At 40.1% G+C, this 57,671-nt stretch carries 51 protein-coding genes, 1 tRNA gene and 1 riboswitch (2 of these 53 only partly in view); of the genes, 34 read left to right on the forward strand and 18 right to left on the reverse strand.

From position 1 onward, the window contains the following. Positions 1 to 17: the 5' end (the start) of a succinate--CoA ligase subunit alpha gene (gene sucD, locus NY014_RS15620; protein WP_259415532.1), read on the reverse strand. Its footprint begins 865 nt before the window's first position; only the first 17 of its 882 coding nucleotides appear in the window; it begins with the start codon at positions 15 to 17; its stop codon lies beyond the left edge, outside the window. 114 nt (positions 18 to 131) lie between these two features. Between sucD and NY014_RS15625 the strand changes: the two genes are divergently transcribed. From NY014_RS15625 to NY014_RS15645, 5 genes are read left to right on the forward strand one after another with little or no spacing between them, the layout of a single operon-like run. Beyond that, positions 132 to 3,563 carry a sensor histidine kinase gene (locus NY014_RS15625; RefSeq protein ID WP_259415473.1) on the forward strand — a complete coding sequence of 1,144 codons (3,432 nt, stop codon included), beginning with the start codon at positions 132 to 134 and terminating at the stop codon, positions 3,561 to 3,563. Between the two features lie 43 nt (positions 3,564 to 3,606). Beyond that, positions 3,607 to 4,782 (forward strand): hybrid sensor histidine kinase/response regulator, encoded by a 1,176-nt coding sequence (locus tag NY014_RS15630; protein WP_259415474.1) that lies wholly within the window; start codon positions 3,607 to 3,609, stop codon positions 4,780 to 4,782. A 4-nt stretch (positions 4,783 to 4,786) separates the two neighbouring features. After that, positions 4,787 to 5,419: an ATP-binding cassette domain-containing protein gene (locus NY014_RS15635; protein ID WP_259415475.1), complete on the forward strand. Its 633-nt coding sequence runs from the start codon at positions 4,787 to 4,789 to the stop codon at positions 5,417 to 5,419. After that, entirely contained in the window at positions 5,416 to 6,669 is a 1,254-nt protein-coding gene (locus NY014_RS15640; RefSeq protein WP_259415476.1) for an ABC transporter permease, read from the forward strand. Before NY014_RS15635 ends, NY014_RS15640 begins: the two co-directional genes overlap by 4 nt. 56 nt (positions 6,670 to 6,725) lie before the next feature. Next, positions 6,726 to 7,124, forward strand: coding sequence for a hypothetical protein (locus NY014_RS15645; RefSeq protein WP_259415533.1), 399 nt, complete (start codon positions 6,726 to 6,728; stop codon positions 7,122 to 7,124). A 2-nt stretch (positions 7,125 to 7,126) separates the two neighbouring features. Here NY014_RS15645 and NY014_RS15650 read toward each other — a convergent pair whose 3' ends face one another. Next, positions 7,127 to 7,948, reverse strand: coding sequence for an aminotransferase class IV (locus NY014_RS15650; protein ID WP_259415477.1), 822 nt, complete (start codon positions 7,946 to 7,948; stop codon positions 7,127 to 7,129). Between the two features lie 124 nt (positions 7,949 to 8,072). Here NY014_RS15650 and NY014_RS15655 point away from each other — a divergent pair, with 124 nt between their 5' ends. Next, positions 8,073 to 8,498: a hypothetical protein gene (locus NY014_RS15655; protein WP_259415478.1), complete on the forward strand. Its 426-nt coding sequence runs from the start codon at positions 8,073 to 8,075 to the stop codon at positions 8,496 to 8,498. Between the two features lies 1 nt (position 8,499). Here the strand turns inward: NY014_RS15655 and NY014_RS15660 are convergent, their stop codons facing one another. From NY014_RS15660 to NY014_RS15670, 3 genes are read right to left on the reverse strand one after another with little or no spacing between them, the layout of a single operon-like run. Continuing rightward, positions 8,500 to 8,949 (reverse strand): c-type cytochrome, encoded by a 450-nt coding sequence (locus NY014_RS15660; protein ID WP_259415479.1) that lies wholly within the window; start codon positions 8,947 to 8,949, stop codon positions 8,500 to 8,502. Continuing rightward, positions 8,946 to 9,605: an SCO family protein gene (locus tag NY014_RS15665; protein WP_259415480.1), complete on the reverse strand. Its 660-nt coding sequence runs from the start codon at positions 9,603 to 9,605 to the stop codon at positions 8,946 to 8,948. The genes NY014_RS15660 and NY014_RS15665 overlap by 4 nt, the downstream gene beginning before the upstream one ends. Positions 9,606 to 9,610: 5 nt before the next feature. Continuing rightward, positions 9,611 to 10,144 carry a CopD family protein gene (locus NY014_RS15670; RefSeq protein WP_259415481.1) on the reverse strand — a complete coding sequence of 178 codons (534 nt, stop codon included), beginning with the start codon at positions 10,142 to 10,144 and terminating at the stop codon, positions 9,611 to 9,613. A gap of 51 nt (positions 10,145 to 10,195) precedes the next feature. Here NY014_RS15670 and NY014_RS15675 point away from each other — a divergent pair, with 51 nt between their 5' ends. Continuing rightward, complete coding sequence (locus tag NY014_RS15675) at positions 10,196 to 10,603, forward strand: hypothetical protein (protein ID WP_259415482.1); 408 nt, start codon at positions 10,196 to 10,198, stop codon at positions 10,601 to 10,603. Next, positions 10,596 to 11,603, forward strand: a complete 1,008-nt coding sequence (gene meaB / locus NY014_RS15680; RefSeq protein ID WP_259415483.1) for a methylmalonyl Co-A mutase-associated GTPase MeaB — start codon at positions 10,596 to 10,598, stop codon at positions 11,601 to 11,603. Before NY014_RS15675 ends, meaB begins: the two co-directional genes overlap by 8 nt. A 128-nt stretch (positions 11,604 to 11,731) precedes the next feature. Here the strand turns inward: meaB and NY014_RS15685 are convergent, their stop codons facing one another. Both NY014_RS15685 and NY014_RS15690 read right to left on the reverse strand, forming a co-directional pair. Continuing rightward, positions 11,732 to 12,784 (reverse strand): YncE family protein, encoded by a 1,053-nt coding sequence (locus tag NY014_RS15685; protein WP_259415484.1) that lies wholly within the window; start codon positions 12,782 to 12,784, stop codon positions 11,732 to 11,734. Further along, positions 12,781 to 14,619, reverse strand: coding sequence for a TonB-dependent receptor (locus NY014_RS15690; protein ID WP_259415485.1), 1,839 nt, complete (start codon positions 14,617 to 14,619; stop codon positions 12,781 to 12,783). Before NY014_RS15690 ends, NY014_RS15685 begins: the two co-directional genes overlap by 4 nt. A 123-nt stretch (positions 14,620 to 14,742) precedes the next feature. Then, positions 14,743 to 14,958, reverse strand: a riboswitch (cobalamin riboswitch). A gap of 96 nt (positions 14,959 to 15,054) precedes the next feature. Between NY014_RS15690 and NY014_RS15695 the strand changes: the two genes are divergently transcribed. From NY014_RS15695 to NY014_RS15750, 12 genes are all read left to right on the forward strand, one after another. After that, positions 15,055 to 16,191, forward strand: a complete 1,137-nt coding sequence (locus NY014_RS15695) for an ABC transporter substrate-binding protein (protein ID WP_259415486.1) — start codon at positions 15,055 to 15,057, stop codon at positions 16,189 to 16,191. Beyond that, positions 16,181 to 17,206: an iron chelate uptake ABC transporter family permease subunit gene (locus tag NY014_RS15700; RefSeq protein WP_259415487.1), complete on the forward strand. Its 1,026-nt coding sequence runs from the start codon at positions 16,181 to 16,183 to the stop codon at positions 17,204 to 17,206. The genes NY014_RS15695 and NY014_RS15700 overlap by 11 nt, the downstream gene beginning before the upstream one ends. Then, positions 17,207 to 18,169, forward strand: coding sequence for an ABC transporter ATP-binding protein (locus NY014_RS15705; RefSeq protein WP_259415488.1), 963 nt, complete (start codon positions 17,207 to 17,209; stop codon positions 18,167 to 18,169). Positions 18,170 to 18,250: 81 nt separating this feature from the next. After that, on the forward strand, positions 18,251 to 18,697 hold the full coding sequence (locus tag NY014_RS15710) for a MarR family winged helix-turn-helix transcriptional regulator (RefSeq protein WP_135074566.1): 447 nt from the start codon (positions 18,251 to 18,253) through the stop codon (positions 18,695 to 18,697). Positions 18,698 to 18,774: 77 nt separating this feature from the next. Further along, positions 18,775 to 19,779 carry an NAD(P)/FAD-dependent oxidoreductase gene (locus NY014_RS15715; RefSeq protein WP_259415489.1) on the forward strand — a complete coding sequence of 335 codons (1,005 nt, stop codon included), beginning with the start codon at positions 18,775 to 18,777 and terminating at the stop codon, positions 19,777 to 19,779. 15 nt (positions 19,780 to 19,794) lie between these two features. Then, the gene (locus NY014_RS15720; RefSeq protein ID WP_259415490.1) at positions 19,795 to 20,118 is read left to right on the forward strand and encodes a (2Fe-2S)-binding protein; all 324 of its coding nucleotides are present in this window, start codon (positions 19,795 to 19,797) and stop codon (positions 20,116 to 20,118) included. 101 nt (positions 20,119 to 20,219) lie between these two features. Continuing rightward, positions 20,220 to 20,465: a hypothetical protein gene (locus NY014_RS15725; protein ID WP_259415491.1), complete on the forward strand. Its 246-nt coding sequence runs from the start codon at positions 20,220 to 20,222 to the stop codon at positions 20,463 to 20,465. A 5-nt stretch (positions 20,466 to 20,470) separates the two neighbouring features. Next, entirely contained in the window at positions 20,471 to 20,599 is a 129-nt protein-coding gene (locus NY014_RS15730) for a hypothetical protein (protein ID WP_259415492.1), read from the forward strand. Between the two features lie 62 nt (positions 20,600 to 20,661). Further along, complete coding sequence (locus NY014_RS15735) at positions 20,662 to 22,197, forward strand: carboxylesterase/lipase family protein (RefSeq protein ID WP_259415493.1); 1,536 nt, start codon at positions 20,662 to 20,664, stop codon at positions 22,195 to 22,197. A 3-nt stretch (positions 22,198 to 22,200) separates the two neighbouring features. After that, positions 22,201 to 23,484: a CitMHS family transporter gene (locus NY014_RS15740; protein ID WP_259415494.1), complete on the forward strand. Its 1,284-nt coding sequence runs from the start codon at positions 22,201 to 22,203 to the stop codon at positions 23,482 to 23,484. A gap of 1 nt (position 23,485) precedes the next feature. Continuing rightward, entirely contained in the window at positions 23,486 to 24,808 is a 1,323-nt protein-coding gene (locus tag NY014_RS15745) for an acyclic terpene utilization AtuA family protein (protein ID WP_259415495.1), read from the forward strand. After that, entirely contained in the window at positions 24,805 to 25,107 is a 303-nt protein-coding gene (locus NY014_RS15750) for an AtuA-related protein (protein ID WP_259415496.1), read from the forward strand. The genes NY014_RS15745 and NY014_RS15750 overlap by 4 nt, the downstream gene beginning before the upstream one ends. On the opposite strand, the gene NY014_RS15755 is transcribed toward NY014_RS15750, so the two are convergent. From NY014_RS15755 to NY014_RS15765, 3 genes are all read right to left on the reverse strand, one after another. Then, positions 25,108 to 26,991 carry a DUF389 domain-containing protein gene (locus tag NY014_RS15755; protein WP_259415497.1) on the reverse strand — a complete coding sequence of 628 codons (1,884 nt, stop codon included), beginning with the start codon at positions 26,989 to 26,991 and terminating at the stop codon, positions 25,108 to 25,110. 80 nt (positions 26,992 to 27,071) lie between these two features. After that, the gene (gene scpA / locus NY014_RS15760) at positions 27,072 to 29,192 is read right to left on the reverse strand and encodes a methylmalonyl-CoA mutase (protein ID WP_259415498.1); all 2,121 of its coding nucleotides are present in this window, start codon (positions 29,190 to 29,192) and stop codon (positions 27,072 to 27,074) included. Further along, positions 29,189 to 30,592, reverse strand: coding sequence for a methylmalonyl-CoA mutase family protein (locus NY014_RS15765; protein WP_259415499.1), 1,404 nt, complete (start codon positions 30,590 to 30,592; stop codon positions 29,189 to 29,191). Before NY014_RS15765 ends, scpA begins: the two co-directional genes overlap by 4 nt. 377 nt (positions 30,593 to 30,969) lie before the next feature. Between NY014_RS15765 and dnaA the strand changes: the two genes are divergently transcribed. Next, positions 30,970 to 32,400: a chromosomal replication initiator protein DnaA gene (gene dnaA, locus NY014_RS15770; RefSeq protein ID WP_259415500.1), complete on the forward strand. Its 1,431-nt coding sequence runs from the start codon at positions 30,970 to 30,972 to the stop codon at positions 32,398 to 32,400. 3 nt (positions 32,401 to 32,403) lie between these two features. Here dnaA and NY014_RS15775 read toward each other — a convergent pair whose 3' ends face one another. Together NY014_RS15775 and NY014_RS15780 are read right to left on the reverse strand one after the other, a co-directional pair. Further along, positions 32,404 to 32,817, reverse strand: a complete 414-nt coding sequence (locus NY014_RS15775) for a nucleotidyltransferase substrate binding protein (RefSeq protein WP_259415501.1) — start codon at positions 32,815 to 32,817, stop codon at positions 32,404 to 32,406. A gap of 75 nt (positions 32,818 to 32,892) precedes the next feature. Next, positions 32,893 to 34,341: a S1C family serine protease gene (locus NY014_RS15780; protein ID WP_259415502.1), complete on the reverse strand. Its 1,449-nt coding sequence runs from the start codon at positions 34,339 to 34,341 to the stop codon at positions 32,893 to 32,895. 204 nt (positions 34,342 to 34,545) lie between these two features. On the opposite strand from NY014_RS15780, the gene NY014_RS15785 reads away from it, so the two are divergent. The 5 genes from NY014_RS15785 (at position 34,546) to NY014_RS15805 (ending at position 42,013) form a co-directional block, all read left to right on the forward strand. After that, positions 34,546 to 35,712, forward strand: a complete 1,167-nt coding sequence (locus tag NY014_RS15785; RefSeq protein ID WP_259415503.1) for a 1-deoxy-D-xylulose-5-phosphate reductoisomerase — start codon at positions 34,546 to 34,548, stop codon at positions 35,710 to 35,712. After that, positions 35,712 to 37,028 (forward strand): RIP metalloprotease RseP, encoded by a 1,317-nt coding sequence (gene rseP / locus NY014_RS15790; protein WP_259415504.1) that lies wholly within the window; start codon positions 35,712 to 35,714, stop codon positions 37,026 to 37,028. The genes NY014_RS15785 and rseP overlap by 1 nt, the downstream gene beginning before the upstream one ends. 183 nt (positions 37,029 to 37,211) lie before the next feature. Beyond that, positions 37,212 to 39,686, forward strand: a complete 2,475-nt coding sequence (gene lon / locus NY014_RS15795; protein ID WP_259415505.1) for an endopeptidase La — start codon at positions 37,212 to 37,214, stop codon at positions 39,684 to 39,686. A 73-nt stretch (positions 39,687 to 39,759) separates the two neighbouring features. Further along, positions 39,760 to 41,151, forward strand: coding sequence for an ATP-dependent protease ATPase subunit HslU (gene hslU / locus NY014_RS15800; RefSeq protein WP_259415506.1), 1,392 nt, complete (start codon positions 39,760 to 39,762; stop codon positions 41,149 to 41,151). Positions 41,152 to 41,278: 127 nt separating this feature from the next. After that, a complete protein-coding gene (locus NY014_RS15805) occupies positions 41,279 to 42,013 on the forward strand; it encodes an SDR family NAD(P)-dependent oxidoreductase (RefSeq protein ID WP_259415507.1) in 735 nt (244 codons plus the stop codon). Here NY014_RS15805 and NY014_RS15810 read toward each other — a convergent pair. Further along, positions 42,010 to 42,501, reverse strand: a complete 492-nt coding sequence (locus tag NY014_RS15810; RefSeq protein WP_259415508.1) for a SixA phosphatase family protein — start codon at positions 42,499 to 42,501, stop codon at positions 42,010 to 42,012. The two genes, NY014_RS15805 and NY014_RS15810, sit on opposite strands and share 4 nt — an antisense overlap. A 90-nt stretch (positions 42,502 to 42,591) precedes the next feature. On the opposite strand from NY014_RS15810, the gene NY014_RS15815 reads away from it, so the two are divergent. Then, entirely contained in the window at positions 42,592 to 42,783 is a 192-nt protein-coding gene (locus NY014_RS15815) for a cold-shock protein (protein ID WP_135074524.1), read from the forward strand. Between the two features lie 50 nt (positions 42,784 to 42,833). Here the strand turns inward: NY014_RS15815 and NY014_RS15820 are convergent, their stop codons facing one another. Further along, positions 42,834 to 45,380, reverse strand: coding sequence for a mechanosensitive ion channel domain-containing protein (locus NY014_RS15820; protein ID WP_259415509.1), 2,547 nt, complete (start codon positions 45,378 to 45,380; stop codon positions 42,834 to 42,836). A gap of 180 nt (positions 45,381 to 45,560) precedes the next feature. Here NY014_RS15820 and NY014_RS15825 point away from each other — a divergent pair, with 180 nt between their 5' ends. Continuing rightward, the gene (locus NY014_RS15825) at positions 45,561 to 46,001 is read left to right on the forward strand and encodes an Hsp20/alpha crystallin family protein (protein ID WP_259415510.1); all 441 of its coding nucleotides are present in this window, start codon (positions 45,561 to 45,563) and stop codon (positions 45,999 to 46,001) included. A 141-nt stretch (positions 46,002 to 46,142) separates the two neighbouring features. Next, complete coding sequence (locus NY014_RS15830; RefSeq protein WP_259415511.1) at positions 46,143 to 47,633, forward strand: S1C family serine protease; 1,491 nt, start codon at positions 46,143 to 46,145, stop codon at positions 47,631 to 47,633. 54 nt (positions 47,634 to 47,687) lie between these two features. Here the strand turns inward: NY014_RS15830 and clpX are convergent, their stop codons facing one another. The 4 genes from clpX to NY014_RS15850 all read right to left on the reverse strand — a co-directional run bounded on the left by clpX (position 47,688) and on the right by NY014_RS15850 (position 51,161). Then, positions 47,688 to 48,914 carry an ATP-dependent Clp protease ATP-binding subunit ClpX gene (gene clpX / locus NY014_RS15835; protein WP_259415512.1) on the reverse strand — a complete coding sequence of 409 codons (1,227 nt, stop codon included), beginning with the start codon at positions 48,912 to 48,914 and terminating at the stop codon, positions 47,688 to 47,690. Beyond that, complete coding sequence (locus NY014_RS15840; protein WP_135074514.1) at positions 48,914 to 49,588, reverse strand: ATP-dependent Clp protease proteolytic subunit; 675 nt, start codon at positions 49,586 to 49,588, stop codon at positions 48,914 to 48,916. Before NY014_RS15840 ends, clpX begins: the two co-directional genes overlap by 1 nt. Before the next feature lie 71 nt (positions 49,589 to 49,659). Continuing rightward, on the reverse strand, positions 49,660 to 50,988 hold the full coding sequence (tig, locus tag NY014_RS15845; RefSeq protein ID WP_259415513.1) for a trigger factor: 1,329 nt from the start codon (positions 50,986 to 50,988) through the stop codon (positions 49,660 to 49,662). A gap of 91 nt (positions 50,989 to 51,079) precedes the next feature. Beyond that, positions 51,080 to 51,161 (reverse strand) — tRNA-Leu (locus NY014_RS15850). Positions 51,162 to 51,316: 155 nt separating this feature from the next. On the opposite strand from NY014_RS15850, the gene NY014_RS15855 reads away from it, so the two are divergent. The 5 genes from NY014_RS15855 to NY014_RS15875 form a co-directional block, all read left to right on the forward strand. Further along, complete coding sequence (locus NY014_RS15855; RefSeq protein ID WP_259415534.1) at positions 51,317 to 53,536, forward strand: RelA/SpoT family protein; 2,220 nt, start codon at positions 51,317 to 51,319, stop codon at positions 53,534 to 53,536. A gap of 53 nt (positions 53,537 to 53,589) precedes the next feature. Continuing rightward, on the forward strand, positions 53,590 to 54,069 hold the full coding sequence (locus tag NY014_RS15860) for a Fur family transcriptional regulator (RefSeq protein WP_259415514.1): 480 nt from the start codon (positions 53,590 to 53,592) through the stop codon (positions 54,067 to 54,069). Next, the gene (locus NY014_RS15865; RefSeq protein WP_259415515.1) at positions 54,066 to 54,407 is read left to right on the forward strand and encodes an STAS domain-containing protein; all 342 of its coding nucleotides are present in this window, start codon (positions 54,066 to 54,068) and stop codon (positions 54,405 to 54,407) included. The genes NY014_RS15860 and NY014_RS15865 overlap by 4 nt, the downstream gene beginning before the upstream one ends. A gap of 124 nt (positions 54,408 to 54,531) precedes the next feature. Beyond that, positions 54,532 to 55,803 carry an adenylosuccinate synthase gene (locus NY014_RS15870; RefSeq protein ID WP_259415516.1) on the forward strand — a complete coding sequence of 424 codons (1,272 nt, stop codon included), beginning with the start codon at positions 54,532 to 54,534 and terminating at the stop codon, positions 55,801 to 55,803. Between the two features lie 95 nt (positions 55,804 to 55,898). Next, positions 55,899 to 57,671, forward strand: the 5' portion of a protein-coding gene (locus tag NY014_RS15875; protein WP_259415517.1) for a PKD domain-containing protein. The gene runs 564 nt beyond the window's last position; 1,773 of the gene's 2,337 nt are visible here — the first part of the coding sequence; it begins with the start codon at positions 55,899 to 55,901; its stop codon lies beyond the right edge, outside the window.

Below are 57,671 nucleotides of genomic sequence, written 5' to 3' on the forward strand. Positions count from 1 at the left end.
TTGACTAGTACACTCATGCTTCGTTTGTTAAAGTTTCGCACAAAAATAAAAGAAAGCGTCCGCTGACAAAAGAAAAGCAAAACAATATCCACGTAATTCTGCATTTCCGATCTTTTTATAACTTGTGAATCATGAATCGCTACCTCTTTTTGGGTTTATGCCTTGGTTTTCTCTTAGTTGGCGGAAATCTGTCTGGTCAAACTTTTAAGTTTGATTTGAATCCTAAAGGGGTAGACCTTCCTGTTCAAAATATTTTCCAAATCGAACAGGACACCTTGGGGAGGATCTGGTTTTCCACCTCCCGAGGCGTTTTTTATTCAGATGGGATTCAAACTTATTCCATTCCAGATAGCCTTAGATCAGAGTTTGATTATCAGATTTCCATTCATAGAGATGGGGATGGTGCCATTTGGCTTTATAATGATCGTGGTGAGTTCAAGTTTTATAAAGGAGGGTATGGAATCTGGGAGGAAGTTCAATTTCAAGGAATAGAGGATGTCGGAATTCTGGGTTTTATAAAATTCTTCACCAAAGGGAAGGGCCGACAAAAGGAATATTTGATTGATGTTCCGGATTACCTTTTACATTTTGAGGGTACGGAGGAAGCAAAAAAACTTTACAAAGAGCCTTTTAAAAATGTAGCACTAACCCATTGGGGAGGTGATGAAGAACAATCGATATTTTATTTTTTAGGGTTTGGCCCTTATGTTTTCAAAAATAATTGGGAACCCGTGCGATTAGGAGGGATAGCTTTACCCTCTCCCCCTTTGATGGTGAAAAAATGCTTTGAGACCGGAGAGTTTTATTTTTTGGGAAAAGGATACTTGGCAAAAGGTTCTTCTTTTACCAATCCAGAAGTTATAATTGACCGTAATTTTGATCAAAATTACCCTTCCTACAACAACCTTTTGGGAATGGAATTTTCGAAAGGCAGTGTGTTTTACTTTTTTAATTCAGGTCTGAGAAAATTGAAATTTGGTTCTTTCCGTCCCTTGTTGATTGATTCAGAGGATATCTTCCGCGTATTCATGTTGCAGGACTTTATGATTGATCAGGAAGGTTTGCTGTGGTTAGTGAGTAGTAGAGGAGTAGCCAATATCAATAATTTGGCTTTTCAGAATTACTCTCGACTACAATCGGGTTTGCTTTCTGATGAGGTGACTGCCATTACGCTTTTGCCATCTGGAGAATATCTGCTCGGTTTTAACAATGGGATTCAAAAAATATCAAGAACCGGTGTCAAGACCTTGTATGAATATCCTTCTTCTGGGGTCGCGCCTACTAGCCGAATCGTTAATTTTTCTGAAGCTGTGGATGGAAGCGTTTGGTTTTCTGCCTCATTTAATGGAATCGGGAGAATTGATTTACAGACAGAGCGATTCGAGATTTTTACTCCGCCTGAAGAGGAAAATATCGCATCAGTTCAAGTTGCCGGCGATAGTTTGATTATTACCAGTTCGCGAAATCTCTATTTGGCATCCATTAATGATCGAGGTGAAGATCTGTATAAAAACGGAATTCGAGAGGAACTGGAAGAGGTCTTTGAGGGAAATTTTTATCATCTGCGAAAAGCCGGGAAACTTTCGGATGGAAGATTGATAATCATGCGTGCAAGTCGCTTAGAAAATCCTAAGCCTTTGATCCAATTACCAGGGATATTAATTGCAGAAGGTTATGACTATCAAGAAACAGAGCAGGGATTACTTTTAGGTACTGAGGGTGGTGTAAAAAGGATTTCTGGCGAGGAGGTTGAACCATACTTTCCTGTTGGCAAACCGATTAATAATCCTGTTTTTTCCATTTTGGAGGATAGTCAGGGAGCAAAATGGTTTGGTACTGATGATGGAGTTTTTAAATACACGGGAGATTCTTTGCTTCATTTCAATGATAAATCAGGCCTGCCAAATAATGAAACCAATAGAGGAGCATTAATTGAAGGAAATGACAATCGAATCTTGATAGGGACGGTTGAAGGATTGACGATTTACTTTCAAGATGAAAAGTTTATTTCTAAGGGTGTGCCTCGATTGAATCTAAATTCTGTCAAACTTGGAGGTGAGGAGATGCTGGGAAAATCCAATTTGAAGACCTCTTTTTCGAACAATACTCTTGAAATTGATTTTTCTGCTATCGCATTCAATCGTGAGAAGGAATTATGGGTTCAATACCGACTTTTAGGTTTGGAAGAAGACTGGGAATTGCTGAAAGACCCCAAGTCTAATCGGATTTTTTACCCAAATATTCCACCAGGAGATTATCAATTTGAAATCAAGGCTTCTTTTGAAGAAGATCGATTTTCACCGACTCTGCAGACAGCTTCTTTCGAAGTTCTTCAGCCTTTTTACCTTCGTTTTTGGTTTATCGTGCTGGCTGCCTTATTCCTCATTGGGTTGGGCTTTTTGATCCAGTCCTTTTATGCGCAACTTCGAAAATTGGGGATCTTAAAAACTGTTGTTGATCGAAAAGATCAAGAGAAAAGTAGGGCTGAAGAACAATTCAAAAATGTGTGGGACAGTTCGAAGGATGCGCTTTTGCTAACCATTGATGGGGAGAAAATAATTGCTGCAAACCCAGTTTTTACCAATTGGGTGCTCCGAAAAGGAGAGAGTCTGGAGGGTGAAAATCTTTCTGAACTTTTGAATGATTCATTGTTTTTCGAAAGCTATCACTCAATAATTAAGGATTTGCCTGAATCAGGGCTGACCTTTGAAAAAGAAGTTTTTTGGCCTTTGGGTAAAATGGAGATGGAGGTATACACCAAAAAGATTCCATCAAAAATGGAAAGCGGTCAGTTGTTGCTTACAGTTTTTAGAGATGTGACAGCAGAAAAAGAAATTGAAAATAACCTTAGGGATGCAAAAGAAAAGGCAGAAGAAGCCAACCGGTTTAAAACAAGTCTTCTTTCCAATGTAAGTCATGAAATTCGCACTCCGCTAAATGTTATTCTTGGAGGAACGGAGCATGTCATGATGACTAGGCAGAACGATCCCAAATTGCTTTCTGAACTTGATATCATTCTTCAAAGCGGAGAGCGCTTATTGGCTACCATTACTTCCATTTTGGATATGGCTAAAATCGAAGCTAAGAAAATGGATATTATCCGAACAGAGACGGAGATCAATCCATTCGTTGAAAAAGTGATTCGGCCTTTGGATTCGCTAGCTTCTAAGAAGGGCTTGAAGATCGAAAGAAAGTTTTTGAAGAAAAACCTGAAAGGAAATATCGATCAGCGCTTTACAGAAATGATACTCAATAATTTGATAGGAAATGCTATCAAATACTCTCACCAAGGTGATATTACAGTTACAGTTTCAGAAGAAAATAGAAACTTGATTCTAGAAGTTGCTGATCGAGGAGTGGGAATTTCGGAGGAGTTTTTGCCTAAGGTTTTCCAGCCATTTGAGCAAGAAAGTACCGGGCATCATCGGCAATTTGAGGGAACTGGATTGGGTATGGCCATCACCGAAAATCTGGTAAAAATTCTAGGTGGTACTATTCACCTGACAAGTAAAAAAGGTCAGGGAACATTAGCTCGAGTTGAAATTCCATTGTCAGATTCATAATTTTTGTATTTTCCCATTTAGATTCATTTTGACTTAATCGTACATGTTTAGCCTTAAAATCCTCATCGTAGAAGATGACTCTGTTTCTGCACTGTTACTTCAGCGAGCTTTAGAAAAAAATAACCATGAAATCATCGGTATTGCAGATACAGGCGAAAAGGCTTTAGATATTTTGGAAGAGCAGCAAGCAGATATCGTGATGATGGATATCAACTTAGCTGGAGATCTAGATGGAATCAAAACGACAGAGATTATCAATGAGAAATATGATATTCCTGTCGTCTATCTCAGTGCGAGTTCCGATGCCGAAACACTAAACAAAGTAGTCGGTACAAATCCTAGTGCTTACGTTATCAAACCTTTCAATATCCGCGAACTCAATATGGTGATTGAGTTGGCGATTTTTAAGGACAGAAAGGAAAAAGAGCTTCAGAAGTTAAATAATGAATTGGAGGAAAAAGTCCGGATCAGAACGGCTGAACTTTATGAGGCCAACAAGGAATTAACCAAGGCATTGGAAAAGGAACGAGAGATTAATGAATTAAAATCCCGAATTGTCTTAAACGTTTCCCATGGTTTCAAGACTCCATTGACCTCTATTTTGAGTTCGGCTCAATTACTTCAGATGTATGCAGAAAAAGATCATCCTTTCAAGCCAAAAATTACGAAGCATGCCTTCAAAATTGAAAATTCCGTCCGGGCTTTAAATAATCTATTGACTAGTGTCTTGTTCTTTGGAAAGGCTGACGCCAACCAAATGGAATTCAAGCCTAAGAAGATGTTTTTGGGTGCCTTCGTGAAGGAAGTTTTGGATACGGTCAAGGCAGGAATTGAAAATGGTGTGAAAATCACCACCAATTTGGGTAAGCTTCCAAAGACAATTACATCAGATTCTGAGCTTTTATATCAAGTTTTTGAAAATTTACTTTCCAATGCCATTAAGTATTCAAAAGACAATGGAGATGTGATTTTTACCTTGGACTTCGAAGATGGATTTTTAAAAGGCAAAGTGGAGGATTTTGGGATAGGAATTCCAAAGTCCGAACAAAGTCAGCTATTTGACCGTTTTTTCCGAGCAAAGAATGTTGGTATTGTCGAAGGTTCAGGCCTTGGACTTTCCATCGTCAAAAAGTGTTTGGAAGTAATGAATGGAGATATCACTTTTACAAGTGAAGTAGGGAAGGGGACGACCTTCGAGGTTTCCATTCCTGTAAAATAAACCTATGCTTTTCTTTACGAAGAATCTTCAATTTGCCTATCCAGGACAGGCTATTTATCATTTTGAGGATATTTCGCTTAATGCGGGAGATTCTCTATTGGTTTTAGGGAAATCAGGAAGCGGAAAAACGACCCTGTTAAATTTGCTTTCAGGTTTGCTGACTCCTGCATCTGGAGAAGTTGTTTTGGATGGAGTTGTCGTTAATTCTCTAAAAGGGGTCAAAGCAGATCGATTCCGAGGAGAGAACATCGGAATTGTTTTCCAAAAGCCTCATTTATTGGCTCCTCTGACTGTCAGAGAGAACCTTCAAATGGCCCGGCATTTTTCAAAAAAAGAGGGACTTGATTTGGATCAACTTCTTGCCGATCTCAATCTTTCGCATAAGGCAAATTCCTCTGTTTCCAATCTGAGTGAGGGAGAGGCACAGCGTGTTTCCATCGCCAGAGCTTTGGTGAATAAGCCCCGATTGATTTTAGCAGATGAGCCCACTTCCAGCTTGGATGATGAAAATGCCCAAAAGGTGATCTCACTTTTGCAAAATCAGGCAGCAAAAATTGAAGCGGCATTGATTATTGTGACCCATGATCAGCGCGTGAAAGATCAAATCTCAAACTTTATTCAAGTGCAAACCCCATGAATTTACTGAAGCTAAGTTGGAAATATCTGACCCATAAGCCGCTGACTACAGGGCTAAATGTGCTTCTTCTAGCCTTGGGCTTAGCAATTATTACGGTGCTGCTTTTGGTTCAAGATCAGTTTGAAAAGAAAATGACTCAAGATGCTGCAGGGATTGATTTAGTCGTGGGCGCAAAAGGAAGTCCTCTGCAATTGATTCTTTCCAGTGTTTATCATGTAGATTTTCCAACGGGAAATATTCCCATGGATGAGGCAATGCGCTTATCAAGAAACCGACTAGTCAAGCAGACCATTCCTTTGGCTTTGGGGGATAATTACCAAGGTTATCGCATAGTCGGAACCAATCATGATTATCTTAATCTATACGATGCTGCCTTTTCATACGGGAATGCCTGGAATGAACCATTTGAAGTTGTTCTAGGAGCGACTGTAGCCGAGAAATCAGGGATGAAGCTTGGAGAAACTTTCTCCGGAAGCCATGGAATCAGTCAGGGAAGTCATGATCATGATAAGCATGCATTTAAGGTTGTAGGGATACTAGAACCAAAAGGGAATGTTTTGGATAGGTTGGTTCTTACTTCCATCGAATCTGTTTGGTATACCCATGATGAGGAAGGAGAAGAAGAGTCAGAAGTGTCGGATGAGGACCATGAAGAACATTTTCATCATGAAGTTGCAAAATCAGGATTCCCTCAGACTGATGAAGACAGGGAAGTAACTTCTTTGTTGATCCAATATAGAAGTCCTATGGCGGCTGTTCAGCTTCCCCGTATGATCAATTCTAACACTTCCATGCAGGCGGCTTCTCCCTCTTTTGAAATTTCACGCTTGTTTGAACTGTTGGGAATTGGGGTGAAAATCCTAGAGGGGTTGGCTTATGTTCTCATCGTGATTTCGGGTTTGGGGATTTTTATTGCTTTGTATAACTCTCTGAAGGAGCGACGATATGATTTAGCGGTTTTGAGAGCAATTGGTGCAAGCCGTTTTGATTTGTTGATTTTGATCCTGCTCGAGGGAATTAGCCTTACCTTTTTGGGTTCAATCTTGGGGATTTTACTAGGTCATGGCTTTTTGTTGGTATTGGCTTCTCAAAATGAAACCGGTGTCGGGGCTGGATTGGAAGCATGGATTTTCTTACCTGCCGAACTTTGGATAGTTATTTATGCGTTATTTATAGGTCTTTTGGCTTCCTTGATTCCAGCTTGGTCAGCTTACCGAACAAGTATTGCAGATCAATTGACCAAAAAATAATTGAAATGAAAATGAATAAAACATACGGATTACTTATTGGTGCCTTCACCATCTTTATGATTGCGTTAAGCCCTGCAAAAGCTCAGGACACAAATGTATGGCGAAGCCTGGCAGAAGTGAGTTATAAAATCAGTGAGGATGAATTTGGTGAATTGTACGTACCTGTTTTCTCTGATAAAATCCAAAAGCTCGAAGGAACAGTTGTAGAGGCTGATGGCTATATCATTCCATTTGAAGGGATGTTTAAGCCAGAGCATATTATTCTATCCAGCCTTCCTCTTGCTGAATGTTTCTTTTGCGGCTCCGGTGGTCCCGAAACAGTGATGGAAGTAATGCTCCGAGATCCGATAAAATACACCTCGAAGCGGGTACGGGTAAGAGGCAAATTAACCTTGAATGCTAAAGATCCGGAAAAGCTCATGTACATCTTACAAGATGCAGAGCTAGTTCAATAGCTTTACATAAATTCACTTTCCAACTTCTTGAAACGGTCAAGCAAGTCCATTGAAACTGGGCCTGGTTGGCCGTTTCCTATTTTTTGCTCGTCGATTTGCGTGACAGGTAGAAGGATTTTTGTAGTGGAGGTAATAAATGCTTCATCCGCCTCCAATGCTTCAATCAGGGTTAATGGGCGTATGTGGACAGGTACCTTTGCCAAGTTGATAATATTTTTGCGAGTGATACCCAAGAGGATGTTTTCCGAAGGAGTGATGATTTCTCCATTTTTTACAATGAAGAAATTGCTTCGGGAGCTTTCGCTCACATACTTGTTTTGGTGATATAAAACATCTTCTGCGCCCTGTTCCTTCCAGATATGGGAATGCCATACGGCTAGGGCATAGTTGGTGGTTTTGATGGAGGCGATAGGTCGAACGTGCTCCAAGGACAGGAGCTTGATGCCTTTTTCATACTTTTCCTTGGAAGGGAAAATTAAATCTTCAGCAAAAATGAAAAGCTTGCCTTGGGCGGGCGAGAAATGATTTTCTGAAACACCCCCACTTAATACCATCCGGATTCCTCCTTGTTTTAGGTCGTTTTTTTCTATTAACTCTCTGATAATAGCCCGTAGTTGCTCCCTTGAATAAGGAAGAGGGAGGTAAGTTTTTGCAGCAGAATTTATGAAGCGATCCAAATAATCTTCCAGAAAAAGTGGCTGGTAATTTACCGTTCGGAAGAAATCAAAAATCCCATATCCACGAATCAATCCGAGGTCGGTTGGATGAATAGTTGCATCTTGGGTTGGGATAAATTTTCCGTCAGCGAAACAAAAAGGCTTCATTTTTTCTCAATTTTTGGTTAAAAATAGCACTAGGAATTTATATTTGCCTCATCAATTTTTACATTCAAAAAATTTAACTTAAAAAAGAATTAATTGTAAATTACTTGTACAAATACTCCTAGACATGAAGAGATACACATTCATTTTTACTTTATTGTTGATTTCATTGTTAGCTGCCTGTGGCTCAAGTCTTTCCGAGGAAAATAAAAACCTTCGAGCAGATGTGATAGCTGTTCATGATGAAGTAATGCCTCTGATGGGGAAATTGAAAAATTTGGAACGAGAGGCTTTAAATCGAGCTGAGGAGCTGGAGTCCAATCCTGAAGTTGATTCAGTTCAAGTCAATGAATTGAAGTCTTTAGCTTATGATTTATCTCAGGCTCATGAAGGCATGTTCGTTTGGATGCGTCAATATGATACTGAAGACGGGGAGCGGACTCCAGAAGAAGTGAAAGCTTACCTAGAGGAACAGATGTCTATGGTTCAGAAGGTTAACGAAGACATCAAAGCAGCTTTGGCAAGAGCTGATGAATTACTAGGAACTGAATAACTCAATAATTATCCGGTTTCGATTTTAGGAATTCCTCTACTTGGGATGAGGTGATTACACCTTCTTCCATACCCCAAATATTGTAAAGGTAGGTAGTGATCTGAGCGATGTCTAATGGCTTTAAGGCTGTATTTGGAGGCATAGCTTGATCATACTTTTCCCCGTTTACCGTAATTTCTCCAGTTTGCCCATGTCTCATGATCCAGACGGTGCGATGCATACTTTCACGAAAGTAATCGGCATCACGCAAAGGCGGAATCAGTTTTCCTAGACCTTTCCCATCGTTTTGGTGGCAATTACCGCAGTAATTTTCATAAAGAGTTTTACCATGAATGGCATATTTCATTACCTCTGGGTCAGAAATTTCCGATAGGTAATTTTCCTCTTGGGTACTTTTTGGGGCACAGGCCACAATCAAAGCTAGAAAAAGACCCCAAAGGCTATGTTTCATGGTTTTAGCAATTTGGGAATATCTCGCATCAATCGATCGACTTGATCACTTTTTGTACCGTCATAGACTCCTCTAATATGGCCTTCTCCATCTACAAGCACAAAGGCTCCACTATGCAAGAATCCGCCCGGTTCATTTTGATCTTCCATTGCAGTGGTGAGATAACTGGTTTGGCCAATCTCATAAATCTTTTCCGCATCTCCGGTTAGGAAATTCCAGGTGTTAGCGTCTTCTACTCCAAGTTTTTCAGCGTACGTTTTTAAAACCTCTTGGGTGTCATGAGTTGGATCTATTGTGTGACTTAAGATGAGAAAATTTGGATTGTCTTTATAAGTCTCATATACGCGGAGCATTTCCTTTTTCATAATAGGACAAATGGTCGGGCACGTTGTGAAAAAGAAATCTGCCACATAGATTTTGCCTTTTACATCTTCCTTCGAGATGGTGTCTCCCAGTTGGTTAATGAATTCGAAATCTGCTATCTCATGGTAAACTGTATCATAAAGGATTTTCCCTTCAATTTCAATTTCATTGATATGCCAATTTCCTAGAATGGGAAGTTTGGTGTTTTCCTCTTCCTGTTTGGTCCCTTGACACTGCCAAAAGAAACTAGAAATTAGGACGATCCCCAAAAGCCGAAATGTATTTCTCATCATGCCGATTATTTTGTTCTATACTTTTTATAAATCTTGATGCCAGTCATCAAGAAGACTCCCAGTCCAACTAACCCGACAATTCCCCAAATCATACTGAGGGTATTTTTCAATACAATCAGGAAGACAATGGCAAAAAGGAGAAGTGTGGAGACTTCGTTCCAAATTCGTAACTGAGTGGAAGTCCATCGAGTTCGTCCTTTTTGAATTTCTTTGAAAAGAAAATGACAGCCTAAATGGTATGCATATAAAAGGACGACAAAAGCCAGTTTGGCATGCATAAAACCTAATTGCAGATAGCCCATCCTATAGCTCAGAATCCACAATCCAAAGATCAAAGTCAATATGGCTGAAGGCCAGGTAATGATGTACCAAAGTCGGGAAGCCATCAAATCCAATTGTGGCTTAAGGATTGCCCGCTCGGATTCAGGGCGCTCCATGGCCTCTGTTTGGTAGATAAACAATCTGACGATATAAAAAAGACCTGCAAACCAGGTGACTACAAAAATGATGTGCAGTGCTTTGATGTATTCAAACCCCATTTTCAGAATTTTGGGCTAAATTAAGGCCAATTGCTCTGAACCCCTAATGATTTGAACAAGTCTAGACTTATATTTCTGCTGATCGGATTATTAATTTTTGTCCTGGTGATTTACATCAGTAAGGAAAGCCTGACTCAGCCTGGCTTTGAGCGCTTTGAAGGCAAATATGAGGAAATTGGTTTTTACCGAAATGAAAATAATACCGGGCCTGTAAAAAGGATTTATGCCATTCATGTCCTAGAAGAAGAACCAAATTGGATGAAGGAATTTGGTGAGACTTTGCCACATACTAAATATGGAAAAACCACGGTTTATTTCTTTTCAGAAAAAATTCAAGATAAAATAGCCTTGTCGCCAACTGAACCTTCTTTTCCAGAAGAATGGTCCCCAAATTTAATAGCGACTTTTGAAAAATCACCGATGGGCGAAGTCCGATTTACATATCAAGATCATGATTAAAAACCGGAAATCTTTAGAAGAGTACAAGGCTGGTATTTTGGAAGGAAATCGAGCGATTTTGGCTCAGGCAATAACCTTGGTTGAAAGTAATCTTTCCACAGATTCGGAGTTGGCCAGTTCGCTGGTTCAAGAAATTTTACCTTATTCTGGAAAGTCAATCCGGATTGGAATTACTGGAGTCCCGGGAGTGGGGAAAAGTACATTCATTGAGGCTTTTGGGAAAATGCTCTTGGAGAAGGGTAAAAAGGTGGCAGTTTTAGCTGTAGATCCTTCCAGTCAAAAAACTAAAGGAAGTATTTTGGGCGATAAAACTCGGATGGAAAAATTAGCTGCTGATCGTCGGGCTTTCATTCGGCCTAGTCCTTCCGGTTCTACTTTGGGTGGTGTCAGTGCCAAAACACGCGAAGCCATGCTTCTTTGTGAGGCGGCTGGTTATGATGTGATATTGGTGGAAACTGTGGGAGTGGGACAGTCAGAAACAGCCGTGAAGGGAATGGTGGACTTTTTCCTTTTGTTGATGTTGGCAGGAGCTGGAGATGAGCTTCAAGGAATCAAGAAAGGAATCATGGAGATGGCTGATGGGATTTTGATCAATAAAGCCGATGGGGAAAATATCCAAGCTGCTAAGAAGGCAAAAACTCAATATCGCAATGCACTTCATTTATTCCCCCCATCAGAAAATGGCTGGTATCCATCGGTAATTTCAGGTTCATCTTTGACAGGGGAGGGACTCGATCAATGCTGGGAAATCATTGAAAAATTTGAGAAACAAATGCAAGGCTCTGGATTTTTTGAAAAAAATCGAGCCGAACAGCGTCTAAAATGGTTGGATGAGTATGTTCAATATTTGCTTGGGAAAGCATTTCACGAACAGACTATGGTCCAAAACTTATTGGATTCTGAAAAAGAACATGTGAAAGCTGGCACGCTTAGTCCTTTGACGTTTGCCCGAAAACTGGTAAATGTCTTTTTTGAAAATTTTCAGCAAAAGAAACCTTAGATCAATAGTGAAAAGAAGTCGAATTCTATTCAAGTTTGATGAAATAAAATTCGACTTCTTGCCATTCAATAGGACTGCGCTTAATAAGACAAAGATTTTTATAGAGATTATCCGCTTTAAAGTGGATTCTACCTCATTAGGAAACCTGACGGACCTCTTCCTGATTCGAAAGTTTGGAGTTCGTTTCCATTCTCATCCAAAACGGTAATAGTTCCATTACCTTGAAATCCATTAGCATTCGCTACATACAATTCACCTCTTGTGGTGTCGAATCCAATTCCGTAGAATCCGGATCCGCTGTACCAATTTGGATTTAATTCTGGACCTAAGACTGAAACTTGAGCGATTCCATCATTGTAATCTGGCCATCCTGAACTGGTCAAAAGGTACATGATATCATTATTTCCGAAAGCTATTTTCCCTGTTGCATTGGGGATGGGGAAAATATTGGTTGTTGCCAAGGTAAAGTTGTCCAAATGAAAGCTGTAGAAATATACTTCATCTGATCCAGTAGAATAAAGCCAAATTTTTCCAGCAGCTTCATAAAAAACAGCAGGTTTACCTGCAACCTCTATGATCTTTATAACCTCCTCTTTTTCGGTATCAATAACTTCGACTTTTCCTTCTTCAGAACCGGCAACCAAAATGTATTTTCCGAAAGAAATCAAATCTTCTGGTTTTCTTGAAACAGGGATTTTTTTAGTCACGCTACCACCCAAAGTATTTCTTACAACTGCTATGTAGGAGTTGGGAGTACCGTAATTTTCATCATAAGGCCCATAGTCCGAGATAAAGAGCTTTCCGGAATTTACAGTCAAGGATCGGGGCTGATCCAAATCGGAAGTGACAGCCCCCAAACTAGTAAAATCACCTGGATTGACTATTTCAATCTTGCCTGTATTGGCGACTAAATACAAGTTGTCATTTTCGTAATTAATGTCTTCCAGAAGTCCAGCGAAAGGTCTTGAATTAGCCTTTTCGAAAATATTAGTTTTGATCATTCCAGTGGATGGGTTTAGATGGAAAACTTCACCATCGTTTGCCCCAAAAGACCCTTCATTCATGATTAAAATTCCTGTGTCATATTCTCCCAAGGGTCTTTCAGGATCATTTTCCATACAGGAAAATAGGGTGAGGGCAAGGCTCAAGGCCATTAATAGTTGGATAGCGTTAAACTTCATAGCTGTATTGATAAATTGATGTGATAAGATCTTCCTGGCATAGGGCGTAGGTAGAGTACTTGGTACTCTTTGTTGAGGAGGTTTTGAATACGAAATTGGATGTTGGTTTTGAAAGGGCCCAGATTGAAATTTTCGACACTCAAATGTGTTTGAGCGAGGAAATATCCTTCCATAATTCGAGAATTATCTAGGGTTGTTGCCCTTGGTCCGACATATTGGGAACTGAATTGAAAGGAGAATTTAGCTCTTGAAAATGTCATAGAACCTCGAGCTTGATGTTGAGGTGTGTAGGGTAGTTGCTTGTTCCAAAATGAACTTGACTCCTCTGGATTGGGTAAGTTTACTGCGTTAGTATAGGTATACCCCCAATTGAAAGTGAGATTATTCTTCCCGATTTTTGTTTCCAATTTATTATCCCATTCTAATCCCTGATTTCGAACTTGTCGAAGATTTTCTGGGATCCAAATTGATCCTTCAGGCTGCCAAAGAATCCAATTATTTACCTTCAATCGGTAATGGGTTAGCTGAGATTCGAAATTTCTTTTTTGCCACAAAACGCCCATTTCTCCTTGCCAACTTTCCTCAGGAAGAAGAGATGGATTGCCTCCTGGCTCCCAATAGCGATCATTTAGAGTTGGGATTTTGAATCCTTTACCAAATGATGTTTTAAGTGAAAATTCATTGGAAATTCTCCAGTCCATCCCGAGAGAAGGGATGAAAGGAACAACTTGGTCTTCGTAAAACAGTTGCCGTAAATTGAGCGAAAAATCCAGATTCTTAAGCCCAGAAAAGTTGATGAATTGATAGGTTTCCCATCGAACTTCTTGGGCTGAATAAGTTGATAGGTCTCCTGAGATTAGTGAGCCCCTGCTGCCCAATCGAATTTCCCAGTTGCCTGTTTGATTGAAGGTCCAGTCCGTATTCAAAAAAAGACTTGAGGTTTCATTTTTTATTTGGTTGAAATACTGACGATCCTTTACCCAACCAGATTGAACCTCAAAAATGCCTTTTCGACCATATTGTAAATATTGAAGGGAGAAACGGTGACTTTCGTCGGTTTGGATATCATGGGTGGAAGATCCCATGACAGGTTGTATTTCACGAATTGCCTCATTCCACCAGTAGGAAGCTTTGAGTTGCTGGTTGGAATTGATTTTCCATTGGAAGTCCTGTAGAAAACCTTTCTGCTGAAAAGCAGCATGATCTTGCTTTTTGATTGGACTCCCTGCTTCTGAAAAATCTCTGTAGTTATATTCGTTGGGGTTATTTTGATAGTAAACCTTGGTTTGTATTCCCAGTTTTTCAGTGGAATAGCCTCCTTTTAGGCCTACATGATATTGACCAAAACTTCCAAATTCCTGTTGGAATAATAGAGTAGGAGATTGATTGAATAGTGACTCGCTTGAGAGGTGGATGCTTCCGCTCAATGATTCATTTCCCAATAGTGCACCATCCGATCCAAAAGAAAGATCGACTTGGTCAACCGCAATCATTGGGAGGATTGATAAATCACTTTGACCTAGGGAAGGACTATTGAGAGGGATTCCGTTCCAGAAAATTGCCGTATGCCCAGCTGATGTTCCTCTGAAATTCGAAGAAGCCAACATGCCCGGTCCATATTGGCGAATAAATACGGGGCTTTTTTCCGCTAAAAGCTCAGCAATCGATCGGTTTGTGTAATTTTTTAATTCTTCTTTGTTCCAAGAAATACGCTTTTTCCCCCGTCCATATTCTTGGTAAACAGGGGCTTCAATTTGAATTTCTTGCAGACGTAAAGTGTCTGACTTTTCGACTTCTTGGCCGAAAAGCAGGACCACCCAAACAAATAATATCATGCCTAATCGAATGAATAAGGTTCATTTCGATTCGGGCTTGAAAGAAGTGGGAAGAAATGGAACGAGGAAGAATTCCTGGGAATCTTCTTTGGCATGTCTTCTCAGCTTTTCCTCCGAAAGCACAGAATCTATCAGAAATAGGCAGGTCTCCTGGCTCGTCTGACTTTTGCTACCTTCTCAAGCCCTTTCGATAGTTATCGATTTCAGCTCAATGGCCTTGTTTGCGAAAGCTTTTTTCAAACTTACAGTTGCGGGGACAGCTCCGGTCTTTCACCGGATTCCCTTTTAATCCTTGACTTTTCAGGGGAAAAATCAGGAACCTAATTCTACTCCAAACATACATGGTTTTGTGATTGGTAAGAAAGGCAGCACCAAAAAAATTTTGTACCATGTGGTGATATCGCCTTACTTTGAGATTGCTAAACCCTTAAAAGCTTGAAGTATTTATCACTTTCAGTTATTCTCTTTACTTCCTTTTGGAGCTGTTCGCCAAAATCAGAAAGGATAGAGGAGGATTTTGAAAAAATCCAGCTTCAGTATGCAAAAGGCTTTTCTCTTCAGAAGGGAGATGGGGTTTGGGTAATTGACGTTTTACAACCTTGGACCGGAGCACTGGAAAGTTTTCGTTATTTGGTAGTTGAAGAAGGAATTCAAAGTCCCCAAATCCAGGCAGATGCGGTGGTTCATTTACCCGCTAAAAAAGTGATTCTAACGTCTACAACGCATATACCTCATTTAGACCTCCTTGGAGAGACAAAGTCTTTGATTGGGTTTCCAAATTTAGATTTAATCTCTTCCTCTACAGTTTGGGAGCAGATAGAAAAAGGAGAAATTCAGGATTTGGGCTCGGCTCCCTCTGCCAATGTGGAAATGATCATTGATCTTCAGCCTGATTGGGTGATGATTTCGACTTTGGGCGATGATTTGAAGCAAGTTAAAGTACTTGAACAAGCGGGGATTCCTGCATTAATTAATGGAGAGTATGTAGAGCAGCATCCATTAGGAAGGGCTGAATGGATTAAGTTTACGGGAGTTCTTTTTGGGAAATACGAGGAGGCTGAGAAGGTATTTCGGAGCATTGAAAATTCTTATTTTAGTGCTTTGGAGTCCGTAAAAAATTTGGAAGCTTCTTCGAAGCCAACCGTCCTTTCCGGAGTTTTGTACGAGGATAGCTGGTTTGCCCCTGGGGCGGATAGCTGGGGAGCACAAATTCTGAATCAGGCAGGAGGTGATTACGTCTTTTCAGATCAAGATGGAACAGGAAGTGTTCCTCTTAGTTATGAGTTTGTAATTGACCGAGCAATCGAATCGGAATTTTGGATTGGGTCTGCTGATTTTGAAAGTTTAGAGCAGATGAAGGAGCAGGAGCCTCGATATCGGATTTTCAAAGCATTTCAGGAGGGAAATGTTTTTACTTATAGTAGAAAAAGAGGTCCTCGTGGAGGCTTTGAATATTTTGAGTTGGGCTATGTCCGTCCTGATTTGGTTTTAAAAGATCTAATAAAAATTCTTCATCCTGATTTACTCCCTGGTTACCAATTGTACTTCTATCAAAAGTTAAATGAAAAGTAACAGAACCGCCTTTCTATTTCTGGTTTGCTTGCTCTTTTTGGGGATGATTTTTCTCCTCAATTTGAGTTTGGGTTCTGTGGAAATCGGTTTTTCGGAAGTCTTTTGGGGATTGATTACTGATCATTGGGAAAAAGCATCCTATCGGGAGATAGTTCTTAATTTCCGACTGCCAAAAGCCTTGGTGGCGATTTTGGTTGGAATAGGTCTGAGCTTGAGTGGCCTTCAAATGCAAACATTCTTCCGAAATCCCCTAGCAGGACCTTATGTTTTGGGGATTAGTTCGGGTGCAGGTTTTGGTGTAGCAGTTTTATTATTAGCAGGTTCAGCCTTAGGTTTTACTGTAGGAGCGATCTCTCCTTGGAGTACTGCTTTTGCTGGAGTTTTTGGGGCAGGAGGGATTTTACTTTTGGTAAGTGCGGTGGCTTGGCGAGTTAGGGATAGCATGACGCTTTTGATTGTTGGAGTCATGTTTGGGGCGACTGTTTCAGCTTTGATTTCGGTGATGTCCTATTTTTCACAAGCAGAATCTCTCAAATTATACACGATTTGGTCTTTAGGAAGTCTCGGTGGACTTGGCTGGAATCAAGTTTTGATTTTGGCAGTATTAGTCCTTTTCGGAACCTTGCCTGTGATTGCTTCCACACGTTCTTTCAATGCGCTTCTTTTAGGAGAATCTTATGCTGAAAGTATGGGAATCAATTCCATGAAATTACGTTGGTTGGTTATTCTTAGTACAGGGATCTTGGCAGGTGGGATTACAGCATTTTGTGGGCCGATTGCATTTGTTGGGATCGCAGTTCCACATCTCGCCCGATTACTTTGGAAAAGTCCGGATCATCGGATTTTATTTCCGGGTTCTGCAGTAGTTGGAGCAGGGCTTTTATTGCTATGCGACACGATTAGTCAATTGCCGGGTTCGGCTCAGACCTTACCCATCAATGCTGTTACCTCTTTGGTAGGGGCTCCTGTTGTGATTGGGTTGGTGATTAAAAGGAACTTTAGCAAGGAGTTTTAAATGAAGCGACAAGTTCTCATCGGTAAAAATTTGTCCCTAGGATATGGTAGCGGCAATCAAAAAAAGGTGGTCTTGTCCGACTTGGATTTTAATTTGCTTTCCGGACAAATGACCTGTCTTTTAGGGCCTAATGGGGTGGGGAAATCAACTTTGATCAAAGCGATCATGGGAAAAATGGAGCCTTTTTCAGGTTCAATCGAATTATTCGGGTCTGCACCGTCTACCTATGATCGGGATGCATTATCCAAGAAGCTTTCTGTGGTTTTGAGTGAACCGATTTTTCCAGCCCAAATGACTGTAGAGCAATTGGTAGCCTTGGGGCGTACACCCTATTTAAATTGGTCAGGGAGACTTTCTGATGAAGATAAAAACGTAGTCAACAGGTCTTTGGAAGCAACCAAACTCGAATATCTGAGGAAGGAGCGGTTGGGTGAACTATCAGATGGACAGCGACAAAAGGCAATGATAGCAAGAGCTTTGGCTCAAGATTGCCCGGTGATGGTTTTGGATGAGCCTACTTCTCACCTGGATTTGGTAAACCGATATGAAGTTATGCAGTTGCTACAGGATATTGCCAAAACCCACCAAAAAGCAGTGCTTGTTGTAACCCATGATTTGGATATTGCCATTGAAACAAGCCAACAGCTTTGGATTCTCAATTGTGGAAGCCCCTTGATTTCAGGCACTCCTGAGGATTTGATCCTAAGAGGGGAGATTAATCACTTGTTGCCATCAGATAAATATTTTTTTGACTCAAAAAGAGGGAAGGTGGTGATGCATTACCAAAAAACGAAAATTGAAATTGAAGGTCCGGATGAATTGGTTTATTGGGTTGAAAAGGCACTGATTAAAAGTGGAAAGCCATTTCCAAAAGATTCTATTAGAATTTCTACAAACCCTTTTCGAATTTTTTGTCAGGATAAAGAATTCACTCGAATTTCAGAATTAATCGAAATTCTATAAAGGAAGGATTTTGACTCCAAAAAGCTAGATTTTATAAGAATCATCTATAAAATTCATATATTTGTCACACTAACTATTTGTATGACACAAGAGCAGTTTGCCAAATATTCCTTTTTACTCGATCGTACCGCTCGAAAAGTGAAGCAATATGCCCAGCAGCAATTCAAGCAGGGTAATTTCGATGTAACGGTTGACCAATGGATTGTCCTTAAGAATCTATCGGAAGGCGGGGATATGAGTCAAACTGAATTGGCAAATTTGGTTTTCAAAGATCATCCTACTCTTACTCGAATTATTGATCTGCTTGTTAAAAAAGGATATGTGGAGCGATTGCCACATCCACAGGATAGAAGAAGTTTTCAACTTCATTTAACGGATTCAGGAGTGTCAAAAGTCACTTCCCTTCGTCCCAAAATCCTTCAAATTCGCGAGAAGGCTTGGGAAAATTTAGATGAACAGGATTTCGAGGAATTTAAGCGAATTCTAAACACCATCTATCAAAATTTAGGTGGTCAAATATTAGAATAGAGAATAATTAGTGTACGAATAATAATTATACGAACAATTTGATTTGACGGAGGGTTTTCCCTTAAAAGAAATTCAATATGATCCAGACCGATATTTGTATCATTGGAGCAGGCCCAGTTGGCCTTTTTGCCGTATTCGAAGCAGGATTGCTCAAAATGCGCTGTCATTTGATCGATGCGCTTCCTCAAGTTGGCGGACAGCTTTCTGAAATTTATCCTCAAAAGCCGATTTATGATATTCCTGGCTATCCTGAAATCAAAGCACAGGAATTGGTGGACAATTTGATGGAGCAGATCAAGCCATTCCAGCCGACCTTCACACTAGGCGAACGAGTGGATCATTTGGATAAGCAGGAAGATGGTAGTTACATGATTACCACAAATGAGAAAACAAAGGTTCATGCAAAGGTGATTATCATCGCCGGAGGTTTGGGTTGTTTTGAGCCTCGTAAACCTGCTTTGGATAATTTGGAAGAGTTTGAAGGCAAAGGGGTTACTTACATGGTGAAGAATCCTGAGACTTTCCGTGACAAGCGAGTGGTTTTGGCTGGTGGAGGAGACTCCGCTTTGGACTGGACGATCTATTTGGCAAAAGTTGCTAAAAAAGTTACGCTGGTTCACAGAAATGAGACCTTCCGAGGTGCTCCTGATTCCGCTTCCAAAGTATTCGATTTGGCAAATGAAGGAAAAATTGATTTGATTTTATCTTCTAACTTGAAAGATATTTCCGGTAACGGAAAGCTAGAATCAGTAACCTTAGAGGACAAGTCAAAGGCTGAGATCAAAATTGATACGGATTATCTAATTCCACTTTTCGGACTAAGTCCGAAACTAGGCCCAATTGCTGATTGGGGACTTTCTATTGACAAAAATGCGATTGAAGTAGATACCCGTGATTATTCAACTGGTGTGGAGCGAATCTACGCCATCGGAGATATCAATACTTATCCAGGTAAGTTGAAATTGATCCTATGTGGATTCCATGAGGCAGCGATCATGATGCATTCAGCCTTTAAGTACGTTTATCCTGATCAGAAACTCAGCTTTAAATACACTACCGTAAACGGTGTCAATGCATTTTAATTCTATCTTTGCGCCATGGTAAAATTTACAGTTGAAGATCAGGACGGTAATCGTCAGGAAGTCGAAGCTCCAATGGATATGGGGCTTAGCTTAATGGAGGTTTTGAAGGCTTCTGATTACCCGATTTTGGCTACCTGTGGTGGGATGGCCTTGTGTGCTACCTGTCATGTAGAGATTTTGGATGGGCCAAGTGAATTGGGAGAAGCTACCGATGTTGAATTAGATCAATTGGAAAATCTTCCTGAATATTACCCAACTTCCCGGCTTTCTTGTCAGATTCGAATTAGCGACCAACTAGATGGTGCTGTGATAAAGTTGAGGGGAGAAGACGTAGTATAAGAACTATTTCAAATCAAAGAATACAAAAGCTGCCTAAATTTTGGCAGCTTTTTTTGTATCGCTTTATTATTTGTCCTCGTATTTGAGGTAAAATTCATCTAATGAAAAGGACTCTTTTTGCTTTCGTTTTTCTAGGGTTTACTTCCTGCAATCTTTTTGATTCTGAAAATCAGGTTGCAATAACTTCTGATTTAGATTTCTTGTATGAAGAAATCCAACAACTAGCAGAATCAAAACCATGTATAGATCCAAATGATTGGGATTTTGTGGCTTTGGGGAGTAAGCCCTGTGGTGGACCTTGGGAATACATTGCTTATCCCAAATCCATAATATTCCCGAATTTTTAGCCAAAGTGAAGCGCTATAATGAGCTTCAGGAGGCGGATAATATCAAAAACAATCGCTTTTCTGATTGCATGTTTGTATCTCCTCCAAAATCAGTGACTTGTGAAAATAATAAGCCTGTATTGGTTTATGAGTGAGAATATTGTTTCGTTTTGAAACAATATTTTTTTTGATTTTCTTGATGGGCTAATCCAGTACTATGAGAAAATTATTCTTCCTCGCCACCCTGATTATCTTGGCTTCTTGCCAGAAAGAACCTCAAGAAAAACCCATTACGGTAAATAGTGTCTCTGTCACAGGAGGCCTGATTGCAGGAAAGCTCTCCGATGATCAATCCATTAAAGTTTTTAAAGGAATTCCTTTTGCTGCCCCTCCGGTAGGAGATTTAAGATGGAAAGCTCCTCAACCTGTAATCCCATGGGAAGGGATACTAGACGCAAAGGATAATCCAGCCTCCTTCACACAAAATCCACCTGTACCTTTTTTTGCATGGTCTGAGGAATTTTTGATTCCAAAAGAGCCTATTTCAGAAGATGGTTTGTATCTCAATGTTTGGACTCCCGATGAGAAGACTACTGAATCATTACCTGTGATGGTTTGGATTCATGGTGGAGGTTTTAGTGGCGGTTCAGGTACTGTGCCATTGTATGATGGTGAAGCTTTGGCCAAAAAGGGCATTGTGGTAGTCACCATTAATTACAGACTTGGGATTTTTGGATTCTTGGCTCATCCAGAACTCAGCCTAGAAAACCCTGATGGAGTTTCAGGAAATTATGGAATTTTGGATCAAATCGCTGCGCTAGAATGGGTGAAAAATAACATTAAAGCATTTGGAGGTGACCCCTCTAATGTCACAATTGCAGGCCAGTCAGCAGGAGCGTTTAGTGTGAATGCATTGGTCGTTTCTCCAAAAGCAAAAGGATTGTTTCAGAAGGCTATTGCAGAAAGTGGGGGAATGGTAAGCCGTGGAAGTGGTTTGGTTTCAGGATTGAAAAGTGCAGAAATCAGAAATGCGGAGATTTTAGCAGAAAATGGAATTACTTCTTTGGAAAGCCTCCGTCAAATTTCAGCAGATAGTTTATTGAAAATATCTGGAAGGTTCTCACCGGTAGTAGATGGAGTAATAATTCCGCCTGTAAAAAAAGCAATTGAAACTGGCCAATATTCGGATGTTCCGTTATTGACAGGATGGAATGCCGATGATATGGTTGGCTTAGGTCCCGAAGAAAGTCCAGCTTTATTTCGAAAAAATGCCCAAAAACAATATGGTGGAAGAGCAGGGGAGTACCTGGAACTTTTCCCTGCCAATGACGAGGAACAGCTTTTGGCAACAAAGCAATTGATTGCGGAATTGTTTTTTGGTTTGCAGAATTACACCTGGGCAAAACTTCAGGCTCAATATGGAACATATCCTTCCTATTTGTATTACTTCACCCGAATTCCTCCAGGAGAACCTAATTATGGAGCATTCCATTCAGCAGAATTCGCTTATGCCTTGCATACGCTGAACTATTGGAATCGACCCTTTGAAGAAGTAGATTTTCAATTGGAAGAAACCATGTCTTCCTATTGGGTAAACTTTATCAAAACTGGTAATCCAAATGGGGATGGATTACCAGAATGGCCACAATTTGACTCTGAAAACCCACTGGTCATTGAATTTGGTGAAGAAGTAAAATCCACGGCGGTACCTCATTGGAGACAGTTGAAATTTCTAGAAAGCTTAAGCCAATAATCTATGCTAGCTCTTCTTGGTGTCCTTACCATTGCGTTGCTTCTCTATTTGATCCTTACCAAAAAGACATCTGCGGTTGTCGCATTAATACTAGTACCAGTGATTACCGGGATTTTAGCTGGGAAAACGACTGAACTTCCCCAAATGATTTCCGAAGGAATTACTTCTATTGCTCCTACTGGGGTGATGTTCGTTTTCGCTATTCTATTTTTTGGAGTTTTAATGGATGGGGGCACTTTCAAACCGATTATTTCCAAACTCCTTCGGTTGGCAGGAAATGATCCTTTGAAGATCGTTATGGTAACTGCCATTTTAGCCATGTTGGTACACTTGGATGGCTCCGGAGCGGTTACTTTCCTTGTGGTAATTCAAGCCATGTTGCCAATATATGATCAGTTGGGAATGAGTCGTCTAACCCTTGCATCTACCACTGCTTTAGCTGCTGGTACAATGAATGTGTTGCCTTGGGGAGGACCGACTATTCGTGCTGCTTCTGCCCTGGAAGTCTCAGTGACTGAATTATTCAATCCGGTATTTATTCCCTTTTTGGCTGGCTTGCTGACAGTTTTGGGGATTGCCTATTTCCTGGGAAAAAAAGAACGAATTCAATTTCAGTCTGGATCGCCAATAGAAATTGAAATCTCAGATACAGATGAAATCAACCTTCCTAAGTGGAAATTTCTGATAAATATCGGGTTGATCCTTTTAGCGGTAACATCCATTGTCCTAGGCTGGGCACCTCCTTATGCAGTATTTATGATTGCTTTTGGTTTGGCACTTGTATTTAATTTTCCCAAAGTCGCTGATCAAAAGGAGCGTGTAGATGCACATGCCAAGGAAGCCTTGCTCATGGCAAGTATTTTATTCGCAGCTGGGTGCTTCACCGGCATTCTAAAAGGAAGCGGAATGATGGAGGCTATGGCTAATGGAATTCAAGTAATTCTCCCGGAATTTATGGGGAAGCAATTACCGCTTTTGACTGGAGTGTTATCCATGCCAGCTAGCCTGGTCTTTGATCCAGACTCATTCTATTTCGGAATTTTGCCTTTGCTTTCCTCAACAGCAGAGTCTTTTCAGGTTAGTGGTTTGGAAGTAGGACAAGCTGCAATTTTCGGTCAAATGACTACCGGTTTTCCAGTCAGTCCCTTGACTGGGTCTACTTATTTATTGGTTGGATTGGCTGGAGTGGACTTGGGAGATCATCAGAAAAAAACCATCCCGCTAGCCTTTTTGGTAACTCTTGTCATGTTAGTGGTAGCAATCCTAATCGGCGTAATCCATATTTAAGATGAAAGAAAAAATCAGAATCGGTTGTGGTGCAGGTTTTTCGGGAGATCGTATTGAGCCCGCATTGATCCTTACTGAAAAGGGTAATTTGGATTACTTAGTCTTAGAATGTTTAGCAGAAAGGACAATCGCTCTAGCTCAAAAAAGAAAATTGCAAAATCCAGAACTTGGTTACGATGTCCTATTGGAAAAGAGGCTAAGGGGTTTGCTTCCTTTATTGCTTGAGCATAAGACTCGCCTAGTTACCAATATGGGTGCAGCAAATCCAATTGCAGGGGCAAAGAAAATTCTGGAGCTAGCTAAAGCTCAAAACCTTTCCCTTAAGGTAGCAGCGGTTTTTGGAGATGATGTGTTTGAATTTCTCACCGGTCAGGAGCATTCCATTGAAAATAATCAACCCATTCAATCTTATGGTAAGCTGGTTTCTGCTAATGCTTATTTGGGTGTGGAGGCTATTTTACCAGCTTTAGAAACCGATGCCGATATAATTATCACAGGAAGAGTGGCTGATCCTTCGCTTTTTTTAGCGCCCATGATTTATGAATTTGGATGGGGATTGGATCAATTTGACATTTTGGGAAAAGGCACTGTTTTGGGACATCTTTTGGAATGTGCTGGCCAACTGACAGGAGGATATTTTGCTGATCCAGTTTCTAAACCTGTTCCTGATTTAGACCGATTGGGTCATCCTTTTGTGGATGTTTTTTCAGATGGAAGAGGAATTATTTCCAAGGTAGAGGGAACCGGTGGAATGATCTCTGAGCAGATTGCAAAAGAGCAGTTGCTTTATGAGGTTTTAGATCCTGATCATTATTTTACACCTGATGTGGTTGCGGATTTTTCTACTGTTCAATTTGAAGAAATTGCCTTTGATCAACTTCGAGTAAGTGGTGGAGGAGGAATTGAAAAACCTGAAACATATAAGGTTAGTGTAGGATATGAGGCAGGTTTTAAAGGGGAAGGGGAAATTTCTTATGCCGGAGCTCATGCAGTTGAACGTGCGAAGTTGGCAGGTGAGATCATCGAAAAGCGAATAAAGGAACAAATTACCAACCTTCGAGTCGATTTAATCGGGCTGAACTCGCTTCATCCAACTGAATTGTCCCAAAACTCCAAGCCCTATGAGGTTAGGCTTCGAGTTGCGGGGATGTGTGGTACAATGGAGCAGGCACAACTAATCGGAGAAGAAGTCGAGGCTCTTTATACAAATGGACCTGCGGGCGGAGGAGGTGCCAGAAAAATGGTTACTCAAGTGATAGGAGTTGTTTCTACACTTTTGAATCTTGATCAAGTCAAACCTAGCTTTCAATTGTTTTCAGTATGAAAAGATTAGCTGATATAGCCCATAGTCGGGCAGGGGATAAAGGGAATATTTTGGTGCTTTCACTTATTCCTTTTGATGAAAAAGATTTTGATTGGCTAGTTCAAAATATAACCGCTGATCGTGTGAAAAAACATCTTCAAAATCAAGTGAAAGGGAATGTGACTCGCTATGTGTTAACTTCTATAAAGGCCCTACAATTCACTTGTGAAGATGCCTTAGCAGGAGGAGTCACTACATCGTTGGCCTTGGATGCTCATGGGAAAAGTTTGAGCTATGCGCTGTTGGAAATGGAAATCTGATCACTCAAAAACCTTCACTCCTAAAGTCAACTCCAATTCGATAGGTTGACCTACCATAGCCTCAATTTCTTTCTTTATTTCAAGATAATCGGATTCTTGAAGTTGTTTGTCAGAAAGAATTGTCACAGAAATCCGAAGGGGATTTATTTCCAAAACATTCACTTCCCGCATTAGTCCGTGTGGTATTTCTTTTCCACTTAGATTTTCAATCAGAGTGTTTTCCTCTACCATATTACGAAAACTCAAGACTAGAGGGGCTGTAATAAAAACCAAAATCAAAACACTTACAATAAGTCCTTTTTGAGCTAATTGGAAAGGACTGAATCCTAGTAATAAAAATGTCAAGGCAGCAGCCATAACAATTCCTGCGAGGTTGGTTCCGAAAAGGAGCGAGGCTCCCCAGAATACGTTCCAATTGCCCCAACCCAAACCAATTCCTGCTACAGCTAAAGGTGGAACAAGAGCCACAGAAATAGCTACCCCAGCCAAAGTTTTTGCAATTTCTTCTCTTGAATGTGCATAGGCCCCTGCGACGCCAGCTGCTACAGCTACTCCTAAGTCTAAAAGATTTGGTCGAATTCGTGCTACTATCTCGGAGTTAAGAATTTTTAAAGGGGTAATCCACGTAATAATTACTGCGAAAAACAAACCGATAAGAATCCCCAAAAAGATGGTTGCAAGGCTGTTTTTGACTAGAATTCCATCCTGTCGCAGGGCACCCATGGCCAAAGAAATAATCGGCCCCATCAAAGGAGCCAAAATCATCGCTCCGATAACTACCGGGCTGGAATTTCCAAAAAGTCCAAAAGTCGCAATCAATGTCGATAGGGCCATCAATACCAAAAAACTGCTGGATGCTTTGGAATTTTGCCTAAGAAGGGTAAATAATTCCTTGAATTCCTCAGTAGTAGCATGCCGTACCCAAGGAAGGTGTCGGCGGGTTAATTCCTCCAAAAGATTTCCTGTTGGTAATTTCTGGACGTTGATCTCTCGTTGTTTGGTTTCCTTTGTTTTTTCACTTTCAAAATTGGGGAGTATCCTTAACTTTTTTTCAGAAAGTTGAAGTTCGATTTTCGATCCTTGATGCTCCTCTCCATCGATAGCAAAAGGAATTTCTTCCCCAATCGCTATAGTCATTTTTGGAGTAGAAATATAGGTCAGGAAGCTCGGTATGGTACTTCTTCTGAATGGAAAAAAAAGTGTTTGTATCCCAAAACTGATAATGGAAAGGAGACTTTTTGGAGAGACCAAGATGATATGAATCATAGAATCGCTCAATCCGCTTTGAGGAATAAGACGCTTGAAAATCAAATTGCTTTCGCAGTGAGGTACGACCAAAACCCCCATTGCGGCTGTCTCTAAGTTTTTTTCTTCTTCGCCAGATTGGTAGGTGATTCGGAACTTTCGAAGATCTACTTGTCTGAAAAGTTTGAAAAAGCGAGAAAATCTATCCTTCAAATTTTGAAAAAAACCTTTTCCAAAAGAGTCATATAAAACACTAAGTGAATCGCCAATCACCAATGAGTTTAGACAGAGCTCACCATTGATTTCTAATAAATCAAATGCTGGAATTTCTTCAACTGCCTGAAAATTTTTAAATGCCGTTTCTTTCGAGTTTGGAACACCAAGAGATTTTGCAATCAGTTTCAGTTCTGGGTGGGGAAGGAAAATAAGCTTTGGTCCCTCCTCAGGAAAACTGGTCAGGATTTCTTTCCCTTGTTCATCATTTACCCATAGAAGAAGAAAGTCTTCTTTGGAAAAATCTGACCAATTCAGAGAATCTATACTTAAAGTGCTTTCAGGTCGGGGATCGAGTTTTTCGAAGAAATTTTTCCGCTCCCCTTCATCCAAATTTGGATCAAAAAAAAGATGGTATTTTTTCATAGTGGGCTACCAGAACTTACTTCTTTAAGGTAGCCCAAAATTCTTCAAAGCTCAAGTGAAAGACGATTCAATAATCCCCTCTATGCCATTAATTTGTGTAAAATCTTGATGGCTGCTTCCGAAAGAACAGTTCCTGGACCAAACACTTCTGAAACTCCTGCATTGTAAAGAAATTTGTAATCCTTTGGAGGAATTACTCCTCCTGCCACAACCATAATATCTGGCCTTCCCTGTTTTTTGAGCTCTTCGATAAGTTGCGGAATTAGCGTTTTATGACCAGCTGCCAGAGAAGATGCACCTACGATATGCACATCATTTTCTATCGCTTGGGTTGCTACTTCCTCAGGAGTTTGGAATAGAGGGCCAATGTCTACATCGAATCCCATATCGGCAAAACCGGTTGCAATGACTTTTGCTCCACGGTCATGCCCATCTTGCCCCATTTTCGCCACGAGGATTCTAGGTCTTCGCCCCTCCATAGCAGCGAATTGGTCAGATAGTTCTATAGCTTTTTTGAATGAATCTTGATTTTTCACTTCTCCAGCATAAACACCAGTGACAGATTTGGTTTGGGCTTGATGTCTTCCAAATACCTTTTCCATGGCCTCTGAAATCTCACCTAATGTAGCGCGATTTCGAGCCGCTTGAACTGCTAAATCTAATAAGTTTCCGTTTTTTTCCTGAGCTGCTTTAGTAATTGCTTCTAAGGATTTTTGTACTTCCTCTTCGTTTCTTTTTGCTTTAACTTTCTGAATTCGCTCAATTTGAGAAAGTCTCACAGACTGATTATCGACCTCTAACAATTCAATGTCAGATTCCTCCTCAACTTGGAATCGATTAACTCCCACAATGATATCTTGACCGCTGTCAATTCGAGCTTGTTTTTTGGCAGCTGCTTCTTCAATTCTAAGTTTTGGAACGCCGGCTTCTATTGCTTTTGCCATACCGCCTAGACTTTCCACTTCCTCAATCAAGGTCCACGCCCGTTGGACAAGTTGATCAGTAAGATATTCTACGTAAAGAGAGCCACCCCAAGGGTCCACTACCTGCGTTATTCCAAGCTCTTCTTGAAGAATCAATTGAGTGTTTCGAGCGATTCTAGCAGAAAAATCCGTTGGAAGGGCAATGGCTTCATCCAAGGAGTTGGTGTGCAGAGATTGCGTATGTCCCATGGCAGCTCCAAGAGCTTCCACTGCCGTTCGGGTAATATTGTTGAAAGGATCTTGCTCGGTCAATGACCAACCGGAAGTTTGGCAATGCGTTCGCAGTGCCATTGATTTTGGGTTTTTAGGATTGAACTGCTTCACAATTTTTGCCCAAAGCAATCTTCCTGCCCTCATTTTGGCAATTTCCATGAAGTAGTTCATTCCAATCGCCCAGAAAAATGAGAGTCGAGGGGCAAAGTCATCAATATCCAATCCCGCCTGAATCCCTGTTCTTAAATATTCCAATCCATCTGCTAAGGTATAAGCCAATTCCAAATCTGCTGTTGCCCCGGCCTCCTGCATGTGATAGCCGGAAATAGAAATGGAATTGAATCGAGGCATGTTTTTCGAAGTATATTCAAAAATATCTGCGATAATCCGCATGCTTGGAGCAGGAGGATAGATGTAGGTATTGCGAACCATGAACTCCTTCAAAATATCGTTTTGAATGGTTCCGCTTAGCTTTTCTGGAGAAACTCTTTGCTCTTCCGCTGCAACGATATAGAAGGCCAAAATTGGAATTACAGCCCCATTCATCGTCATGGAAACAGACATTTGATCCAACGGAATTTGATCAAAAAGCAGTTTCATGTCTTCTACCGTATCAATGGCTACTCCTGCTTTTCCTACATCTCCAACAACCCGAGGATGATCCGAATCATACCCTCGATGAGTTGGAAGGTCGAAGGCTACTGATAAGCCTTTTTGGCCTGCAGCTAAATTTCTTCTATAAAAAGCATTGGATTCTTCCGCAGTTGAAAATCCTGCATATTGACGAATGGTCCAAGGCCGCATGACATACATGCTGCTGTATGGACCGCGCAAATAAGGTGGAAGGCCAGCTGAAAAACCAAGATGGCCTAATTGCTTTATCTCCTTTGGGTCAAAAGTCGATGGCACATTTATTTTCTCAGGAGCAAGCCAAAATGAAGCTCTTTCTGTCTGAGAAGAGTTCGCTTTTGTATTTATTTTCCAATTGCTGAAATCTGGTCTCATGCCTGAAGGGTTTCTTGTTCGATAAGGTAACTTTCTCTGCTAGCAAGGAGCTGAAATTCTTTTTCAGGGATGGGCTTAAATCGTAAATTATTGATCAATTTACCACTTGCTAGGTAGCGATTAACACCGACCTCGCTAAGCTGATTTTCATAAATGGCTTTTTGGATAGCTTCCCGCTCTGCGCGCACGAGCTTGTGAATTTCTCTTTTTTGGAACGCTTTAAACCAGCCTCCTTCTGTCTCTGTTTTGCTAATTTCATCAATGCATGAATTGATAAAATCCTCCATCAGAGTTTCTATATAATAGCTTCCGGCAGTCGGATCCATAACCTTATCTAGATGACTTTCTTCACGAAGAATACTGGAAATATTTCTTGCTACCCGCTTCGAAAGGGTAGAAGCATTTTCTCCTTCAATCGGCCTAATCCAAAGGGTGTTACATCCCCCTAAAATGGCAGAAATTGCCTCATAGGTTTGACGGATGAAGTTATTGTTTTGATCTATCAGGCTTTTCGTCCAAAGGCTGGATGAGACAATCAAGTGAATTTGGGAAGGAGAAATGGTTACTCCGAATTTTTCTCCCAACGCGGGAATCAAAACTCGAAGGCTTTTGAGCTTGACCATTTCAGGAAAATGGTCTCGTCCTGCACAAGAATGAAAAGCCAGGTTTTCAAAAATGTCCTTAGGAGACAAACCTGAATTCTGAAGTCCATCCACTAGCTCGATTATTTCTGATAATCCTAGAAATGTTTCCGTAATCCCACTTGTGCCTGCATTTGCGTAGCGAGCAAAATTGATGGTTAAAGCTTGAAAATGAGGGAATTCCTTGGAAGAATCAATCAATTTTTGAACTAGTTCCAGGTTTTTATTCCAATCTGAATTATTCTCAAAAAGGGCATCAGCTGGAGACCAAAGAATTGCACCTTTCAGTTTTTCTTTTGGTAGTCCTGATTTTTCTATAAAGTCAAAAAACTCAAAAAGAGATTCAGGCTTGTCGGAATCGGGCGTGATATAAATATGGATGTATTCCAATAGTACATTCTTTAGGACCTTTTCCCAATCCATTGACTTTTGGCAATGAATTACCAAGGCATCAGCCCCATTTTGAAGGTGGTTGAGAATTTCCTTGTTAGAGGAAAGTGAGTCGCTTGGGAAAATTTCTACTGCATTTGCCCATTGTCTTGGGCCCAAGGCAGGGATTTCAACCGGTTCATGGAAATCCATTGCAGTCGCATGGAAGCCAGTATCGGAGGAATCATAATAAGGGTGCTGTTTGATTTTCCCCCAAACAGTACTCACTAGGGTCTTTTCAAAATCTTTTCCTTTCAAGTCTTTTTCAACTTGACTTTTCCATTTTGATTTGTCGGAAGGGGAAAAAGGAAAAAAATCCGGATCAGTCATTATTTGGTTTTTGGGTTTGTATTCTTTCTAAATCGTTAGCTATTCAAAATTAATGAAAGAGCCGGGATTGTATGAAAAAGAATTTTTTAATGGAAAAATCACTTTTCGAAAAGCCTTCATAAGATCAATTTGGAGCAGGAAATTGATCATTCCTATGATGAGTGAAATTGTAACTGATTCAGTCGTTTTTTATCTCTGGATTTTATCGACGAAAAAATAAAGATTGAATTTTATTGAACTGTATAATAAAGAATCCCGCACCAGTCCAAATTTTCAATATTTCAAGGGCTTTTCAATTTTTAATTTAATTGATTTTTGTTCAAATTTGACTCCCTTGTTGAAACCCGACCGGTTATAACTTTTCAGAAAACCTTCGAATGAGTTCAGAAGCTAGCGCAGTATGGAATGAGTGTCTACGTGTCATAGAGCAACACGTTAGCGAGCAGAGCTTTTCTACTTGGTTTAAACCAATTAATCCGGTCAAGTTGGAAGGTACTTCTCTGACTATTCAGGTTCCTAGTCAATTTTTTTATGAATGGCTGGAAGACAATTACATACAAGAGCTAAAGCTTGCGATCAAAACTGTCTTGGGGCAAAGTGGACGCTTGGAGTATGCTGTAGTTGTGGATAGAGGGAATTCAGCAAATCAGCCTTATGTGGTTTCTTATCCTCAGGGTAATCATGGTAATAAAAAGGCAAATGTTACCTCTTCCGACGCTCAGGATCAGAAAAAAAGCCCTTTCCAAATGGAAAGTTTGGGGGATGAAATGTTGACCCAAAGCAACCTAAATCCAAATTATACTTTCAGTACCTACATAGAGGGAGATTGTAATCGATTGGCTCGTTCGGCAGGTTTTGCTGTGGCAACCAAGCCTGGGATTACTTCTTTTAATCCTCTTATGGTTTATGGTGGAGTAGGATTAGGGAAAACACATTTGGTTCAAGCGATCGGGAACGAGATTAAAAACGGGCCGGAAGATAAATTCGTCTTGTACGTTTCCTCTGAAAAATTCGTTAATCAATTCATGGATTCCATCAAGGATGGAAATGTGAAGAGTTTCACGAATTTCTATATGCAGGTGGATGTTCTGATTATCGATGATATTCAATTCCTAGCAGGCAAGGATCGTACACAGGAGATGTTCTTCCATATTTTTAACCACCTTCATCAAAGTAAAAAGCAGATTATCATGACCTCGGATTGCCCTCCGAGAGATTTGAAAGGTCTGGAGGAGCGTTTGCTTTCTCGATTTAAATGGGGATTGACCGCTGACCTTCAAATGCCAGATTTCGAAACAAGAGTCGCAATTATCCGGAGGAAAATGCAGTCGGAGGGAATTTTTATTCCTGATGATGTGGTCGAATATCTTGCTTACACAGTAGATACCAATGTTCGGGAATTAGAGGGGATTTTGATTTCCTTAATTGCTCATGCTTCGCTCAATCGAGTAGAAATCGATCTTCAATTGGCCAAAGCGGTCATGAAGAATATTATCAGGGATATTGAAACTGAGGTTGGTATTGATTTTATTCAAAAAACCGTTTCGGAGTATTTCGGTATTGAATTAGATGATTTGAAGGCAAAGACGAGAAAAAAGGAAATCGTAATCGCTCGTCAGGTTGCTATGTATTTTTCGAAAGAGTTTACCAATCATTCACTCAAGTCGATTGGCTATCATTTTGGTGGTAGGGATCACTCTACAGTTATCCATGCATTGACTACTGTCAATGATATGATGGATACTGATACGAACTTCAAAAACTCAGTGAATGAGTTGAAAAAGAAGTTTAAAATGCGCTCATATTAAAAACTAATAGAGCTTTTTCTCCATCGTATCTTCAAATTTTTCCAGGAGTTGGATGTATTTGTGGCAAATATTATCCAAGAACTTTCTCTGTGTATCTAATGCATAAATCGGATTATATTGAATCCGGTCAATTACCATATCAAGCCATTCTTTCCCATCATCAATCAAATCAGCGTGAAAAGCTTCAACTGTCAAATCTCTGGAGCCTGAAAAAGGACCTTTGCCCTGATTTTTTAAATAAGTTTTGATGACCTTCAAGGCGAGCTCATGGGCAACTTCGAAATTTGCAATAAGTTCTCGGCTATAAACTTCTGAAAGCTCTTTGTTTTTGGATTGCTGGACAAAAAGGCGAAGATCTTCCAGCGCTACTTTAAACTGTTCAAAACACTGTTCGCAAGATGGTGGGAGAGATTTCATAAGGCAGCTCTTTCTTAAATCTAAAGAATATTTTGATAGGATACCAAGGAAAAAGAGAAGGCTGAAGCCCTCTCTTTATCTAACAGTATAACTTTGCATGAAGGGCTGACCATTCGGTGCAACACCTTCCAAAAGCAGTTTGCCACTAAAATCCTCCAAGAATTTCCCAACTTTTTCAGGGTCCTTGGCTGGTTCTCGATTGATTTGAGTCAAAACAAATCCATCCCGTAAGCCTAAGTCTCTTAAATAGCCTCTTGTAAGTGCTGTGATTTTGATTCCGTAGGAGATGTCTAATCTATCTTTTTCAATTGCATTGACAGCTTCTAATCTGGCACCCAAAAGTCTGGAGCTATAATATTCTCGCTTCAGGACACCTGTTCCTCCTTCTAGGTTTTGAAGGGTTAAGGTAGCAATGTTTAATTTTCCCTCCCGAGTGAAAGAAACTTTGATTTGATCTCCTGGATAGTGGTAGGAAAGTGCTTCTTCAAAGCTTCCCATCCCGGTGATTTTTTGGTCATCAATTTGTACTATTACATCACTTCTTTTTATCCCTGCGGACTCAGCAGCTCCTTCCCGAATCACATGGGTGACAATGACTCCGTCCAAGGATTCTATGTCCATTTCTTCAGCCAATTCAGGCGTGATTTCAACAGCCTCGATTCCCGGAATAGCTTTCTGTACCTCTCCGTATTTGATTAGGTCATTGGCAACTTTCATAGCGATATCAACAGGCACAGCAAAGCCATAGCCTGTATAGGAACCTGTTCGGGAAAGAATGGCAGTATTGATTCCAACCAATTCTCCTTCTACATTGACCAAAGCACCTCCGGAGTTTCCCGGGTTAATGGGTGCGTCAGTTTGAATAAAGCTTTCCAGTGGAAAATCACCACCAAGAATATTGATTTGGCGCTCCTTTGCTGAAACAATTCCAGCGGTAACAGTGGAAGTTAGGTTGAAAGGGTTTCCAACAGCAATTACCCATTCTCCGATTTGAAGATCTCGTGAACTTCCTCGTTTGATAGCAGGAAGATTCTCGGCGTCAATTTTTAAAACAGCGATGTCTGTGTTTTTATCCGTCCCTACCAAGCGAGCTTGATAAGTTCGTTTTTTATGGATGACTTCAATAGTCTCAGCTCGGTCAATTACATGGTTATTGGTAACGATATAGCCATCGTCAGAAATGATTACGCCAGATCCGGTACTGACTTGTTGAGTTGGACCTGTCCCGAAGAAAAAGTCGAACATACTATACCTTCTTGGATCACTCCCGGAGAAGTTTTTAATGAAGACAACTGATTCGGTGCTGTTTTCCGAAGCTGCCACAAACGAAATGGGAGGATTGGTCGAAAAAGTCCGTGGTGCTGGTTCAAAATCTTCACGAACAGAAAATGTACTGCTTTCTTCAACTTTGATAGGCTTGGTTTCAGAAGATTCCTCTGGATTAAAATCAGTAACACTCCAAAAAGCTGCTCCGGCTATACCTGCCATGAACCCAATTGCTGTTGTTTTGAATAGATTTTCCATGCTTTTCCGTTTTTCAACCTGACGATCAAAATTCATTTCCGTTGGACGAATTCACATCTTTTAAGGATATTCTGTCTCAAAAACTTTTCCGAAGGGGAAAAACTGACGAATTGTACAAGGAAAAGTCTCCGCATCTTGTAATTTTGTCAGCCATCACCAAAACTTTCTTTTTTAAGGGCTGGTTAATTTTCAAAATATAAATACATGTCAGAATTGAAGCGCGTAGCCATCTTGGGTAGTACCGGCAGTATTGGTAGACAAACCCTTGAGGTGATTCGTCAGCATCCTGAGGACTTTCAAGTCGAGGTGTTGACCGCTCAAAACAATTGCGATTTACTGATTAAGCAGGCTTTGGAATTTCAGCCCAATGCGGTAGTCATTACCAATGAGTCTAAGTATCAAGTGGTAAAAGATGCTTTGATACCTCATGACATCAAAGTTTTTGCAGGTCCAAAAGCATTAGCGCAGGTAGTGGAGATGGAAACTATCGATGTGGTTTTGACTGCATTAGTTGGTTATTCAGGCTTGATTCCTACCGTTCAGGCTATTCGGGCTGGAAAACAAATTGCCTTAGCTAATAAGGAGACTCTTGTGGTAGCCGGTGAAATCATCACCCAACTTGCCAAAGAAAACGCAGTAAATATTTATCCTGTGGATTCGGAGCATTCGGCAATTTTCCAATGTTTGGTAGGAGAGTGGCATAACCCAATCGAAAAAATCATTTTGACCGCTTCGGGAGGACCATTCAGAGGAAAAGATCGGCAGTTTCTGGAATCAGTTACCAAAGAGCAAGCACTCAAACATCCTAATTGGGATATGGGAGCGAAAATCACCATCGATTCGGCTTCCTTGATGAACAAAGGTTTGGAGGTGATTGAGGCTAAATGGCTTTTCGGATTGAATAGTGATCAGATAGATGTAGTAGTCCATCCTCAAAGTATTATTCATTCTTTGATTCAATTTGAAGATGGATCAATAAAAGCACAACTAGGGCTTCCCGATATGCGTATCCCAATTCAGTTTGCTTTGAGCTACCCGCATCGTCTTAAAAGTGACTTTGAGCGGTTTGATTTCTTAAATTATCCCAATTTGACTTTCGAACAGCCTGATTTAAAAACTTTCCGGAACCTTCAACTGGCTTTTGATGCTTTGCAAAAAGGAGGTAACGCTCCTTGTATGCTCAATGCAGCCAATGAAATTGCCGTAGAGGCTTTTCTTAAAGATCAGATTGGATTTTTGCAGATGTCCGAGTTGATTGAAAACGCAATGAACCGAGCGGATTTCATCAGCCATCCGAGTTTGGAGGATTATGTGGCGAGTGATGAGCAGGTTCGAACTATTTCCAAAGAATTAATAAAACAGTACGTATAATGGATACATTGATTATGGTGGGCCAGCTTTTACTGGGATTGTCTATCCTGGTAGGATTACACGAGTTGGGGCACTTATTGACTGCCAAGCTTTTTGGCATGCGAGTAGAAAAATTTTCAATTGGTTTCCCTCCAAAGATTGCAGGCTTTCAATGGGGAGAAACTGAATATTCTATAGGAGCGATTCCACTAGGTGGATTTGTGAAAATTTCCGGGATGGTGGATGAATCTATGGACACTGAGCAATTGTCCTCAGAGCCTCAACCTTGGGAATTTCGATCAAAACCAGCTTGGCAACGTCTAATTGTGATGTTGGGAGGAATCATTGTGAATGTGATTACAGGCATTATAATCTTCGTGTTTTTGGTTTACAATAATGGCGAAACCTATTTTTCTAGAGACCAAATCATCGAAAATGGTATCGTAGCCTACGAATACGGAGAGTCAATCGGTCTTAAAACCGGTGACAAAATCATTGATGTAAATGGGCAGCCTTACCAAAGCTTGAATGAATTGAGCAGCGGAAGTGTCTTGCTTGCAGAAAATGGCTATTACACTGTAGATCGAAATGGTGAGCTAGTCAAGGTTGAAATCCCACGAGGTTTTATCAATTCATTTAACTCAGAGGAGGCGTTTTCCAAATTTGTTTCCATCCGTTATCCATTTGATCTCTATCAGGTGGCTCCGGATGAATCTGCTGCGGAAGCTGGATTGAAAAAAGGAGACAAAATCCTAGCTGTGAATGGAGAGCCAATCCAATACTTTGATGAATTGCAATCAGCTTTGGCTGAGTTGAAAAATCAAGAAGCTAACCTAGTTGTAGAATCTGATGGTGTTCGTGATACTATTGCAGTTGCAGTTTCCGCTGAAGGAACAATCGGCATTGCCGCCAATCCATTAATTGAGCCTGTAAAGCGTGATTATGCATTTGGGGAAGCCTTGAGTAAAGGAACTGAACGGGCTTTTAGCGTAGTAATTATTAATGCTAAGGCTTTGGGCAAAATGTTTACAGGAGAGGTTTCTGTAAAAAATGTCAGCGGTCCGATTGGCATGGCGAAGATCTATGGTGATTCTTGGGACTGGAGTAAGTTTTGGAGTATCACCGGGTTGATTTCCATGATATTGGCATTTATGAACCTACTTCCTATCCCTGCCTTAGATGGAGGGCATGTAATGTTCTTATTGTATGAGATGGTTTCAGGAAGAGCTCCATCGGATAGATTCTTGGAAAATGCTCAAAAAGTAGGAATGGCCATTCTATTGGTGTTGATGGTATTTGCGATCGGGAACGATATTTTGAAATTCATCACCGGTTAAGCATTAATTGAGGTATAGTCCCTAACTTAAACCGAGCTGAAAGGCTCGGTTTTTTTGACTCTGCCAATATGACCCTATTTCCCTTTGGCATACCGCTTGAACTTTGATTGCCCAACTAGAACAAAAAGAGTTTTAAATAGAAAATTTGCATTAAACCGACAGCTTGTCTGTCAAAATGTCTATATGAGCCAATTTGAAAAGTCCTTATTTGAAAATCTGATTGTCGGAGATTATGCCAATGAAGGGGATTTGATCCAGCTAATCACTGATGAAGAGGATGGTCAACAAGGTACCGAAGATTTTAAAGAACAAATCCCGATTTTATCGGTCCGCAATACAGTGCTTTTTCCAGGTGTTGTTATTCCAATTACAGTTGGAAGACAGCGATCTATCAAACTGGTCAAAAAAGCTCAGAAGGGTGACAAGCTTGTTGGAGTCTGTGCCCAAATCAATCCTAATGTGGATGATCCAGGATGGGAAGATATTTATCAGGTAGGTACTGTTGCCAAAATCATCAAGATGATTGTATTGCCTGATGGAAATACGACTATCATTATCCAGGGAAAGAAGCGCTTCCAGATTGAAGAACAGGTAACTGACGATCCTTATTTTGTGGCTAATGTGAAGTATTTGGACGAGAATTTCCCCAAATCTTCCAAAAGAGTTAAAGCCCTTGAGGAATCCTTAAAGGAAGCGGCAACCCGGATTTTGCACTTAAATCCTGAGATTCCTCGGGAGGCTCAGGTTGCATTGGATAATATTGATAATACGCCTTTTCTAACTCATTTTCTTTCCTCCAATATCAATGCTCCAGTAGAGTCTAAGCAAAAATTACTGGAAATAAATGATGGGGTTGAAAGAGCAACGTTGTTGCTGGAGTTCATGCTGAAGGATATTCAGATGCTAGAACTTAAATCTGAGATTCAGAAGAAGGTTCATACTGATATCGATCAGCAGCAGCGGGATTATTTCTTGCGTCAGCAGATGAAAATCCTTCAAACCGAACTGGGTGAAGAAGGTCCCGAAAAAGAAGTGGAGGATTTGCGAGCTCGAGGAGCTCAGAAAAACTGGCCACCAGAAGTAAAGAAGCACTTTGAAAAAGAGCTGGATAAAATTCTACGGATCAATCCATCCGCAGCTGAGTACCCTATTGCGCTCAACTATGCGGAAACCATGGTTGAGTTACCTTGGAATGAGTTTACCCAAGATAATTTCGATCTCAAGCATGCTCGAAAAGTCTTAGATACCGATCATTTTGGATTGGAAAAAGTCAAGGATAGAATCATCGAGTACTTGGCGGTCTTGAAATTGAAGCAAGATTTGAAAGGTCCTATCCTCTGCTTATATGGACCTCCGGGAGTAGGGAAGACCTCTCTTGGAAAATCTATAGCTGCTGCCTTGGGAAGAAAATATATCAGAATGTCTTTGGGTGGTCTGCATGATGAAGCTGAGATCCGGGGACATCGGAAAACCTATGTGGGGGCGATGCCTGGTAAGATCATCCAAAACATGAAGAAGGTGAAAACCTCCAATCCTGTTTTTGTTTTGGATGAAATCGATAAGCTTTCTTCGGATTTCAGAGGAGACCCAAGTTCTGCTTTCCTAGAAGTGCTTGATCCCGAGCAAAACTTTGCTTTCATGGATAACTTCTTGGAAGTGGAGTACGATTTGAGCAAGGTCCTGTTTATTGCCACCGCCAACTCATTAGATACTATTCAGCCTGCCCTAAGGGATAGAATGGAGATCATAGAAGTGACTGGCTATACCCAAGAGGAAAAAGTAGAGATTGCAAAGCGCCATTTGGTACCCAAGCAGCGAAAAGAACATGGCATAAAAGCTAATCAAATCCGCTTTGATAAATCTGCATTGGTAAAAATCATTGAAGATTATACCAGAGAATCAGGAGTTCGGAATTTGGAGCGAGCTATCGGAAAAGTAGTGCGTCATGTAGCTAAATCCATTGCTATGGAGGAGGAATACGAACCAAGAATCAATGCTGAAGCTATCAGAAAAATTCTAGGTGCGGAGATGTTTGATAAGGAAACCTACCAGGATAATTCAATTGCTGGTGTAGTGACTGGCTTAGCATGGACAAGTGTAGGTGGAGAAATTCTATTTATCGAATCTAGCTTGAGTCGTGGAAAAGGGCGTTTGACTCTTTCCGGACAGCTAGGAGATGTGATGAAGGAATCTGCCATGACTGCACTTTCCTATCTTAAATCCAGAGCAGATGAATTGGGTATAGATTACCGAATCTTTGACCAATATGACTTGCATATCCACGTTCCCGCTGGAGCAGTTCCAAAGGATGGACCATCGGCTGGAATCACCATGTTGACTGCAATGGCTTCTGTCTATACCCAGCGAAAAGTAAAAGTCAAATTGGCGATGACAGGAGAAATAAGTTTGATTGGAAAAGTGTTGCCAGTTGGAGGCATCAAGGAAAAAATCTTGGCTGCAAAACGCGCTGGAATCCGCGAAATTATCCTTTGCAAAAAGAATAAGCGAGATATAGACGAGATAAATGAAAACTACCTCAAGGGATTAGAGTTTCATTTTGTGGATACTGTCAGTGAGGTACTCGATATTGCTTTGCTCAAATCCAAAGTTGAGCATCCACTTCACTTCGTTTTTCAGGAGGATAAAAAGTCCAATTGAAAAGAAGAAGTGAGGCATAAAAAATAGATTCACTTACCTCGGAGGTAAGTTTCGCTTTTTAAACAATAAAAAAATGAATCAGACATTTTCACTTACTCCAAGGCAAATTGTTGAGGAGTTGGATAAATACATTATTGGTCAAGGCGACGCCAAGCGAAACGTGGCGATTGCTTTACGTAACCGGATCCGTAGGATGATGGTCAAAACGGATATTCAAAAGGATATTGTCCCAAATAATATCCTAATGATCGGTTCGACCGGTGTGGGTAAAACCGAAATAGCTAGAAGGTTAGCGAAAGTTGCTCAAGCCCCTTTCACAAAAGTGGAAGCTTCCAAATTTACCGAAGTCGGCTATGTGGGTCGCGATGTGGAAAGCATGGTTCGTGATTTGGTAGAGCAGGCCGTTCATTTGGTGCGAGAAGTAAAAAATGAAGCAGTCAAAGCCCGTGCTGCGGAAGCTGTAGAAGAGCAAATTCTGGATATCTTGATTCCACCTGTAAAAGGGGCGGGTTTTAGGACTCCACTTTCCATTACTCAAGAAGAGGAGCCCACAAATGATCAAGAGCTAAATGAGCGAACTCGTGAGCGGTTCAGAGAAAAACTACGAAATGGAGAGCTAGATGAACGAAAGATTGAAATCAATGTAAAGGCTTCTTCTCCAGTTGGAATTGGTATGATCGGAAACGGAATGATGGATGATGCCAGCATGGCTGGACTTCAGGATATGATATCCGGGATGATGCCTAAGCGAACCAAAAAACGAAAATTGAATATTGCTGAAGCAAGAAAAGTCCTGCTTGAGGAGGAAGTTTCCAAATTGGTTGATTTTGATGAGGTTAAGGAAGAGGCTATTAAACTTGCCGAAAACAATGGGATTATTTTCATTGATGAAATTGATAAAATTGCTTCCAAGTCAGGAAAAAATGGAGGGGGTCCAGATGTAAGCCGGGAAGGAGTGCAGAGAGACTTGCTCCCTATTGTGGAAGGATCTTCTGTAAATACCAAATATGGAGTAATCAATACGGATCATATTTTATTTATAGCCGCTGGGGCATTTCACGTCAGCAAACCTTCGGATCTTATTCCAGAGCTTCAAGGGCGTTTTCCAATTCGTGTAGAGTTAAATAGCCTTACCCAAGAGGATTTCTCCAGAATTCTTCGAGAGCCGAAAAATGCTTTAACAAAACAATACCAGGCTCTTTTTGATGCAGAAGGAGTTTCTTTGGAATTTAAGGATGAAGCCATTGAGGAAATTGCTCGGATCGCATTTTTGATCAATCAAGAAGTGGAAAATATCGGGGCAAGAAGACTTCATACAGTTATGTCTCATTTATTAAATGACTTCTTATTTGATGTGCCAGACAATATCGAACCTAACTCGAAAATCATGATTACTAAAGAAATGGTGCAAGATCGACTAAATTCCTTGGTAAAAAACAGAGATCTCTCTCAATACATTTTATAATAATCAACCCCGGATTTATCCGGGGTTTTTTTATGAATACGAGTTAAGACTGAATCAATTTCTTGAATTTTTGAATTTTGGGACGATCCTTGCTAGAAAGAAGTTATCACCCTGATAATCTTCACTTATGAATAAGTCTCTTGTCGTTATTACCGGTCATTCCAAAGGTTTAGGAAAAGCTCTTATGCATCATTACTTGGGTCTCGGTCATTTTGATGTGATTGGGATTTCCAGATCGACTTTGGATATGGAGTCCTCTCGCCTTCGTCAATTAAGCTTGGATCTTTCAGATTTGGATGTATTGAAAAATGAACTAGAAGAGGTATTTCCTAAAGAAGATTATCGGGATATAATTTTGATCAATAATGCAGGTTGGATAGGGGAGATCAAGCCAATCGGGAACATGCATCCGAGAGAAATGCGAGTTCAGGTTAATGTCAATTTATTGGCTCCTATGTATCTTACCAATGCGTTTATCAAAGCGTATAAGAATCATCCTTCACGAAAATTGGTTTGCAATATTTCCTCCGGAGCCGCAACCAGACCAGTTGCTGGATGGGGTGGGTACTGCAGTACCAAAGCAGCATTAGCCATGTTTACGATGGTAGCTAATAAAGAAAGTGGGTCTTCAGATTTTCGCTTTTTCAGTTTAGCTCCTGGTATCGTGGATACTGAGATGCAGGCTGAGATTCGGGAGGCAGCTGAGACAGATTTCCCTGAATTGAAGAAATTCTTGGAATTCAAAGAGCAGGGTGAATTAGTAAACCCAGAAGACGTAGCTAAAAAAATCGAGTTCTTGCTTAGTAATCCCGATCGGTTCCCCGAAGTGTCCCAGGATGTCCGGCAATATGAAATTTCCTAATCCTTCTTTTTGGGATAGTCTAAGTAAATCAGCTTTACATTTTCAGGTTTAAAGTCTTTCCAAGACTTTTCTTTCGATTGAAACCCACAAATTCCAGCCGTAGGTAAGTTGTCTAGCTCTATTCCTAGATAATGAATCAAGTCATTCATTCCTGGATTGTGACCTATCAAAAAAATGCAATCGGTTTTATCATCTTGTCGTTGGATGAATTGGAGATAAGTGTCTGCAGAAGCATGATAAAGGCCTTTTTCAAATTCAATTTTTTTGACGGGAAACTTTATTTCTTCGGCGATAAGATTAGCTGTTTCCTCTGCACGAAGTGCCGTCGATGAAATGATTTTATCTGGGCAAATTCCCTCCGATTTCAGCCGTTTTCCCATCTTGGGAGCATCCCTCAATCCCCTTGGAGCTAGAGGTCTATCGTGGTCATTTGACCAAGGTTCTTCCCATGAAGATTTTGCGTGACGGATTAAGTAGACTTTCTTCATGTTTTCGAAATAGAATTTTGAATTTTTTGATATTTATAAACAAATATTTACATTACTTGCATATTCATTTACAATTTATATTAATTTATTATGTTTACCGGTACAGTAAAATTTTACAATGAAGCCAAGGGTTTCGGTTTTATCGTGGACGATGAGTCTCAAAGTGATATCTTCGTTCATGCGACCGGATTGGTGGACAAGGTTGCCCAGAATGACAAAGTAACATACGACGTCAAGGATGGCAAAAAAGGTCCTAATGCCATCAACGTCAAAAAAGCATAAAAGCAATTTTGATTTGAAAAAGAGATCCCCGACTAGTTCGGGGATTTTTTTTATTCTTTTTGATCCTCCTCTTCCTTGGGATCAGTTGAAAGATTTTTAGGTTTTGTGATTGTTTCTTTCCAACCGAAAGGAAGAGACTTGAGATAAAGGTCTCTTTTTGGATATGGGATTTCGACTCCATTTTCTTTGAAGATTTCAAAAATTGAGGTCATAACATCTGACCTGATTTCAAGCCATACATCCATACTTTCTACCCAAAAAAGCAATCTAAAATCAACAGAGGAGTCACCAAAGTTTTGCATAAATACCCTTGGTGGAGGCGATTTTAGGATATTGTTTTTAATAAGTGCATCGGTCAACAGAGTTTTGACTTTTTTCATATCCGATTCATAAGACACTCCAATGATAAGCTCAATTCTTCGCCGCTTATCGGAAAGTGTCCAGTTGATCAGGCTTTGAGATAGTAAATCTCCATTAGGAACTACGATTTCCGAACCATCATAAGATAAAATTTTGCTGGCACGAATCCCTACTTCTTTTACGGTTCCCTTATTCATTCCGACTTCGATTTCATCCCCAATCTGGATAGGTCTCTCAAATGCTAGGATAATTCCCGAGACTAGATTATTTATGATTGTTTGCAGACCAAAACCAATACCTACGGATAGAGCTCCCAATACAATTGTGATTCGGTCTAGAGGGATTTTTGCTGCTGTTAGAGCAATAAAGAAACCGATAATAATAATTGACAATCGGATCAAAAGCACTGAACTCCCAAGTCGATTCTTTCTAGAAGTAGCCTTTCTTTGATCGATAGAAGAAACGATATAAGCTATAATATTTGATAGGAATGAAGAAACCAATAGAATTACCAAGAATAGGAATATAGTCCCAAAAGTGAATGTTGCATTACCTAATACATGTTCCTCTGATAAAAAGTCGGTTACCCATTCATACATCATGTCGTAGTAACCCAGATAGGATAAAGCACCATACAACCAAATTGCAATAGCGAAGATTTTGAGTGTTCCGGAGAAGCGCTTCTCAACCTCCATGAAATCAATATAGCTGGTAAGTGTATTTGCGTCTTTTTTGGACTCCAATCCAAGATAGAACACCTGCATTACCAATAGAGAGAAAATGTATAAGGAAATACCTCTAAAAAAGCTGGTGATTCCTGTGATGGTCAGGAGTTTTGCAACACTAATTCTTCCGAATACATTAGCTGAAAGAGCAATTACTTCTATAACAATAAGGAAAACTGCGAGAAAGAGCAGGAGCTTTTTCCCCTTTATTCTCTGATCTTGATATTTCTGAATGACGATAATTCCAAAAATTATCCCTATGATATTTGTAGCAAGAAGTATAAAACGCTCATTATAATTTTGAGCCCAATTGAGCCCAATTGTAGGCCCCAGTAAACTTACAGGTAGAAAAATCCACCAAAGGGTTTGAAATGATTTTGGGAAATAATCTTTTATCAACCAAGAAGCGGCTAAGGCAAAAACAAAGGATATTCCTGAATTGAAAGGAATTGGAGGGTTGTCAAAAAAGACAAAGAAAAAAGGAGTGATGACAATAAATGCCGAAATAATAGGGTGATTGTTGATGGAATTACTTCTTGATAGGATTGTGATACTGTGATCTTTTTCGCTCTTAATGGATTTCACAATTCGCTTCATCCATATACTCATAAAAATCCATGTGAGGAAGAAGAGTACAATTTTGACAATATTTCGACCAAGGAAAATTAGGACAAATGTCGTGTTGGCGAAAAAGGACTCATAAATGATGTCCCAGGTTGATTTTTTACTTCCAAAGTTCTCATCCCTCTTTTCCCATAGAAAATTGCTTTCTTTTTTCCAGATATTCCGATTAGTTTCTTTGTTTTTAAGACGGAAATATTGGTCATTGGAAATTATGCTAAAATTTACTTGACTAAGTTTTACTTGAAGTTGTGTAAGTGCTAATTCCTCGGCATAGATTTTTTCTTCCAAATCAGAAATTGCAGTTTTAAGTCTTTCCATTTGTTCATAAAGACCGGGGACAATTTCCAGTTCGCTTTTATCTAAATTCAATAAAGTGTCACTTTTAATCTTCGATAGGTCTTCATTCGCCTTTATGATTAACTGGCTCCGATCTGCGACAACGGTTTCGTATTTTCCAATTTCTTCCAATAATGCCTTCAAAATAGAGGAAATACCTTTTAGATAGCGCACATTGTCTTTTCGTAAGGTGTCCTGAAAAAGCAATTCAATGGTGTTGTTCACCGATTCTAGACTCGGTAGATTTTCCATCATTTCAGCTGTATCAAGTGGCTCCTGAAGAGATACTTTGATTTTGCTAATTGTGATGGAATATTGATTGGTTTTTGTGTATAGTTGGGATAAAATTTTTCCAAGTCCTATTTCCTCATTTCTGATATCCTTCTCACTTAAATCAATATTTTGAAGGGTTAAAGTGCCTTCTTCCTGGACTTCCGAAGAATCAGGAAGAAGTTGGTTGATAGCTTCATTTAAATCTTGACTTTGGGTCGGATTCACATGAAAGAAGAAAAAGGTTGAAAAGAGAAAAGATAGAATGAGGAGCCGTTTCATGCATCTTTGGTTTAATCTCTGAATATAGAAAAAATCTCTGGGGAAATAAGGAAGCTTTTTGGATGTCAAAAAGACACTTTTTGAATGTGTAATTTAGAATAATAAGACAAAATGACGCATTTGGGCCGCTGGTACGAAAATTTCTAATGGTAAATCACAGATATAGAAAATTAATTAAAAATGGAGGATAAGATGAAACTTACCAAGTATAACCAACTAGACCCTATGTTTCCTGCTGATTTTGGAGGATTAATCGAAAGATTCTTTAATGAGTCTTTAGGAAACGAAACTCGGAAATTTAATCCTGCTGTGGATATTTCTGAAGATGACGCGCAGTTTGAAATTCAGGTGGCTGTTCCTGGGATGAAAAAGCAAGACTTTCATGTAGACTTGACTGAAGGAAGATTGACTATCTCTGGTGAAAGAAAAATCGAAGAGAAAAAAGAAGGAAAAAACTACCATAGTTTAGAAACTCAATATGGATCTTTTTCACGAACATTCTATGTTCCTGAAAATGTGAATCCTGAAAAAATCGAAGCTGTATACGAGGATGGAATCCTAAAAATTTTCCTTCCTAAAGCAGAAAAGAAAGAAAGAAAAGCTTCTATTGAAGTGAAATAATCAAAGAGTGGGTTAACCCCACTCTTTTTTTTGAGTTAAAAAGAAGTAAGCCCGGTTAAAACTGGTTAAATTGATAATCACTTTAGGCTTTTTTGAATAAAATTTGAGTTAATCAGAAGAAACAAGAACAGGAATAAAATTATGAACAAAAGACAATTCTTTCTAGGAATGTTGTTGGCCTCTCTTATCGGAGGCATTGTTGCTTTGGCTGGTGTAAGTTATTTCATGCAGTCACAGGAACCTTCAAGTTTCGATGAAAAGCAGAAGGCAAGTTTTGTAAACTTACTTTCTGGGGAAAATTTTACCGTACCAGAGGGAATCAATTTTGTGGCTTCAGCCCAATTGGTTACACCTGCGGTAGTTCACGTGAAAAGTACTATGGGCTTCGGTGGAAATACTCCACGAGATCCTATGCAAGAATTATTTGGATTTCCTCCTAGAGGAGATCAGGGATTTAGAGGAGCCATGAGCTCTGGATCTGGGGTGATAATTTCTTCAGATGGTTATATCGTGACCAATAACCATGTAGTCGAAAATGCTACCCAAATTGATATTTCTTTGGATAACAACAAACGTTATGTAGCGAAAATAATCGGAACGGACCCAACTACTGATTTGGCATTATTGAAAATTGATGCAGATGGATTGCCATTTGTCAAATTTGGCGATTCTGATAACACAAAAATTGGAGAGTGGGTATTGGCTGTTGGAAATCCATTCAATCTAAACTCAACCGTTACAGCAGGAATTATTTCAGCTAAAGCCCGGAATATCGGCATCCTCAGAGGGGTCGAAAATAATCTTCAAATCGAGTCATTCCTACAAACTGATGCAGTTGTAAATCCAGGAAATTCTGGAGGAGCTTTGGTGAATTTGGCTGGAGAATTAATAGGAATCAATACTGCGATTGCATCCAATACAGGGACATTTGCAGGTTATTCATTTGCCGTGCCAAGTAGTCTTGTGAAAAAAGTAATGGATGACTTGATGGAATATGGTGCAGTCCAGCGTGGTTTGTTGGGCGTGACAATCCGAGATGTTAGTCCAGAATTAGAAGATGAATTAAATATTGAATTACCGGTTGACCAGGGAGTTTACATTAACGGTGTAAATCCAGATAGTGGAGGAGAAGAAGCTGGACTAAAGCCTGGAGATATTATCGTCGGGGTTGATGGTCGGGAAACTACCTCTGTTTCTATACTTCAGGAAATGGTGGCTAGAAAGCGTCCGGGCGATCAAGTAAATGTTGAATATATCCGAGACGGTAAAAAAATGGAGACGGTAGCTACGCTTCGGAATTTTAATGGAAACACCAATATCGTTGAGAAGGAAGTCAAGAAGACCTATGAATTTGATGGGGTTCTATTCGAGAATATTTCCGATGAGCAAAAAGAAAGATTGGGAATCTCAGGAGGAGCCATGATCACTACTGTAGGTAGATCAGGTTGGAGATCTGCAGGTGCTAGACCGGGATTTATCATCACCTCAATCATCAGTGAAGATGGGCGAATCCGTATTTCAGATGCTGATAGATTAATTGAAGTTTTGAATGATCTAAGTGGTCAGGAAGTGGTCGTACTTGGAATGTTCAATGATGGAACAGAATACTACTTCGAAGTGGAAGTAGATTGATAAGAAAACAATCCCATAAAAAATCCCGATGATCAATCATCGGGATTTTTTTATTTAGGCTACTTGAAGCCGTTTGAATTTTGATTTATCAAATTGGGATTTGGCGTAAGCTTCATCTATTACAAGCTCTTTAATACTGTCATCGGAAGGAAGTTCGTACATCGCGTCAGTGATAATCGCCTCGCAAATGGAACGCAATCCCCTTGCTCCTAAATTGTATTCGACAGCTTTATCGACAATGAAGTCCAAACCACTTTCTTCAAATATCAATTTGACTCCTTCCATGTCAAGAAGTTTGGTGTATTGCTTCACCAAAGCATTTTTTGGCTCAGTCAAAATACGTTTTAAAGCTTCTTTATGAAGTGGGTCCAAATGAGTAAGAACCGGTAATCTGCCTATCAGTTCTGGAATCAAACCAAAGGCTTTTAAATCTTGGGCCGTAATATATTGAAGTAAATTTTCTCGATCGGCTACCGTAGAACCAGCAGCTTTGCTAAAGCCTAAAGGTTGAGTATTCAATCTTTTAGCAATATGTCTTGCAATCCCGTCAAATGCTCCACCACAGATAAACAGGATGTTCTCCGTGTTGACAGCTATCATTTTTTGATCAGGATGCTTTCTACCACCTTGTGGAGGAACATTAACAACTGTTCCTTCTAGTAGTTTCAACATTGCTTGCTGAACTCCTTCACCGCTCACGTCTCTAGTGATGGAAGGGTTGTCCGATTTACGAGCGATTTTATCAATCTCGTCGATATATACTATCCCTCTTTCGGCAGCTTCCACATTATAGTCTGCAGCTTGCAATAACCTTGTTAGAATACTTTCTACGTCCTCGCCTACATATCCAGCTTCTGTTAGAACAGTAGCATCAGCTATGCAGAATGGGACTTCAAGAATTTTGGCAAGGGTTTTTGCTAAATAGGTTTTACCAGTTCCTGTGTCACCAACCATGATGATATTGGATTTTTCAATCTTTATATCATCATCATCGGCTTTTTGAAGTAATCTTTTATAGTGATTATAAACCGCTACAGTCAGAACCTTTTTTGCATCTTCCTGTCCAATGACATATTGGTCCAAGTAGGAGGTAAGTTCCTTTGGCTTCTTGAGTTTAAATTTAGGTTTAGGTTGAGAGGATTTTTTGGTTTTCTCTTCTTCACCCAAGATCATATGGGCTTGCTCAATGCAAAAATTACAGATATGCGCAGATATCCCTGAAACCATCAGGTCTACGTCTTTCTTGTTTCTTCCGCAAAAAGAGCAGGTAACTTGAGCCATTAAACTGATTTTTTAACTAATACTTCATCGATTAAGCCGTATTCCTTGGCTTCAGGGGCTTTCAACCAATAGTCTCTGTCGGAGTCTCTTTCGATTTCTTCAAAGGTTTTTCCGGTATGGTTTGCCAAAATTTGATATAACTCCTGTCTCATGGAAAGAATCAATTTAAGTGAAATCTCCATGTCTTTGGATTGACCCTGCATTCCGCCGGAAGGTTGGTGGATCATCACTCTGGAATGCTGAAGAGCTGAGCGCTTGTCTTTTGCACCGCCTGCCAGCAATACAGCTCCCATAGAAGCAGCAATTCCTGTACAGATTGTAGCTACATCAGGACCGATGTATTGCATGGTATCATAGATACCAAGCCCCGCAGTTACTGATCCACCTGGACTGTTGATATAAAGAAGTACATCCTTTTTAGAATCAACAGATTCCAAGAAAAGGAGCTGGGCAATGATAATATTAGCAATATGATCATCTACTGGTGTTCCCAAAAAGATGATTCGATCCATGATCAATCGGGAGAAAACGTCAATTTCCCGGAAATTGGAAGGACGCTCTTCAATGACTGCCCGAGTCATGTTTTCGATATGCTGTGTGTACTGGTCAAAAGCTGATCCACTCACTCCTTGGTTGTGGATGGCGTATTTTCTGAATTCCTCTTTGTTGATCATAATTTGATAAATGTGGTTAACAAAAATAAAAAAAGCCCTTAAATAAGGACTTTTTTAGATTCTTAATCAATTTACTTTTCCAAAAGTTCCTTAAACTCGTCAAGGCTGATCTCCTTTTCTTTCAGAGAAATTTTCTCTTGAGCAAAGTCTAAAACTTTATCATTTTGTACTGAGGTCAGCATGTTCATATAGTTTTGACCTTCATTTCCTTTTAGGTAATTGTCTACGAAAAGATCCATGCTGTCTTCCATAGATGCTCCCAAGCCTGAAGACGCAAATTGCTCCCGGATCATTTCTTTGGTTTTTTCAATTACATCCTGATGCTCAGCTTTAATTTCATTAGCTCTTGCAATTTCGTTAGAAACCAAGGACCAAACTAACTGACGAGCATAAATCGGAAATTCATTTTCTACATCTTGCTCAGTTACTTTTCCGTCATTTGCTTTAAGCAACCATTCCTTCAAGAATTCCTCAGGAAGATCAAGGTTTGCTTTTTCTACCAAAATTTTCTTCAATTCCTCTTCAGTGAAGACCTTAGCTTCACGGTCATAGCTTGATTGAAGTGTCTCACGAACTTTGTTCAAAAATTCCTCTTCAGATTTCACCTGGTCTGGACCAAAGATTTTATCGAAAAACTCCTGATCCATTTTTGCCTCCTCAGTTCGGTTGATGTTTTTGATTGTGAAAGTCAATTCACCAGAGATAGAAGCTGCTTCTTCTTCATTCAAGCCAAATGCCTCTTCCCATTGTCCTTTCTTTACATCTTTAGCTACGAATTCAACCACTATATCCTTTCCATTACCAATAAACTTATCGGCAAGTTTCTTAGTGATTTTGGAAAGATCTAGAGAAACGGTTTTAGAAAATTCTCCTTCTTTCACAGCTAAATCACCATAAACATGGTCACCAGATTCAGCCGTTTTAGGGTTTGTGCTGTTTCCGTATTGAGATTTAAGATTGGCAACTGTTTCGTCAACCAATTTGTCGTCAACCTTGATGCTATATTTATTGGCTTTGATTGACTTATCTAGAGGAAGTTCAAAATTTTCAATGAAGCCGATTTTATATTCAAAATCGAAATCTTTTTGATTTTTCCAGTCGATTTTTTCCTCAACCTTTTCAACTGGAAGTGGATCACCCAATACTCTGAAGGTTTGCTCCTTCAAATAGTTGTTAAGTGATTCACCCAAGATATTGTTGATTTCATCTACCAAAACAGAAGTGCCGTAGATGTTTTTGACCATACCTAGAGGAGCTTTTCCTGGTCGGAAACCTTTGATATTCACCTTTTTGGCGTAGTCTTTCAGTTTAGCATCAACCTTGGTTTGATAATCTGCCTCAGTTAGTTTAATTTTAATAGAGGCTTGATTGGCGGAATGCTTGTCTAGTGTAATTTCCAAAGCGCAATTATTTATGATAAGTCTGAACTAAAAACCCTCAATCTCTTTCCCGAATTCTAAATTCAGGTAGTGATTGAGGGTCCGATATTTGTGCGGATGGAGGGACTCGAACCCCCATGCCTCGCGGCGCTAGATCCTAAGTCTAGTGCGTCTACCAATTTCGCCACATCCGCTTGAACTCACGCAGCACGTTTGTGCGTTTTTCAATTGTGGATGCAAAGGTAGCTACATAAAAATAATTTGCAAGCATGCCGATTAAAAAATATTATCAACGTGCTTTTCGAAATCTTTCGAGCCATATTTGTTATATAATTTCTGATCAATGACCATGATCCAAGTAGATGTTGAGGAGGAACGGAAAGAAATTCTGAAGCGGTACCGAAAACTGCTTCGAGAAGCGAAACCATTTTTAAAGCCTGGAGATGCCAAAACCATCAAAAAGGCATTTAATGTGGCTTTGGAGGCTCATAAGGACATGCGTAGAAAGTCGGGCGAGCCTTATATCTATCACCCTTTAGAGGTGGCTTTAATTTGTGTGGAAGAAATCGGGCTGGGGACAACATCCATTGTTTCGGCTTTGCTTCATGATGTGGTTGAAGATACTGATTGGGAATTAGAAGATATTGAGCGGGAATTTGGTCCCAAGGTCATGACTATCATCGACGGATTGACCAAGATTGCCGGAGTTTTTGATTATGGAAGTTCGCAACAAGCAGAAAACTTCCGAAAAATGTTGCTTACCCTCTCGGATGATGTTCGTGTGATTTTGATCAAAATTGCGGATCGCCTGAACAATATGCGGACTTTGGCAAGTATGCCTCGACACAAGCAATTGAAAATCGCTTCGGAGACCATGTATCTCTATGCTCCTCTAGCCCATCGACTAGGTTTGTATGCAATCAAGTCTGAATTGGAGGACTTGTATTTGAAATATACCGATACGGCTACCTACAAGGAGATTGTTCAAAAAATCAATGAATCCAAATCCTACAGAAATCGATTCATAAAGAGTTTTATACAGCCTATCGAAGAAGAACTGACTCGGCAAGGCTTCAAGTTTAGCATCAAGGGAAGACCTAAGTCCGTCTATTCCATTTACAATAAAATGAAGAAGCAAGGGATCCCATTTGAAGAGGTTTATGACCTTTTTGCTATTAGGATTATTCTTGATTCGGATCTTGAAAATGAAAAAGCTGATTGCTGGCAGGTTTATTCCATTGTAACTGATTTTTATCGTCCTAATCCTGATCGGTTAAGAGACTGGATTTCTACTCCTCGTTCCAATGGTTATGAATCCTTGCATACCACTGTAATGAGTAATTCAGGGCAGTGGGTAGAAGTGCAGATCCGGACGCAACGCATGGATGAGATCGCGGAGCGAGGTTATGCTGCCCATTGGAAATACAAGGAAAAGGATCATGGATCCAGAGGTTCCTCAGGTCTTGATGAATGGATTACCCAAGTTAGAAGCATGCTGGAATCCAATGAAGGTAATGCGATTGAATTCATGGATGATTTTCGAGGTAATCTTTTCCAGGAAGAAGTCTTTGTATTTACTCCAAAAGGAGATTTAAAAGTATTGGCATTTGGAGCCACGGCTTTGGATTTTGCTTTTGAAATCCATACGGAAGTTGGAGCGCGTTGTATTGGAGCAAAAGTCAATCAAAAGCTCGTGCCGATTACCCATAAATTAAAAAATGGGGATCAGGTTGAGATTTTAACATCCAATAAGCAAAAGCCCTCCGAAGATTGGCTTAACCATGTAGTGACTTCGCGAGCAAAAGCCAAGATCAAAGATGCCCTTCGTGAAGAGAAAAAATCAGCGATTTTGGATGGTCGAGAGATTGTTCAGCGGAAGTTGAAGCAAATGAAAATGGAGTTTAATTCGGAAACTGTCGAAAAACTCCGGGCCTATTTTGAGCTGAAGACTGCCAATGATTTTTATTATAGAGTCGGTAAGGGAATTATAGACCCGACTACCATTAAGTCTTTCAAGGATTTTAAAGAAAATCAAAAACTTAAGCATAAAGCAATTCAGGAAAAGGTAAAAGATGAATCTACCTTCACCAAAGAAATAAAAAGCTTGAAAGGCCCCGATCATGATCAACTTTTGATTGGGGAAGACATGGACGTGGTGGATTATATTTTGGCGAAATGCTGTAATCCTATTCCTGGAGATGATGTTTTTGGATTTGTGACGGTCAATGAAGGAATCAAAATTCATCGAACCTCCTGTCCAAATGCTCTTGAACTTCTATCCAATCATGGAAACCGCGTAATAAAAGCTCGCTGGACAAGTCAAAAAGAAATCGCCTTTTTAGCAGGGCTTCATATTGTAGGTACTGATAGGGTTGGTTTGATCAATGATGTCACCAAGGTGATTTCGAATGAATTGAAAGTAAACATGCGCTCGATTACAGTGGATTCTGATGCAGGGATTTTCGAAGGTACTATCAAGCTGTATGTTCACAGCACTGAGCACTTGGAAACATTAATCAAAAATCTGCGTGAGGTAGACGGGATTATCAAGGTTTCCCGCTTTGATTGAGTTTTGAATTAAATATTCCCCTCATCAGTTATATTTGGAAAAAATAGTCGAAGATGTCTTTGAATACCGCCCATTTCGAGGAAGTAAAGAAAATATTTACTGCATACTTAGAAAATCAAAAACTTCGAAAGACTCCTGAGCGCTACGCTATTTTGGAGGAGATTTATAGCCGAACCGGACATTTCGATGTGGAGGGACTCTACATCAGTATGAAAAATAAAAATTACCGAGTCAGCCGGGCTACCGTTTACAATACGCTTGATTTATTGGTAGAGTGCGATTTGGTGACCAAGCATCAGTTTGGAAAAAATTTGGCTCAATTCGAGAAGTCTTACGGATACAAGCAGCATGATCATTTGATCTGCGTTGATTGTAATCAGGTCTTGGAGTTTTGTGATCCACGTATCCAAAATATTCAAAATACCGTAGGAGATATTCTAAACTTCCAAGTGCTTCACCATTCCTTAATACTTTATGGAAATTGCACGAAGGAAAAATGTGAAAATAGACCTGAAACACCCAAATCAGCATGAAACTGAACTACCAAACTGAAAAAGACGAAAAAGCATATTACTTACATATTCAAGGAGACTTGATAGGTGATGAAGTAGGGCCAAAGCTTGTAGAGATAGTTTCTGATGCTATTCAAGAAGGAGCCAAAACCTTCGTGGTGAATTTAAGCGAGGTTCGATATATTAGTTCAAGCGGAATTGGTTTACTAATCACTATGCTTACCAAGATGCGAAATGTAGGTGGGGAAGTTTATCTGACTGCTCCATCTGAGCATGTGAAAAAATTACTAATCATAACCAAGTTGAATAATATTTTTACTGTATTTGACTCAGTGGAGGATTTTCAGGCAAAAAATTGATTCTTGGTAAAACCTTCTTTCTGCTTTAGATTAATATTAAAATCTAATTCACTTGGTTTTCTTTAGGCTAATTGCAAATTTCGGCCTTTAAAAACTCATTACTGCATTTATTAATAGCATCAATATGAAGATGGATGTGTTGCTTGGTCTCCAATGGGGAGATGAGGGCAAAGGTAAAATTGTCGATGTTTTAGCTCCTGAATATGAGATCGTTGCAAGATTTCAAGGAGGTCCAAATGCGGGCCATACGCTCGAGTTTGACGGTATAAAACACGTTTTACATCAGATTCCATCAGGGATTTTTCGATCTCAGATTTTAAATATTATCGGAAATGGGGTTGTGCTTGACCCGATTATCCTCAAAAAGGAAATTGATGGTCTGGGTAAATTCTCCATTGACTACATGAAGAATTTGGTCATTTCAAAAAAGGCCACCATCATCATTCCAACTCATAAACTCCTCGATGCGGCTTACGAGAAATCCAAGGGTGACAAAAAAATCGGTTCTACCCTAAAGGGAATTGGACCGACTTACCAGGATAAAATTGGAAGATCTGCACTTCGAATAGGCGATATCCTAGGAGCTGATTTCAAAGAGAAGTACGATACCTTGGTTTCTAAGCATCAGACCATTTTGTCATTTTACAACTATCCTTCGGATGAGTTGGCGGAGATGGAAAAGCAGTTTTTTGAGGCAGTGGAATTTATCAAAGGCTTAAACCTCATCGATAGTGAGTACACTGTTAATGATGCGCTTCAGACTGGAAAGAAAATATTGGCTGAAGGTGCTCAAGGCTCTTTATTAGATATTGATTTCGGTTCCTATCCATATGTAACTAGCTCAAGTACCATGACAGCAGGAGCTTGTACTGGGCTTGGTGTTTCCCCATCTAAAATCGGAGAAGTCTTTGGTATTTTCAAAGCATATTGCACCCGGGTTGGAAGTGGTCCTTTTCCAACTGAACTATTTGATCAGACAGGGGAGGCAATGCGAAAAGAAGGGAATGAATTCGGAAGTACAACTGGGCGTCCTAGAAGATGCGGATGGTTAGATTTGCCGGCACTTCGTTATTCGATCATGATCAATGGTGTATCAGAGCTGTTCATGATGAAAGCTGACGTGTTGAATATTTTTAAAGAAATTCAGGTATGTACGCATTATGAGTTGGCTGACGGAACTCATGTGGATCGTTTGACTTATGAAATTTCTGATTCTGAGGTAAAGCCTGTTTACAAGACTTTGAAAGGATGGAATTGTTCCTTGGATCATGTCCGAGATTATGCGGATTTCCCGCAGGAGCTAAAAGACTATGTTGCTTATTTGGAGGAGGAGCTGCAGGTTCCTATCCGACTAGTGTCCGTTGGCCCTGATCGGACGCAGACCATCAAGCGATAAAATAATAAACTGAAATTAGGCCCTGAAGGAATTCCTTCAGGGCTTTATTTTTTTAGTGCCTGTTTTGTAATTTGGCAAAAAAGAACGAGTTGGATTTGAAGAGATTTTGGATTTTTCTGATAGGTATTTTCGCATTTTTTGTTGAGGCCAAAGCGCAATTTGGGTTTCCATATTGTGAAACTTTCCAAACTACCAGTACGCAAGCAAATACTGTTTTTGGTGGCAATGCTGTATTGGTTGATGGCGTTTTACGCTTGACTAATAATCAAAATAATCAAGTTGGATATGTTTATATAGATGTTCCATTTCCATCAGCTTATGGGATAAAAGCTGAATTTGAATATTTTTCGTATGGAGGGGCTGGCCAGTTCCTCGCAGATGGGCTTTCCATATTTCTCTTTGATGCAGCAACACAAAATTTTTCTCCGGGTGGTTTTGGAGGTTCGCTTGGCTATGCTCAGCGAAATGAAGAGCCAGGATTAACCAATGCCTATTTAGGAATCGGTTTTGATGAATTTGGGAATTTTGGAAATAGGGCTGAAGGGAAAAACGGAGGTTTTCAAGGGGTGGTTGATGAATTGGTGCCTGATGCTATTGTTGTTAGAGGACCGGGAAATGGATTCAATGGCTATCCATTTATAGTTGGAAGAAAAACCATGGCTTCTGGTACTGATAAAGATGGTTTTAATCCGGGAGCACAGTTTCCGATTAGCTCAGGTGGGGCAGGGACTTTCCGGGTGACAGATCCGAATCAGCCTGGTTATCGAAAAGTTTTTCTTGAACTTCAACCTGATCCAGATGGAGTAGGATATTTCTTGACATTAAGAATGCAAGTAACCACCGAGCCCAATCAGCCCCGAACGGTTACCATTTTTGATAGGCCTTATGATTTTCCAGCACCCAATGAACTGAAAATCGGATTTGCTGCCTCGACGGGAGGTTATACCAATTTTCATGAGATTAGAAATCTTGTGGTAGAGGTTTCAGCAGATGATTCGTTGAGAGATCCAGTTGGAGTGGATTTTTCGGATGTTGCCTCTTGTGAAGGGCAAGAAAATCAATATTACATCACGGATGAGGAAGTTGTTCTTCCTAATACCGGTTCTCAGATTCGATGCCTTCAGTTTTTTGAGAGTTTAGAGGATATCCAAGATAATAATGCAGATCGATGCAATCAAGGGAAGTGTTTGGAGGAGAATCAGGTTTTGGTTTTACCTCAAGGGACTTTAAGGGCGGGAGAATTGGGAGCTTATACCTTTTTCCCAAATCCTGGCAACAGAGATCAATCGGTGGAGGTTTATTATACCATTACCGATAATTATGGTAAGACTTCCTCAGGGAATAAAATCACGCTGAATATTCAAGAATCACCTGCACCGGTTCGGATTCTCGCTTCAGATCAAGAAAATCCACTAGAGGAAAGCTATAATTTATGTCCGGGAGAATCAGTTCGTTTTGTTTCGGAAGGTGATGAGCTTTATGAACGCTATGAATGGTATCGAGATGGGGAATTGTTGGAAAATGAGGTAGGGGCAGATCTAGTAATTGAAGAACCTGGTTTATATGAAATTTGGGCTTATAACCGAAAAAATTGTCCGGCAAAATCCAATCAAATCGAGGTCAAATATCCTGAATACCCAACCCTTCAAATGGCAGGAACAGTCGTCGGATGCGAACCTGGAGAATCAGTGGATGTGCTCAATAGTCTTTTGACTTTTGATCCTGAAAATTATGACTATCGATTAACAGGGAATGGATTGACTCTTTTGAACGAAGAAATCGGGTCAGTTGATTTTTCTGGGTTGTATTTGCTTTCAGCAAAACCCAAAGAATTTGATTGTTTTGGGGATCCAATAGAAGTGGAGGTT

It is taken from the genome of Algoriphagus limi, from assembly GCF_024919275.1.
Lineage (GTDB): Bacteria > Bacteroidota > Bacteroidia > Cytophagales > Cyclobacteriaceae > Algoriphagus > Algoriphagus limi.

Bases quoted from the DNA above. Each gene is read 5' to 3' on its own strand.
- NY014_RS15625 (WP_259415473.1), top strand. From the start codon at position 132: ATGAATCGCTACCTCTTTTTGGGTTTATGCCTTGGTTTTCTCTTAGTT.
- NY014_RS15630 (WP_259415474.1), top strand. From the start codon at position 3,607: ATGTTTAGCCTTAAAATCCTCATCGTAGAAGATGACTCTGTTTCTGCA.
- NY014_RS15635 (WP_259415475.1), top strand. From the start codon at position 4,787: ATGCTTTTCTTTACGAAGAATCTTCAATTTGCCTATCCAGGACAGGCT.
- NY014_RS15640 (WP_259415476.1), top strand. From the start codon at position 5,416: ATGAATTTACTGAAGCTAAGTTGGAAATATCTGACCCATAAGCCGCTG.
- NY014_RS15645 (WP_259415533.1), top strand. From the start codon at position 6,726: ATGATTGCGTTAAGCCCTGCAAAAGCTCAGGACACAAATGTATGGCGA.
- NY014_RS15650 (WP_259415477.1), bottom strand. From the start codon at position 7,948: ATGAAGCCTTTTTGTTTCGCTGACGGAAAATTTATCCCAACCCAAGAT.
- NY014_RS15655 (WP_259415478.1), top strand. From the start codon at position 8,073: ATGAAGAGATACACATTCATTTTTACTTTATTGTTGATTTCATTGTTA.
- NY014_RS15660 (WP_259415479.1), bottom strand. From the start codon at position 8,949: ATGAAACATAGCCTTTGGGGTCTTTTTCTAGCTTTGATTGTGGCCTGT.
- NY014_RS15665 (WP_259415480.1), bottom strand. From the start codon at position 9,605: ATGATGAGAAATACATTTCGGCTTTTGGGGATCGTCCTAATTTCTAGT.
- NY014_RS15670 (WP_259415481.1), bottom strand. From the start codon at position 10,144: ATGGGGTTTGAATACATCAAAGCACTGCACATCATTTTTGTAGTCACC.
- meaB (WP_259415483.1), top strand. From the start codon at position 10,596: ATGATTAAAAACCGGAAATCTTTAGAAGAGTACAAGGCTGGTATTTTG.
- NY014_RS15685 (WP_259415484.1), bottom strand. From the start codon at position 12,784: ATGAAGTTTAACGCTATCCAACTATTAATGGCCTTGAGCCTTGCCCTC.
- NY014_RS15690 (WP_259415485.1), bottom strand. From the start codon at position 14,619: ATGATATTATTTGTTTGGGTGGTCCTGCTTTTCGGCCAAGAAGTCGAA.
- NY014_RS15700 (WP_259415487.1), top strand. From the start codon at position 16,181: ATGAAAAGTAACAGAACCGCCTTTCTATTTCTGGTTTGCTTGCTCTTT.
- NY014_RS15705 (WP_259415488.1), top strand. From the start codon at position 17,207: ATGAAGCGACAAGTTCTCATCGGTAAAAATTTGTCCCTAGGATATGGT.
- NY014_RS15710 (WP_135074566.1), top strand. From the start codon at position 18,251: ATGACACAAGAGCAGTTTGCCAAATATTCCTTTTTACTCGATCGTACC.
- NY014_RS15715 (WP_259415489.1), top strand. From the start codon at position 18,775: ATGATCCAGACCGATATTTGTATCATTGGAGCAGGCCCAGTTGGCCTT.
- NY014_RS15720 (WP_259415490.1), top strand. From the start codon at position 19,795: ATGGTAAAATTTACAGTTGAAGATCAGGACGGTAATCGTCAGGAAGTC.
- NY014_RS15725 (WP_259415491.1), top strand. From the start codon at position 20,220: ATGAAAAGGACTCTTTTTGCTTTCGTTTTTCTAGGGTTTACTTCCTGC.
- NY014_RS15735 (WP_259415493.1), top strand. From the start codon at position 20,662: ATGAGAAAATTATTCTTCCTCGCCACCCTGATTATCTTGGCTTCTTGC.
- NY014_RS15740 (WP_259415494.1), top strand. From the start codon at position 22,201: ATGCTAGCTCTTCTTGGTGTCCTTACCATTGCGTTGCTTCTCTATTTG.
- NY014_RS15745 (WP_259415495.1), top strand. From the start codon at position 23,486: ATGAAAGAAAAAATCAGAATCGGTTGTGGTGCAGGTTTTTCGGGAGAT.
- NY014_RS15750 (WP_259415496.1), top strand. From the start codon at position 24,805: ATGAAAAGATTAGCTGATATAGCCCATAGTCGGGCAGGGGATAAAGGG.
- NY014_RS15755 (WP_259415497.1), bottom strand. From the start codon at position 26,991: ATGAAAAAATACCATCTTTTTTTTGATCCAAATTTGGATGAAGGGGAG.
- scpA (WP_259415498.1), bottom strand. From the start codon at position 29,192: ATGAGACCAGATTTCAGCAATTGGAAAATAAATACAAAAGCGAACTCT.
- NY014_RS15765 (WP_259415499.1), bottom strand. From the start codon at position 30,592: ATGACTGATCCGGATTTTTTTCCTTTTTCCCCTTCCGACAAATCAAAA.
- dnaA (WP_259415500.1), top strand. From the start codon at position 30,970: ATGAGTTCAGAAGCTAGCGCAGTATGGAATGAGTGTCTACGTGTCATA.
- NY014_RS15775 (WP_259415501.1), bottom strand. From the start codon at position 32,817: ATGAAATCTCTCCCACCATCTTGCGAACAGTGTTTTGAACAGTTTAAA.
- NY014_RS15780 (WP_259415502.1), bottom strand. From the start codon at position 34,341: ATGGAAAATCTATTCAAAACAACAGCAATTGGGTTCATGGCAGGTATA.
- NY014_RS15785 (WP_259415503.1), top strand. From the start codon at position 34,546: ATGTCAGAATTGAAGCGCGTAGCCATCTTGGGTAGTACCGGCAGTATT.
- rseP (WP_259415504.1), top strand. From the start codon at position 35,712: ATGGATACATTGATTATGGTGGGCCAGCTTTTACTGGGATTGTCTATC.
- lon (WP_259415505.1), top strand. From the start codon at position 37,212: ATGAGCCAATTTGAAAAGTCCTTATTTGAAAATCTGATTGTCGGAGAT.
- hslU (WP_259415506.1), top strand. From the start codon at position 39,760: ATGAATCAGACATTTTCACTTACTCCAAGGCAAATTGTTGAGGAGTTG.
- NY014_RS15805 (WP_259415507.1), top strand. From the start codon at position 41,279: ATGAATAAGTCTCTTGTCGTTATTACCGGTCATTCCAAAGGTTTAGGA.
- NY014_RS15810 (WP_259415508.1), bottom strand. From the start codon at position 42,501: ATGAAGAAAGTCTACTTAATCCGTCACGCAAAATCTTCATGGGAAGAA.
- NY014_RS15815 (WP_135074524.1), top strand. From the start codon at position 42,592: ATGTTTACCGGTACAGTAAAATTTTACAATGAAGCCAAGGGTTTCGGT.
- NY014_RS15820 (WP_259415509.1), bottom strand. From the start codon at position 45,380: ATGAAACGGCTCCTCATTCTATCTTTTCTCTTTTCAACCTTTTTCTTC.
- NY014_RS15825 (WP_259415510.1), top strand. From the start codon at position 45,561: ATGGAGGATAAGATGAAACTTACCAAGTATAACCAACTAGACCCTATG.
- NY014_RS15830 (WP_259415511.1), top strand. From the start codon at position 46,143: ATGAACAAAAGACAATTCTTTCTAGGAATGTTGTTGGCCTCTCTTATC.
- clpX (WP_259415512.1), bottom strand. From the start codon at position 48,914: ATGGCTCAAGTTACCTGCTCTTTTTGCGGAAGAAACAAGAAAGACGTA.
- NY014_RS15840 (WP_135074514.1), bottom strand. From the start codon at position 49,588: ATGATCAACAAAGAGGAATTCAGAAAATACGCCATCCACAACCAAGGA.
- NY014_RS15855 (WP_259415534.1), top strand. From the start codon at position 51,317: ATGATCCAAGTAGATGTTGAGGAGGAACGGAAAGAAATTCTGAAGCGG.
- NY014_RS15860 (WP_259415514.1), top strand. From the start codon at position 53,590: ATGTCTTTGAATACCGCCCATTTCGAGGAAGTAAAGAAAATATTTACT.
- NY014_RS15865 (WP_259415515.1), top strand. From the start codon at position 54,066: ATGAAACTGAACTACCAAACTGAAAAAGACGAAAAAGCATATTACTTA.
- NY014_RS15870 (WP_259415516.1), top strand. From the start codon at position 54,532: ATGAAGATGGATGTGTTGCTTGGTCTCCAATGGGGAGATGAGGGCAAA.